The following is a 57,671-nucleotide window of genomic DNA, read 5'->3' as shown; positions in this document are numbered from 1 at the left end:
CAAAATGGCTTCCAGTTTTTCCAGGTATTGAACGATCCTAGTAACCGTACCCAGCAACCACCGCGTCAGGCAATTGTCTATCCGGCGCCTAGCATCTATCCATACGGCTATTATCGTCCTTATGGTTATTCCCGACGCTATCCGGGATTCTGGCCCGATCCATTCTATGACCAGCCCTATACTGTTACTTTGGATCCTGCTCAAGTGGCTTATACCATTGAGTGCTTTAAAGCCGGTCAGGAGCCGAAAGATGCTTTTGATGCCCGCTTGATTTTAAAATCACTTGGCGCTAAATATGGAGTAAGTCCATCCGGCCAAGTACTACAACCACAGCCGGCCACGTCCCAATAACAGGATGATTTATGCAGAAAGAGCAGCCATCACCGAGCTTACAACGCAGTAAACGTTTTGCGACCATTGCACTGGTCGTTGCAGTACTAGGTTGGCTGGCGCTGATGATTACTGCCAAACTACTGCCTGAATATGTCTGGCTGATTCATATTTTAATGCTCTCTGCTGAGGCGGGTGTAGTCGGTGGTTTGGCAGACTGGTATGCAATTACCGTGCTGTTCCGCAATCCTTTTGGCCGGCTGCCGATTCCAAAATTTTTACGTGACCATACTGAAATTATTCCACGCAATAAAGCCCGGATTGCCGAATCTATGGGTCGTTTTGTGCAGGAAAATTTTCTTTCTCCACAAATTGTGCAGCGCAGCCTGGCCAGTACGGACTTAAGTCTGGCTGCCGGCCGCTGGCTGGCTAATCCGCAGAATAATGCTCAAGTCACACAAGTGATTCAGCAGACCGTACCCAAAGTATTTGAATTTGTCGGGCAGGAACAGATCGCCGGATTTATTCAGAGCAACAGTATGCAATGGGTCAAAAATACCCAGATCAATACCTTGGCCAGCGAAATGTTACGCGCTGTTTTAGAAAATGATTTCCATCAGGATGTGCTGCAACGCGGCCTGGATGTGGTGCATGCTTGGATGACCTCACATCCCGAACAGACTCGTGAGCTGACCCGCACTTTATTCAAGGAAATGGGGGTCTGGAGACTGGCCAAAGGCGCCAGCTGGATCGGCATTGATGTGCAGCAGCGCAGTATCGATTCCGTGATTCAGCGGGTGGAAGCCATGTTGGCAGATCCCGACCATCCTTGGCGGCTTAAAATTGAAGAAACTGCTCAAGAACTGATGCAGCAATTGGCAGATTCTGAAAGTATGGCTAGCCAGCGACTGAATGAAACCAAAGATGCCCTGCTCGACAGCCCGCAAGTACTGAATTTTATCAGTGGTGCAGTGGTCATTTTATGCGATGCCATCAAAGCAGATTTGCAAAAATCGGATTCGGGGATTGCGGAGAATCTGCGAGTCGCCATTCAGCAAGTCGGTGAGAATATTATTTCAAATACCTCAGTACGTGAGTTACTGAATAAACGTCTCAGTGGTATCGCTGTAGACTCAAGTGACCAGTACAGTGAGAAAGTGATTCGTTTTATCAGTGAACGTATTCATGAATGGGATTCGACCGAGATGATCGACAAGATTGAAAATGAAGTCGGTGGTGACCTGCATATGATCCGGGTCAATGGTGTCGTGGTCGGAGCCTGTATTGGTCTGATCCTTGGGATCATCCGCGCTGCAGTCGAGCATCTGATTTAATTGGTTTTTTAGCTAGAGACCCCATCTGTTAGCGAATGCTTTTTACCTTCTAAAACTTCTTTCTTAATTCTCATTGATAGAAAACAATTATTTGGGTGGCTGATTTCCTGACATATCGACCAGCAATCCGGCAAATTTGCGTACAAAAGGCAAAAGCGTTACCACAATTGGAAAAGCAATTGCTCAGGAAATCATCCAGTTATGAAACCAGAGCGCCATAAAGCCTTCAATCCAGCCCAGATTGCGCAGCATGTTGATCATGGAAATAATCCCACTCATCAGGCAGGACAAGATAAAAGGCACAATGACCAAGGCCCATTTGGCTGGAAGTTTGGGAATATTGCCGATGATGGTCGGGCGCTGTTTTGAATCCATGCTGACTCTTTTTATTGTTTCAATCAGGCTAATATAGGCCATTTTGATTGCTGGATGATTCATTTTTTATAGCAAAGTTTGCAACTTATTTATTCTCCTCTTTCTCATGTGATCCTTCATTGATGACCGACCGATGGATAGAAACTATAGGCTGTTAATCGTATATTTTTTATTCCCCATAAATGGTTTTACCTAAAGAGCTGGAAATTTGCTATATTTGCTGTTTTTCTGCGATATCTATTTTCGACTGATTATGAATACGGCAATCCAAGCAGCTCTCGATCATGCAGTGCAAACTTTACAGGCACAAAACGTACTCCCATCTGACTGGAACAATACAAGTAATTTGACGCGTACCAAAGACCGCAGCCACGGTGACTTTGCATCAAATATTGCCATGATCGCGTCTAAAGCTGCGGGTATGAAACCGCGTGATTTAGCAGAAAAAATCCTTGCTGCCCTGCCTGAAGTGGCGGATATCAGCAAGGCAGAAATTGCAGGCCCAGGCTTTATTAACTTCTTTTTAAATGCAGACCAGCGTTTTGCTGTGCTGGATCAGATTCAGGCTCAACAGGCAACGTATGGTCGTACCCAGGCCAATGCGGAAAAACGCGTTCAGGTTGAATTTGTTTCTGCGAACCCGACTTCCAGCCTGCACGTAGGTCATGGTCGTGGCGCTGCTTATGGTATGACTGTCGCAAATCTGCTTGAAGCGACAGGTGCCAAAGTTGACCGTGAATATTATGTCAATGACGCTGGCCGTCAGATGGATATTCTGGCGACTTCAACTTATTTACGTTATTTAGAATTGACGGGTCAGGAACTGGTGTTCCCGAAAAATGCCTATCAAGGTGACTACGTCAAAGAAATCGCACAAAGCATTATTGATAAAGACGGCGATATCTATGTTCGCCCTGTTGCAGACGTTTATAAAGACGTCCCTGAAGATGTACAGTACGCTGCCGAACCAGATGCTGAAGGCAATAAAGTGGTTATTTCAGGCGATAAAGAAAAACACATTGATGGCCTGATCTTTAACTCACAAACCTTATTAAATGAAGGTTACCGCGTCTTCCATCAAGCTGCGTTAAAAGCCATTCTTGATGATATTAAAGATGACCTCGGTGAATTCGGGGTGACTTTCAATCAATGGTTCAGTGAAGCGACTTTAACTGAAAAAATTGATGAAGCGCTACAAACTCTAGATCAGCGTGGCTTCCTGTATGAAAAAGATGGCAACATCTGGTTCAAGTCAACTGAATTTGGTGATGAAAAAGACCGCGTGGTTAAACGCCGTAATGGTCAAACCACTTATTTCGCCTCTGATATTGCGTATCACCTGAACAAATTACAACGTGGCTATACCGATATCATTGATATCTGGGGTTCAGACCACCACGGTTATATCGCACGTGTAAAAGCCGCGATTGATGCTCTGGGCTATGACTCGAAAAAACTGACTGTACTTCTGGTTCAGTTTGTCAGCCTGTGGCGTGGTGGCGAGATGGTACAGATGTCCTCTCGTTCAGGTCAGTTCGTGACTTTACGTGACCTGCGTAAAGAAGTCGGTAATGATGCAGCGCGTTTCTACTATGTCATGCGTAAATCTGAACAGCACATTGACTTCGACCTTGACCTTGCCGTATCTCAAAGCAAGGACAATGCCGTGTATTACATCCAGTATGCGCATGCGCGGATCTGCCGTATGTTAGAAAAGGCAGCCTCTACAGGTGTGAACTTTGATGCAGCCACTGCACGTGGTCTGGCAGCCAAACTTGAGCTGGAAGCGGAGACTGAAATTCTGGCAAAACTGGCAGCTTATCCAGAGATTGTTGTTCGTGCTGCAAACAGCTATGAACCGCATCAGATTGGTAACTACCTGAAAGAGCTGGCTGCGCTGTTCCATGGCTGGTACAACGACAACAAGGTTCTGGGCGATGATGCAGAATTAACTCAGGCACGTTTATTGTTATCTGTAAATGTTCGCCAAGTGCTGCGTAACGGTCTGGAACTGCTTGGTGTATCTGCGCCTGAGTCAATGTAAAGCACTGCTTTTACATTGACTCAAGACGAAGAGCTCTGCTCGAAGTGAGCATGTAAGCAAAACACTGTTTTACATGCTCGCAAGGCGAGAGCTGTGCTTGAAGTAAGCATGCTAGTCATTGCCGTTTATCTGCTGAATAAACATTTTGTAACGTTAGCTATGTGCTTGAAGATGTAGATAAATTAAAATTCTGTGTGATTTGTGATCTAGATAATGACTTTTCTATCATGATCACATAGGATGAAGTTATAGTAGGGGCATAACTGCTGTTATGCCTTTTCTATTTGCCCCGATAAATAAGAGGAAATCCCAAGTGTTTGGAAAAACGCAGCGCGGTGTATCTGAAAGACCGAATAAGCCCAAAAAGCCACTTATTCCTACCTGGCTCGGCACACTCGTGATCATTTTAATCGTGTTAAGTTTTTTAATGGCACTCATGCTGTGGAAGCCATGGGAACCTGTTAAACCTAAAAACCAGGCTACGGCTGAGCATTCTCAAGAAGAAGATACCAATAAAGACTACCGTTTTTATGATCTGTTGCCACAGCAGCAAGTGACACCGATTCCTGAAAAGGCGGTTCCTGAAGCAAAAAATCAGGAAGCAGTGGTGATTGTAGAGGCACCAAGACCTGAAGTTGATGAATCAGAAACAGCAACTGAGCCAGGTCTGGATGCGCCCGAAGCCCCAACTCCTGCTTCTGCAAGCTATATTTTACAAGTTCGTAGTTTTGATGACCCGGATCAGGCAGATGCCCGCCGTGCAGAAATTATTCTCAACGGTTTATCTGCAGATGTAGTCCGCAGCGTGGAAAATGGTAAGGTTTGGTATCGTGTCGTGTCTGGACCTTATGATTCAGCAGAATCTGCGATTATTGCACAGCAAACCTTACAGCATAGTGGTATCGATTCGATCGTGGTCAAACGATAAGGTTCAAATATAAAAAGCGCCAGATGGCGCTTTTTTTCCCTCTCCTAAAAGGAGAGAAAATCTCCCCCTTTAATAAAAGGGGAATGAGGGGGATTTACTTATTCTGAGTCAGCAAATATTTAATCCCTCCAACCTCCCTTTAAAAAAGGGAGGCTTTGGGAACTTAAATAGTGTGACCTAGCGCCTCACCCATCAATACGGTTGAATTGGCTTTAAACTTCTCATCCCATTGCATCTTGTTTTCTTCAAACAGAATAACAGCGGTTGAACCTAGGTAAAAACGGCCCAGCTCGGCACCTTTTTCTAAGAAAAGATTATGCTGGTTTAGCTCAATACGGCCAGAGGGTTTTACTTTGCCAGTCGCTACAGTTTCAATGCTAGCCACAATCATCGCGCCAACTAGAACCACTGCCATACGACCAAGTTCGGTATCAAACAGACATACCATACGTTCATTACGGGCAAACAGGCCCGGAATATTTTCGGCTGTGGTCTGGTTGACCGAGAACAGTTCACCCGGCACATATAAGGTTTCTGTTAGAGTTCCGGCGAATGGCATATGAACACGGTGATAGTCACGTGGTGACAGATACACTGTCGCAAACTCACCATTCTTGAATGGTTCTGCCAGTTGCGGATCAGCAATCAGGTTTTCAACCGTAAACTTCTGACCTTTGGCTTGGAACACATCGCCATTTTCAATTTTACCCAGTTGGGAAATCGCACCATCTGCCGGAGACACAATCGCGGTTGAATCAGCATCAACTGCACGCACCCCGGTTCTTAATCCACGGGTAAAGAAATCATTAAATGATTTGAATTTTAAGGCATTGGTCTGCTCGGCAATCGACATATCAATCCCGTATTTGGTCTTGAACGCTGCGATCACGGCTGTTTTTACAATCGGATTTTCGCTGGCTGCAATTTTTCCCACCACACGGGACAGGCGATGCTGTGGCACCACTTTTTGGGCCTGGATAAACAGTTGTTGTTTTAGACGCGATGTGATGCTCAAGATGGCACCTCTCCTGTAGCGATTGGACTATCGAGGCGGTTGCCCCATTCACTCCACGCACCATCATAGGCTCGAATATTCCAGCCGAATAAGCGACCCAGAATATAAGCCAGACCTGAACGGTGATGGGACTGACAATACACCACAACCGGCTGATCCAGATCAAATCCCAGTTGTTCCAGACGCTGCTGAGTACGTGGTAAAGGATGTAATTTTAAATGATTTTGCCGGTTAAGGGCAGTACTCCACTCAAAATGACGTGCGCCCGGGATGTGACCACCGCGTCGCGCGGCCAAACGAAGGCCGGTATATTCATCTTCTGTACGGCAATCCCATACCTGAATATTTTCATTTTCAATGAGTTGTTTTAGTTCATTATAATCGATCTGAAATTCAGCCTTTCTTTCAAGATTAACCGGAACCAGATGATCGACAGGTGTAAACGTTTCCTGATCTGATGAAGTCGGTAGTCCTGCACCCAGCCAGGCATGGATACCGCCATTGAGTAAACTGGTATTTTCAAAGCTCAAACAATGCAGGTTCCAGAGCAGACGCCCTGCCCACGCACCGCCTTCATCATCATAAGCCACGACATGATGGTCAGGAGAAATGTTCAGGTAACGAATTAAAGCTTCCAGCCCTTCCGCATCCGGTAACAGGCCCATGGCTGTTTCCTCCTGACGAACCAGCAGCTTGGGTTGCAGATGTAAGGCATGTGGAATATGCAATTGTTCATAAACCGACGCCCGGCTTAAATCAACAATTCGAAGTTTTTCGTGTCCCAAATGTGGAACCAAATCTTCTGCTTCAATCAGCAGACCAAAGTCAAAGGCGGAAGCTGTCATCTTAGTAGTTGTCATTGCGGTCAAATCCTTTTGATCTTAGCACAGCTCATTTTTTCAATTATGTTGTTTTTATCTAGATCCTTAGCATAATTTTAGCTAAAGCTAATTCAAGAAAGACCATCCTCTAAGAAAAAACCGCCTCATGATTGAAGCGGTTTTTTGAATAAAGCAGATATTCTTAGGCAGGTTCTGAGATATTGAATACCTGACGCAAATATGCCAGGAAGGTATCATTATCCGTCATGGTTTTACCTGGGCTATCGGAGATTTTCGCCACGGATTGACGGTTACATTCCACCAGTTTCAATACGATATTTAGCGGTGTCTGCCCCATATCATTGGTCAGATTGGTGCCGATCCCGAAACTGACCTGAAAGCGATCTTTAAAGTATTGATGTAATTTCCAGGCTTTTTCCAGATTCAGACCATCACTAAAAGTCAGCATCTTGGTCTTACTGTCAATTTTCAGCTTTTTATAATGTGCATAAGCTTTGTCACCCCATTCATACGGGTCGCCACTGTCATGACGCAAGCCATCAAACAGTTTCGCAAAGTACAGGTCGAAGTCACGTAAGAAGGCATCCATCCCGACGACATCAGTCAGGGCAATTCCCAAATCACCACGGTATTCTTGTACCCAGGTTTCCAGGGCTGCTTTCTGGAAATTACGCAGACGCACATCCAAGGCCTGAAAAGCTTGCAGAAATTCATGCGCCATGGTGCCAATCGGGGTAATGCCCAACTCTTTGGCTAAATACACATTACTGGTCCCACGGAACACGTGCGGTGCAGCTTTATTAAATTCTTCGACGACATGCTTTTGCCAGTCAAAACTATAACGACGACGGGTACCAAAGTCTGACACCAGGAATGGTGGATCATTCGGGTTCTGCTCGGCATCATACTGTTTTAAAAGCTCAATTTTAGCTTTTAAACGACGCTCACCTTCAGCCCGGACTTCGGGTGTACGAATGCGGCTAAAATACAGTTCATTGACAATGGCCAGTACAAAGATTTCAAACATCATTGCCTGAACCATAGGGCCTTCAATAGTAATATCCAGACGGCCTTCATTGTCGATGGTGGCCTTAATAAAACGGCGTTTAAGCTGGAATAGTTCCAGATAATCCACAAAATCGCTTTTGATAAAACGCAGGCTGCGTAAATATTGTAATTCGTCTTCTTTAAATTTGAGCTGACACAGCAAATCCAGTTGGTGATTCAAATCATCCAGAATATCCGTCAGCGGATATTCCGTATCTTCCAGGTTGCGACAACGGAAATGATAAACACTATGCGTTTGTGGAAACTTGTGTAATACCACTTGTAGCATGGTGAATTTATACAAGTCAGTATCTAACAAAGAGTGGATAATTGGAGCCATAACTAAGGGAAATATCGCTGTGCTTATCCCGCATTAAAGCATAAAAGTTTAGGCAATATTGCAGGATTTACGTACAGCTAGCTGAATTATCGACAAAAGTTCAAGAAAATAAACTGCTTCCTGCTCGGTTATTTGACTGCTTTCAGCCCGTTTTCCTGTTCCTTGATAATTTTCTGTAGCTGCTTTTCCTGACCGATCACCTTGGCAAATTCAGCTGTGGTTTTTTGCCCGGTTTTCTTGGCTTGGGCATCACAGTCGACCTGACGCAGCTGTTTGGCAATGGAGAATTCCATTTTAAACAAGGCGCCCATCAAGGCGGTATTGCCACGGTTGTCCCGGGCGCAGCGGTCTGCCCCTTTGGCCAGTAAGGTGGTCACAATATCCTGATGGCCATAATACGTCGCCATCATCAACGGGGTATAACCATCTTGATTACGTACATCGACTGGAAAGCCGTGTTTTAAAAATTCATTGATCACTTCGCTATTGCCGATTTTAGCGGCAGCAAAAAACAGATCGATCAATTCCTGTTGTGAGGTCATCTGAACGTTAGCCGCAGCTTTTGCAGGGGAGACATTCTTCACTTCAGCAGCAGTTGCGAATGCGGAGCTAAAAGCAAGAATACTGGCTAAAAATGCGTGTGGCAGAACTTTCATGATGAACTCCAACAGAAATCGAAAGGAAAATTTAAGTCTTGAAAGACTCAATTGACCTGAGATGAAATAAAAAACGGAGTGCCTGTAAAACTCCCCCTAGGGTGCAGGAAAGGTTTGGAGTATTACAGGACTTTTTGGAGGTGATGCGCTATGCCCTAGTCACCAGTTCCTCAAGACCAATCGGAATTAGTCTTTTAATTTTGCAGCTTTGGCCTTAACGATGGCGATGTCGCCATTTACAGCTTTGGTCATACGCATACCGTAGTCCGCATCTGCCTTATAGAAGTAAGACAACATAATGTGCTTGGTTTCTGAATCTTTGACATTGCCCAGGTCAGCCGCCAGGTTCATGATCAGGTCATCTTTCTCTTTGGCAGTATAAGAGCGGTAAAGTTCACCGGCTTGCTTGAAGTTTTGCTCTTTGGTACCGATCTGCTGAACATGACCAGTCAATGGAGTTTCAACTGCACGCGCTTTTTCAGTCGCCGGTTTAGGCTCTTTACGGCTTGGCTCGTAGTTCACATCAGAGTCACGTTCAGACACATTCATGTGACCTTCCTGGTTGTTGTTGTTCACATTCACCACAGGACGGTTGACCGGAATTTGCTGATGGTTCACACCTAGACGGTACATTTGTGTATCTGAATAAGAGAAGATACGGCCTTGAAGCAAACGGTCTTCAGATGGTTCGATACCTGGTACCAGATTACCTGGTGCAAATGCAGCCTGTTCAGTTTCATTGAAGAAGTTCTTCGGCATACGGTTCAGCGTCAATGTACCGACTTTTACTTCTGGAACCAGATTGGTTGGCCAGATTTTGGTTGGATCTAGCGGATCGAAATCAAAGCTGTTCAGATCTTTAGGATCAAGCACCTGAATATATAGATCCCATTTCGGGAAATTACCTGCATAGATGTTGTTATAAAGATCATTGGTCAAGTGATTGAAATCTTTACCTTGTTGAACAGCCGCTTCTTTGACGTTCAGGCCCTTAACACCCTGTTTAGAGCGGAAGTTGAATTTTACGTACTTGTATTCGCCTTTGTCGTTATACAGTTTGTAGGCATGTACACCGAAACCATCCTGTTCGCGGTAGCTGGTTGGGACACCTTGCTTGCCATAAACATAAGTCAGCATGTTGGTTGCCCAAGGCTGGCTAGACAAGAAGTCAAACACACGGTTGGCATCTTGTACATTTGTGACCGGGCTTGGTTTCATCGCGTGGATGAAATCCGGGAATTTAATCGCATCACGGATAAAGAAGACTGGCGTCTGGTTACCGACCAAGTCCCAGTTACCTTCCTGAGTATAGAATTTGATGGCGAAACCGTGCGGGTCACGTAGAGTTTCTGGTGAACCTTTACCATGAATGACGGTAGACATGCGCACAAAAACTGGAGTTTTGGTACCTGCCTTGAATAAAGAAGCAATTGTTAAATCAGACAGATCTTTCGTAGTAACGAATTCACCATAAGCACCTGTACCACGTGCGTGAACCACACGTTCAGGAATGCGCTCACGGCCAAAACGTTGCAGTTTTTGAACCAGTTGTACATCTTGCAACAAAGTTGGACCTTGTGGACCCGCAGTGATCGAGTTCTGGTTATCACCGACAGGTGCCCCGTTATCTTTGGTTAATGGCGCAGCTTGTGCAGCTGTCACCGTTGCAAGCATTGCAACAAGTAATGAGCGCTTAAACATTTCTAAATCTCTCAATTTAATACCTTTCCTGCATGCAGCTAAGATACTTGAGAGCAAAAAATAGATAAAACAGATAATTTTTATTATTATGATCGTGTTTTTAGATAACTTAAAATATTATCAATGATAATCAATAAATTAAGCCCATTTTTTAGACATTAACTTAATAATAGATGAGTCTGATCTTGCTACAATGGCGGCAATTTTGAATCTGACTGAAATTGATTATGCGTGCATTATTACAACGGGTACTCGAAGCCAAAGTCGTGGTCGATGGTGAAACCACCGGAGAAATTGGCAAAGGTATTCTGGTTTTTCTGGGCTTAGGTAAAGAAGATAATCTGGAAAAAGGCAAAAAACTGATTGATAAAATATTGAAATATCGCTTCTTTGATGATGAGCAAGGCAAGATGGGCTGGAATATCAGTCAAGCCAATGGCGGTTTACTGCTGGTGTCCCAATTTACCTTGATGGCGCAAACCCAAAAAGGCTTACGTCCAGATTTTGGTCCAGCCATGCCGCCAAGCGATGCCAAGGCCTTATATGAACAGTTGGTTGAATATGCGCAAAGCCAGTTCGAAAATGTACAAACCGGTATTTTTGCGGCCGATATGAAAGTGCATCTGGTCAATGATGGACCGGTAACGTTTAATCTGGAAGTTGAATAAACCGTCATTGTTTCAGAATGAAAAAAAGCCCTCTAAATGAGGGCTTTTATATGATAATCCTCCCCTAACCCCTCCTTTAATTAAAGGAGGAGGATTAGGAGTTATTTGCCAGTTTTCTCTTTAATAAACTGACGTGCCATTTTCACTTTATCTTTGACCGGTTTTGGCAGTTTAGGCGGAATCATTTTCGCAACCTGGTTAAACCAGACTAGCAGACCAAAATCACCTTCCATTTTAATCGTGCCACTTTGCATACCGGTCATGAATGCAGTCGGATCACCTTTAAGCAACGTTTTTACACCCTGTTCACTATCAGCAAATTGCAGCACAAAATCAGCTTTCTCTGCATCACCTGAAACGGTATCGATATGACCATTATTCACAACGATTTGACGTGCCATTCCCTCATCTGTTCCGATCTGGATACGGAACTGGCGTTCATGTACCAATTCAATAAATTTCGGGCTGGTGCGTGCTAACTGCTTCATACGTAATGCAAGACCTGCGACCAGCAAATCAAGTGGATCGGTACTGAGGTCAACCAGAGGAAGTTTGAGCACAGGAATGGAGGACAGTTTCATGGAATTATGCCTATTCTAATTGTACGAAAATTGACAAATATCCTAGCATAGATCAAAGCTAGGCAGATGCAGGACTTTGTATCATATTTCTAAACGAAAAATGCACCCGCAGGTGCATTATTTCGCTGATATTAGAGAACTTAACGGCTCGATAGCTGCTGCTGGTCATCTTCATACACTGGTGTATGTTCGATATAACGGCGTTTAGCCAAAGCACGCTCTGCACGTCGATCTTCACGCAATAACAGTAAGGTCACTACGACCATCACGGCCGTTAAAGCTGTCAGATAGCTATATGTCATCGGGAGCTCAAACAAGGCTTGAGTACCTACTCGAATCACTTCGATCAGGCCCCAGGCCAGCATTCCCGCAGCCATAAAACTTAACCAGCGACGATAAGGCGAGAAGAAAACAGCAAGCACAGCCGCGGCGACTAAACTAAAGCCTACGAGAGTTGCTAGATTCGCTGTTACCATATAAACCCCTCCATCCAAAAGAATAGTGTGTATGCTTGATATTGCAACCGTACTACCTATTGAATTTCGTTAAATCAATAAAATGGAATGTGTTGATTTGTATCTCTATGCATGCATTATGCTGAGTTTTTTGCATAAAAAAAGTCCTGCTTCCTCCCCTTACGACATACTCTGTCGCGATATTATTTTGTCATTACATTTTTTATTTTCACAGTATTTGTGGATCAATTGCTGCGTCGATGTTGGCGTGTCATTACAAAATCATATGCCCTTTCATCGACTTAAAAAAAATATTTTCCTTTTAAGATGATCGGGGTATTTATAGACAAGCTGCGCCGTCCCTCGATAAAAGTTAAGCTAAAAATATAAAAAAATGCGACCCTAAGGCCGCGTTGGATTTTACCGCAAAGCTATGTATTACGCGCGGCTCAGATCCTTATCATGTACACCGAGCAGGTAGAGCACGCCATCCAGCCCTACACTGGAAATGGCCTGATTGGCATTCTGACGAACCAAAGGTTTGGCACGGAAAGCCACCCCTAGACCCGCAATTGAAAGCATTGGCAGGTCATTGGCACCATCACCCACAGCGATGGTCTGCTCCAGAGAAATTCCCATATTGTCGGCAATTTCACGGAGCAATAAAGCCTTGCGTGCGCCATCCACAATATGACCTTTGACTTCGCCTGTCACCACGCCATTCTGCACATCCAGAATGTTGGCATGAACTTCATCAATTCCTAGTTTGACTTGCAGATATTCTGCAAAATACTGGAATCCGCCAGACAGAATCGCAGTACGGTAGCCTAGTGCTTTCAGGGTTGAAATCAGACGTTCTGCACCTTCAGTCACGGTCAGGCGTTCTGCAATTTTTGGCAATACCGATGCATCCATGCCTTTTAATAAAGCAACACGAGCACGGAAACTTTGCTGGAAGTCCAGCTCGCCCTGCATCGCGCGTTCAGTAATTTCAGAGACTTGAATACCGACACCTGCTTCGATCGCCAGCTCATCAATCACTTCCTGCTCGATCAGGGTCGAGTCCATGTCAAAGCAGACCAGACGGCGATTACGGCGGTAAGCATTATCTTCTTGTACTGCCACATCGACATTCAGGTTATTCGACAGGCTTAAGCAGGCTGCACGCATGGCTGCTGCATCCAGCATCTGACCTTTAAGACCAAACTGTACACAGGCACGTTTAGGGCCAGTATTGGAACCATCCAGCTCAGGACGGCCAGAAAGACGGGTCACGGTTTCAATATTGAAGCCCTGACTCGACACAATCTGGGTCACGGCTTGCAGATGAGAGGCATTTAATTCCGGGGCCAATGCCGTTACGATATAACGCGTGCGGCCGCCCTCTTTTACCCACTGTTCATATTCAGCAGCAGAGATTGGTTTAAAGCGCACTGTTAACCCGATATCATGTGCTAGAATCAGGATTTCCTTCATGGCTAATGCTGTTGCAGTTTGGTCATCAGACGATACAACAATACCTAAGGTCAGTTGATTATGAATGACCGCTTGCCCCACATCTAGAATCTGTAAGGAATGAGCGGACAAAACCTGCATTAATCGTGTAAATTGATTAGGCTGGTCGGGTCCTAAGAATGATATAAGAATGATTTCTCGCATGAATTGACTCGGGTCTGAGCTACAACTATTGTTAGAATCATAATCGAAATTGAACAGAATTGCCTTGGAAGTTTACGTTGAATGCGCCTAGACAAGGGCTATTTGCTAGCCTACTGATTGTAAGTTTTGCTCTGCATACCTTTTTACTGGTATTGGCAACGACTCACCAACTGAATGATAACCGTGCCAACCAGGGACAGCTCATGACGAGTCAACTGGTCACAGACAGCCTGGCGGAGCTTGAACCGGCGAACCGCGTTTCTCTGGCACTTCTGGCCAACCGTTATGCGACTAACCCAAGCGTTGCTTCAATTCGCATCCTGGATGCGAATGGTCAGGTTTTAGCCACTGGTGGGCTGACCAAGACCCGTGATGGGGAAGTTTTTGTCCGTGATGCCCTGCAAAACGAGAAAAAAGTCGGTGTGATTGAAATCACCCTGATTGAGCCAAGTATTGGTGAAATTCTCCGGACTCAATGGCTTGCCATTCTGTTCTCTTTCATTATTCATGGTCTGCTTTGGGTCGGTTATCGTGCCGTGGCGCGTCCAAGCCGTACCGAGTATCTGGCACGTATCAATAATGAATCGCGACTGAAATTCGAGATTCAGACTTTGACTCAGGCACTGGAACAGGAAAAGCATAATGCCGCCCTCGCCATTGCCCAGGCACAGCAAGCTCTGAAAAACAAACCGAAAGAAAAAGACAGCAAACCGGTGGTACTGGATACCGATAGCCTGAGCTTGAACATTCAGTTCTATGATCCAAAACAGTTGCTGGATAGTGTGAATAAAACGGTATCGGTTCCTTATTTCAATTTGTGCCAGATTTTCCTGAACAAAGCCACTGAACTGTGCATCCAGCACTACAAACTGAACAGCACGGATATTTGTACCTTGCACAAGTTTGATGAAAAAGGTGCCAGTATCAGTATTGCGGCAGAGAAGCCAGATGCCCTCGCCTGTCTGACCATGATCAGTTCAGTATTCCAGTTGCTTTCAGAAGTCCTGTATAAGCGTTATCGCGAAGAAAAACGTTTTGTCCTGCAGACACGTAGTGCGATTTCTTCAGCTGTTGAAGAAATGCAGCTCAATTCAGTTCAAGCCGCAGAACGTCTGGTTCAGCAACTGGTCGCTAAGGAAAGTGCACTGCATGTTCCTAATGCCCTGTTGAAACAAATCGCGGACCACTTTGAGCTGGTCAGCATGCCAAATCCAACCAATGTCCTGACCCGTCACGCTTTTGTGGTGAATGGGATGGATGCTGAAAGCGCCGAGCTGGCACAGACTTTTAGAACCGAAATTCTAAAATCCAAACAATCCAAAGCCTCATAAATATCCCTGAATGTTGCAATTAAAAAAAGCCGGATCCAATATCCGGCTTTTTGATGGATACAAAACAAATACGCCAGCGTGTCTTGGACTACCCTTTAAATTTTTAACTGTTTTTGTTCCAGCAGATATTGCTGGGCATTATAAGGCTGGGCCGGATCCTGACAGGGGACTTTATGCCATTGACCATCGGCATCTAATTCCCATGCATTTTGACAATCTTTTAAATAGCTGATCAGGCCATCTTTATAAATCCGTTTTTTCAGCTCTGGATCCAGCACCGGGAAACAGGTTTCGACCCTGGAAAACAGGTTGCGCCCCATCCAGTCGGCACTGGCACAATACAGTTTCTTGGCGCCGCCATGTTCAAAATAATAAACCCGGGTATGTTCCAGGAAACGTCCAACGATTGAACGGACCTGGATATTTTCTGACATGCCGGTGACTTGTGGAATCAGGCAGCAGATTGAACGCACAATGAGGTCAATTTTCACCCCGGCCTGTGACGCCTGATAGAGGGCAGCAATCAATTGCGGTTCAGTCAACGCATTCACTTTGATGATGATATGCGCGGCTTTTCCAGCTAGGGCAAATGCCTTTTCCTGCTCAATCAGTTTCAGCAGTTCGCTATGCAGGGTAAACGGTGCATGCAGCAAGGCTTTCAGTTTGGCCATTTTGCCCATGCCGGTCAGTTCCTGGAACATGCGGTGCACATCTTCACAGATATCCGGCTGTGTGGTCATCAGGCCGTAATCGGTATACATACGGGCATTCCCGGCATGATAGTTTCCGGTACCTAGATGCGCATAACGCAGTAGTTCCTGATTTTCACGCCGGACGATCAGAATCATTTTGGCATGGGTCTTATAACCGACGATGCCATAGACCACAACTGCCCCGGCTTCTTGCAGGATATTGGCCACCATAATATTGGATTCTTCATCGAAACGCGCCCGCAATTCAATCACGGCCGTGACTTCCTTGCCATTCCGTGCGGCTTCTGCCAGCACCTGAACAATTTCCGAATCCGGACCACTGCGATATAGCGTCTGCTTGATCGCCAGCACCGCCGGGTCCTTGGCCGCTTCGCGCAGTAAAGTAATCACCGGCTGGAATGAATCAAAAGGATGATGCAGCAGCACATCCTGTGCCTTTAAAATTTCAAAAATACTTTTCTGTTTACGGAAAATTTTCGGAATGACCGGACTAAAATGCGGATACTTTAATTCCGGACGCTCAAAGCTGGTACTCAGGCGGGACAAATTGATCGGTCCATCAATCCGGTACAGCTCCTGTTCCGTCAGATCAAATTCATCCAGCAAATAGTCGATGATGTTCTGTGGAGAGTCATTTTCAATTTCCAGACGTACTGCACGACCAAAGCGGCGCGAACACAGTTCATCTTTTAAAGCCACTGCCAGATCGTCAACATCTTCCGACAATACCAGATCGGCATTGCGGGTAACCCGAAAGGCATAACATCCGGTCGCTTTCATGCCGGGAAACAAATCACTGATATGCTGCTGGATGATCGCAGTCAGAAAGATCTGGGTGGTATTGTTTCCGGTGACATCTTCCGGAATTTTAATCAGGCAGGGTAAGGAACGTGGTGCCGGCACAATTGCCATCTCGATTTCACGGCCAAAGGCATCTTTACCTTCCAAGCTGATAATAAAGTTCAGACTTTTATTTACCAAACGTGGAAAAGGATGTGAAGGATCTAGACTGATCGGGGTCAGTACCGGTTGCACTTCTTTGGCAAAAAAGGCTGCAATCCAGGCCTTATGTTTTTCCAGAAGATCCTGGTATTGAAGAAACTGAATCCCCTGCGCCTGGAGTTCAGGCAAAATTGCATGATTCAGAACCTCATACTGTTTGTTCACTGTGGCATGAATGGACTGGGACAGTTCTTGTAGAATCAGCTCGGTGGGTACAGCATCAGGCGTCCGGGTAGTCGCATTCAGATCTTGCTGTTTCATCAGCCCGGCAATCCTGATTTCAAAAAACTCATCCAGGTTACGGGAAAAAATAATCAGGAAGTTTAAGCGCTCTAAAATCGGTAAATTCGGATCGAGTGCTTGTGCCAAGACACGACGCTGAAATTCAAATAAGGAAAGTTCCCGATTAAAATAGGTCGCTGACGAATGCTGAAATTGTTCCATGCCCTCTCAATGCTGCTGATTACAGTCTGTTGTTTCACATCATTGAGGGGCGATCTTAGGCAGACTTCATGACACTTATGTTACAAAGCTCGATAAATCCATATAAATTAATATTTTAATTTTTCACCGTATAAAAAATCATGCTATGGCTCGTTAGGCGCCGTCATCAAACTGCAATTAAGTGTCCGTTTTTTCAGTTTGTCTGCCAGCCCAATAAGTGGCTAAAGCAGGTCCTGAAATATTATGCCACAGGCTGAAAATGGCGCTTGGCAAAGCCGTCATTGGAGATGCAGCAAAATGGGTCGCCGCCAAGGCCACACCCAGACCAGAATTCTGCATCCCCACTTCAATGGATACTGCACGACAGTCAATTTCTGCCAAGTGAAATATGCGACTGGCCCAATAACCCAATAAATAGCCCATTCCATTGTGTAAAGCCACAAGACCCAAAATCATTAAACCAGATTCCAGAATATGGGTTTTACTGCCGGCAATAATTGCCGCCACAATTGCAACAATGGCGATCACTGAAATTACTGGCATTACTTGGATATAGCCTTCTACCTTGGTTTTTAGAAGGGCGCGGATAATCAAACCTAAAATGATTGGAAACAGCACCACTTGCAGAATCGAAATCAGCATGGACAAGGCATTAATTTCAATCCATTGGCTGGCCAACACATAGAAAATGGCCGGAGTTAAAATGGGCGCCAGTAAAGTCGAAACCGAGGTACAGGCAACAGACAAGGCGGTATTGCCCTTGGCCATATAGGTAATCACATTGGATGCGGTTCCACCCGGACAGCAACCCACCAGAATTACACCAATCGCAATTTCAGCCGGAAGCTGGAATAGCTGACAGAGCAAAAAGGCTAACCCTGGCATCACCATAAACTGAGCCACGACCCCAATCGCGACGGCCTTAGGACTTTGCAAGATACTTTTAAAATCGCCTGGCGTCATGGTCATACCCATGCCAAACATGATCAGACCCAACATCCAGGGAATGTATGCACGTAACCAGACGAAAAGATCCGGCAGCATCAGAGCAATGGCTGAAAATAGAATGACCCACAGAGCAAAGGTCTTTTGGACAAACTGGCTAAATTGAAGAAGTGCTGACATGGGGAAATCCAAGTGTCATGAAAAAGAAATCAAGGCATCTGTGGATGCCTCAAAGTAAACCAACCATTGCATAATGGCAAATGGCCCTAATCACCTTAAGTCAGCGCTTAGGCTGCATTAATAATATCTTTCAGATAAATCCGTTTTACGCCCTGTGCCAGCATGTCCTGCCAGGCATGTTGTAGCGAACCATTCAGGTCTATGCCTTTGGTAGCATCCGCAATGACATAGGCCTTAAAGCCGAGTTTACAGGCATCCATCGCGGTCCAGGCCACACAAAAATCGGTCGCGATACCCACGATAAACACGGTATCAATGCCACGCTCCCGTAAATAGCCGGCCAGACCGGTACTGGTTTTTTGATCAGCTTCCATAAAGGCGGAGTAACTGTCGATATTTTGATGAAAGCCTTTGCGGATAATCAGTTGGGCTTGCGGAAGGTTCAACTCCGGATGAAATTCAGCATCCTCAGTCCCTTGTACACAATGACTCGGCCAGAGGACTTGAAAACCATAATCCAGCTGAATCGTGTCGTAGGCTGCTTGGGCAGGATGATTGTCTGCAAAGGAAATATGCTCTGCCGGATGCCAATCCTGAGTCAGCACAATATTATGAAAGTACTGCCCCAATCGGTTGATATTCGGAATAATCTGATCGGCATTGGTAACGGCCAGATTTCCACCTGGGGTAAATCCTTTTTGTACATCCACCACAATCAGCGCCGCATTCTGCATCATTTTCATCCCTTGAAATCTGAGTTTGCATCCAAGCATAGCTTAAAACTAAAGAAAATTTTTAGTCCTTTAGGTAAAAATAGAATGACTCTGCATTCTGATAAAACTCATGATGAGTTAACTGTAAAAACTATTGCTCTGCAAAATATAGAAAGAATTTGTCTTAAGCGGAACTGATACTAGAAAATAAAAAGCCTGCATCAGTGCAGGCTTTTTGGATATTCATCTTTTTATTTTTAAACTTTGGTACGGCTGACCAGGAACAGCATACATACTGCAGAGATTACGATACATGGAATCGCTGCCGAGATCACCCTTGCTGCACCGAAGCCTGCTGTCAGTAGCTGACCCGCAATTGCAGGGCCAAGCATGGCACCGATATGACCAACTGCAGCAGCAACACCTACCCCTGTACCACGTACTTCAGTCGGGTAAACGATACTACCAAAGGCATAGAGTACGCCCTGACAACCAATCACGAAGGCACCTGCCAATGCTGCGGCCATGTACATCTGTTCAAGTGAGCTTGCACCGTTCAACGCTAATAAACCCGCCAGGATACCGCCATACATCAACAAAATGACATACGCTTTTTTCAGGCGATCCGTCAGCATACCCAGAATCACGGTACCAATCGTTGCAGTCGCCATGAAATAGAACTGTGCAGTTGAACCATCTTTACGGGTGAAGCCCAGCTCCATAAAGAGTGAAGGCAACCAGCTCAACATGATGTACACCACCATCAGGGTGAAGAAGTAGCTCACCCAGATACACAGCGTACGAAGTAGGTTGTCAGAGTTAAACAAATCCTTGAATGAACCCTGAGGAGATGCTGCACGTTCTGCGGCTGTCTTGTTTTGTGCCTTTATGTATTCTTTAGATTCATGCAGACACACCATCATCAGAGGAATCACAATGATGGGCAATAAACCACCCAAGTAAAAAACATTTTTCCAGTTTGCACCGAATTCAGTTGCTGCGATTAAAGACAAGATTGCAGCACCCACTGGCATACCACAGTACATCAGGCCCACGGCACGTCCACGGTTTTGTGGAGCCACGGCTTCAGAAGCCAGCGTGATTAAGATTGGCATTGCACCGCCAAGACCCGCACCCGCCAGAAAACGAACTGCCAGCAAACTGTGGAAACTGTTCACCCACACGGTACATAAGGTAAATAGTGCAAAAATTGCGGTTGACCAATACGGCCCGCAAATCGACCACCGACCAGTGCACCAGGCAATAAGCCCAGAATCCCTGTACTAAAAAACACACCCAATTGTGAGCTATCAAGACCAAAGTGCTCACGAATACCAGCAGCGGCAATCCCGGCAGCCTGAATCTAGTCCTTCAATCATAGCGATCAGAAAGCAGATCCCTACCGTGATGATCGCGTGCTTATTGTCTGATTTTTCCCTTGGAATATCCTTGTTCAATCAGCGTTCAAAAGAGAGGCCATCATCTATGAGCCGCTAAAGAGAATTAACTACCAATAAGTTGAAAAATTTGCTCGGATATACTGAAAAATCCAGAAAATTAATGACTTTAAGATGCTGTTCGATAAAGTCAAAAAAGCAATTAATGAGAAGTATTAAAATCCCAGTATTTTTGGATTTAGACTTATACATCAAACCCGGAAATTCAACAGTGAGAAAAATTCAGGGCCGATCACTAATACGAAAAAAAGATTAGTTCAGGCATTTTTGCTTTTTATTCATCATAAATGAGGTTTATTATTCGATATATTTTAGCTCTTAATTCATCGAATATAAATATTAATACTCCCCTAAAACGCCATAAAAGAATGTTTTCTAAATCTATTTAATTCACTTAAGTGACTTATTCTGTGTATTTTTTACTGAAAAAATGAATTCATTAGCTTTCATACTGCTGGAGGATAAAGGATGATTTGGACAGCAAAAAATCATAACGATTAAAACTTGATTGTTGCCTAGAGGCTTTGTATAAAGAATTCAGTGGCTTTTACTAAAGCATATTGTTCTTATGCGTTTGATCAGTCATAATTTGCATAAGCAATATTCAATTCAGTGCAAATCTATTGAATTTGCTACAAATCAAAATACAAACCCATCCCAAATATGTTTTCTCATTCTCTTCGGATGGACAAATAGGATAGTTTTTTAAAATGACTCAGCAAGCACAGACCATTCAGGGTTCCATTGTCGCAATCGTCACCCCCATGTTTGAAGATGGCAGCGTAGATTGGAAGGGTCTCGAGAAGCTGGTTGAGTGGCATATTGCAGAAGGCACTAACAGTATCGTCGCGGTTGGTACTACTGGTGAAGCATCAACGCTCAGCATGAGCGAGCACACTCAAGTGATCAAAGAAATCATTCGTGTTGCCAACAAACGTATTCCTATCATTGCCGGTACAGGCGCAAACTCGACTCGTGAAGCAATCGAGCTGACTCAGGAAGCCAAAGAACTTGGCGCTGATGCTGCCCTGCTGGTTACTCCTTACTACAACAAACCGACTCAGGAAGGTCTATACCAGCATTATAAAGCGATTGCTGAAGCGGTTGACCTACCTCAAATTCTTTATAACGTTCCAGGTCGTACTGGCGTAGATATGGCCAACGAAACCGTGATCCGTCTGGCAGATATCCCACAGATTGTGGGCATTAAAGATGCAACAGGTGATGTAGCCCGTGGTGCTGCCCTGATTGAAGGTCTGACAGGCAAAAACATGACTGTTTACTCAGGTGATGATGCAACTGCCTATGAGTTAATGGGTCATGGTGCCAAAGGCAATATTTCCGTGACTGCTAACGTTGCACCTAAAGTCATGAGTGAAGTATGTGCTGCTGCCATTGCAGGAGATGCGGCAGGTGCTGAAGAGATGAATGCTCAGGTTGCAAATTTACACAATATTCTATTTTGCGAATCAAACCCAATTCCTGTGAAATGGGCTCTCCATGATATGGGCTTAATTGGTACAGGTATTCGCCTTCCATTAACACCACTTGCAGAACAATATCGCGCTCCGCTTCATGAGGCACTTGTAGAAGCGAGCGTCATTAAATAAAGAGCAACGATTATGCAATTACGTTTAGGACTTACCCTGGCACTTTCAGTATTCAGTTTAGCAGGTTGTAGTTCAATGGCCTTTAAAAACGGTACCTTGGACTATAAAGAAACAACCACGCTGCAACCATTGCAATATCCTGAAGGGTCAATGGTTCGTCCTGCAACGCCTTTGTACCCTGCTCCGACAGTGGATCCGCTTGCCCTGGAAAATGCACCAAAACTTGAAAATCATCGTGGTAACCGCTTTACGATGCCACGCCCTACTGCACAGCCAGTAAATTCAACTCAAGCAGATGAAACTCAAGAAAATTTTTCAGGAAAGCCGCAATTAGTCACTGACGGAAATCAAAATCCACTGCTCAAAATTGATGGAAATGCTGCTACAATATGGCAATACACTCTTGCCACGCTTAGCAGCCTTAACCATTCTATCGTTGGTCAAAATAAAGATCGTTATGAAGTAGCGATTCATATCGATCAGCAAACCTATGTTTTAAGACTCTCTCCCGCAGGTTCGAGTAACACCCTGGCTGTGTTTAATCCCGATAACAGTTTTGCCGACCGCGAAAAAGCAGCAGAACTGTTAAACCAGATTTACCAAAATTGGCCAGCCTAGACATTTTCTAGGCATTTTTTTTTGTAGAAGGTTCCCTCATGTTAAAACAAACCTTGCTCTATACTGGTAAAGCGAAATCTGTCTATACCACGGACAGTGAAGACCACCTGATTTTAGTTTTTCGTGACGATGCGTCCGCATTCAATGGCGAAAAAATCGAACAACTGGATCGTAAAGGTAAGGTGAATAACCGTTTTAACGCCTTCATTATGGAAAAGCTGGCTGCTGCTGGTATTGAAACTCATTTTGAGAAACTGCTGACACCGACTGAAGTGCTGGTGAAAAAACTTAAAATGATTCCAGTAGAATGTGTAGTACGTAACTATGCTGCGGGTTCTTTATGCCGTCGTCTGGGTGTAGAAGAAGGTAAAGAGTTAACGCCTCCAACATTCGAATTGTTCTTCAAGGATGACGCGCTAGGTGATCCAATGGTGAATGAATCTCAAGCGATTGCTTTAGGTTGGGCGACTGCTGAACAACTGGCAAAAATGAAAGAACTGACTTACCAAGTGAACGATGTGCTTAAAGCATTATTCGAAGCGGGTAATATGCTTCTGGTTGACTTTAAACTTGAATTTGGTGTGTTCCACGACCGTATCGTACTGGGTGACGAATTCTCTCCAGACGGCTGCCGTCTATGGGATAAAGACACCAAGAAAAAACTGGATAAAGACCGTTTTCGTCAAGGCCTAGGCGGCGTGGTTGAAGCGTACGAAGAAGTTGCTGCACGTTTAGGTATCAATCTTGAAGATATCTAAGCACTAATAATGCTTCAAAGAACCGGGCAAATAGCCCGGTTTTTTTATTGTCTAATCTTATGATCGAAAAAATGAATTTTATTAATAAAAATGATCGTTTTTACATTATTCAATGTATATCTTAATATTACTGCATTCCGGCAACATCCTCAGCAGATGCAATCCATCTGATGTTGCCGACCAGATTTATACCCTTACCCTCTAGGATATCTCCCCCAAGACATCCTATTTCAGCCCAATTCTCCTTGAATTGGGCTTTTTTTTGTTTACTGCTGCTGTTGTTCCTGCTGCCAGCGACGTTGTTGCAGACGTTCGCCTTCCACTTCACGCTTATTACGTGCCGATTCGTACAGTTTGGTGCCTTTCAGCTCAGGCGGCAGGTAATCTTGCAAAACAAAATGTTCCGGATAGTTATGCGGATACAGATAATTCACTCCATAACCCTGCTCTTTCATCAACTTGGTCGGTGCATTACGCAGATGTAAAGGCACTGGCAAATTGGCCGTTTTTTCAGCCAGATCCATCGCTTTATTAATGGCGAGATAGGTACTATTACTTTTGGCACTGGTCGCAAGGTAAACCGCACATTGTCCCAAAATAATCCGGCATTCCGGCATGCCAATCGCTTGAACTGAGCGGAAACATTCGCCCGCCAGCAACAAGGCATTCGGATTGGAATTGCCAATATCTTCTGATGCCGCAATCAGCATACGGCGGGCAATAAAGACCGGATCTTCACCACCTTTCAGCATACGTGCCATCCAGTACAGGGCAGCATCCGGATCACTACCACGAATCGACTTGATGAAGGCCGAAACCAGATCATAGTGCTGCTCGCCAGACTTGTCATAACGGGCAATATTCTGCTGTGCGACTTTGACCACAATCGCATTAGTAATGATATTTTCCTGATCAGCCTCAAAAGTACTGGCAATCAGATCTAGTAGATTGAGTGCCTTACGCGCATCCCCTGCGGCAAACTGCAATAAGGCGTCAAATTCTTCAATCTGGATATAGCGTTCCTGCAGGAATTTGTCAGTCTGAATCGCCTGAGTTAGTAAGGTCTGAATCGCTTCGTCACTCAGCGCATTCAAGGTATAGACCTGACAACGTGACAGCAAGGCACTGTTGACTTCAAAAGATGGATTTTCCGTCGTCGCGCCAATCAGGGTAATTTTGCCTTTTTCGACGGCATTCAGCAGTGCATCCTGCTGGGATTTATTAAAACGGTGAATCTCGTCAATAAACACTACAGGTGTCAGCAGATCACCACTTTCCGCAATGACTTCACGCAATTCTTTCACACCGGTATTGAGTGCAGACAGGCTGATAAATGGCCGGTCTACCGCTTGGGCAAGTAGCAAGGCAATCGTGGTTTTACCCACTCCAGGTGGCCCCCAGAAGATAATCGATGGTAAATGTCCCTGGTCAATCATTTGACGTAGAGGTGCATTCTCTCCAAGCAAGTGATCCTGCCCGATAATTTCTGCAAGGTCGCGAGGCCGCAAGCGTTCTGGAAGCGGGATATGACTGTCTGACATCTTATTATTGGCTCAAATTAAATTCTGCTTTCATTCTAACACTGGTAGTTTTGATTCCAATATTTCAAACATTTATGAGAAAAATTTAATTTATGTAAGAAATCTCTATTTTTTTTACAATGAATGGATTAATCTTATGAAAAGTAGATAAATAGAACATGATTAATTACAGGTTAATAACCTTGTAAATTTCACATTATCTCATATTAATTAGAATGGACTTGAGCAACTGATTGGATGCTCTTTGGGTGGTATCGGTGGGGATGCATGAAGCATAATAAATCTAGACGAACAACTGCGGAATGCGCTGATTCGCTTATTTCAACCTCGATACAATCTTCTAATGAACAACAGGCAAAATCCAGATTATTACAAGATCTGATCAATGATGTGCCGCATCCGCTTTGGGTGCTGGGCAAGGATAATATTGAATATTTTAATCAAGCACTTTCGGATTATTTAGGTACCAATTTAAGTGAATATGGTCCTAAAGAATGGCAAAGCCTGATTCATCCAGATGATCAGCCAACGTTTTCTGAGCAATGGCATGCTGCCCTGAATCAGCAACAAGGCTTTAATACCCAGTGCCGGATTAAATCGGCTGATTCCAGCTACCGCATGTGTGCCTTGGCCATCAAGTTTCAGCATACAGCAGAACATCTGCTGCAATGGTCGGTATCACTGACCGATATCCATGAATATTTTGAGATTCAGCAGCAACTGTCTCAGGTGATTTCTACTCAGAAAAACATGCTGGATGCCAGTGTCGATTGTATTAAAGTGATGTCTCCACAAGGCGAAATCCGTCATATCAATCAGTCAGCCTGTCATAAGTTAGGGATTGATCCTGAACAGCAGCCTGCCCCGCATTCATGGTTAAGCCTGTTACCCGCTGAAGTTAAAAAAACCGGACAACGCGCTTTAAAACAGGCTGCTCAAGGTTTAAATAGCCGTTTTGTAGAAAAAGCCCAGACGGAGAGTGAGGACCCACAATACTGGGATCATTTACTGACTCCAGTATTGGACGAAAATAATATTCCCCAAAATATCCTGTGTGTTTCACGCAATGTCAGTCAGCAAAAAATAGCTGAAAGCCGTTTAAAAGCCGTAATTCAGCGTGATGAGCTGACCGGACTGTATAACCGCAATGCCTTTTATAAGACCTTTAAACAGGTACTGCTAAAAGCCAAGCAACAGCAAATAATGGTTGGCCTGCTCCTGATCGACTTAGACTATTTCCGGCATATCAATGACACTTTGAGTCATATTGCCGGGGACCATTTGCTGCATGTCTTGGGCAAGCGTTTTCAGGCCTGTTTTGGCTCCAACAATATAGTCGTTGCCCGTCTGGGTGGCGATGAGTTTGCTATTTTAGTCAAAAACTTGGAAAACGAAGCCCAGCTGATTAATACTGCACAACTGGCCTATGCCCAACTGGAACAACCAGTGAGTTATGTCGGCCATCGTATGAGTATCGGTATGAGTATCGGTTGTACCGTTTATCCGCGTGATGCCCAGAATAGCTCTAACCTGCTGAAATGTGCCGATATTGCCCTGAATGATCTGAAAAATAGTGGTCGTGGCGGGATTCGCATGTTTAATCAGGAGATGTTCAGGTCACTGGAAAACATAACCAAACAACTGACGCTGGCACGCAAGATTATTCATGCGGATCAGATTATTCCTTATTATCAGCCTAAGGTCCGCCTTTCTGATGGTGAGGTGATTGGTTTCGAAGCCTTACTGCGTTGGCAAGATCAACAGCATCAGATCCAGTTACCCTCTCATATTTTTTCTGCTTTCCAGGACTATGATTTAGCTTCGCGCATCAGTGAAACCATGCAGCTAAAAGTCTTTGAGGATATGAGCCGCTGGCAAGCCGAGGGTCTGGATATACTGCCAATTTCAATCAATGCAGCTCCAGTTGAATTCCTGCGCGATGACTATGCTGAGAAATTCCTGGCTCGTCTATCCCGATTCGATATTCCTGCACATAAGGTTGAACTGGAAATTACCGAGCAGAGCTTATCCGAAGGCGGAGCCAATTATGTGATCCGGGCACTAAACCTGCTGAAAAAACATGGAATTCATATTTCTCTGGATGACTTCGGTACCGGTCATTCTTCCCTGACCCGTTTGCAGGAATATCCAGTCGACTGCATCAAGATTGATCGTAATTTTGTAGAACGCATGAATAATGATCCGTCTGCGCTGGCCATTGTCAAAGCCATTACCCAGATTGGTTCCAGTATTTCTCTGGATGTATTGGTCGAGGGTATTGAGAATACCGAACAGCTGGACACGCTGATTAATTGTGATTGCCAGATCGGACAAGGTTTTTATTTTTACCGACCTATGTCGGGGTCTTCAGCACAGCAACTGCTACAACAGGCAGCTTAATTTTTTTATTTAATCATTTGACGGGGTTGGATTGCGCTAACAGCTAGCGCACCCAGCGTACGATATATTCATCAATTTCATCTTCATCAATATCGACTTCACTTAAGCAGCGACCAGCAGCAGATTTTTTGGCCTGAATCACGCTTTGTCGTGAACCCGTCTTCAGATAATGCCAGGATGGCAGGCTTTTCCCTTCAGCAACTCGGCGATAGGCACAGCTTGATGGCAACCAGTGAATGGTGTCCAGTTTCTCAGGTGTTAGCTGGATACAATCGGGCACATATTGCAGCCGGTTCGGATAATCCGAACAGCGGGCAGTTTTGCGGTTCAGTAATTTGCAAGCCACTTTGGTATAGGCGACTTCGTGGGTGTCTTCATCTTCCAGCTTGATCAGGCAGCAAAGTCCACAACCGTCACAAAGTGCTTCCCATTCTTCTGGCGTCAGCTCAGTGAGGCTATATTTTTTCCAGAAGTATGGACGTAAGACATCAGACATAATCAAAACGGCTATGGTAAAAATCAGCTTATTATACCAAGTCTCAACAAAGGAAATGTAGGGACGTGAATCTTATTAATATCACGTAAACTATTGTTAAATCAGAGACAGTACATCAACAAAACACTAACAGTGCCCAAAATTGAATATTCCTATACTGGATTTGAGAATAAAAACACATGGAGAATTGATATGTTTCGCTGGGCTATTATTTTTGCTGTGATTGCCTTAATCGCCAGTCTACTCGGTTTCGGTGGAGTAGCAGGCTTATCTAAGGATTTCGCGATTATCTTATTGGTGATTGCCGTTATTCTTGCCATTGTTGGTTTCCTTTCTCGCGGCAAGGTCTAGCGACTGATTTTTGCTTAAGGAAAAGTTTCCTACAGAAAAAACAAGAGCCATTTGGCTCTTGTTTTTTATGCGCCCAAAATGGATTACGGTTTGATATGGCGTGGTCTGAAACCAGCAGCGACCAATGCGGCCAAATACGCCACTACCCCGACCACACATAAAATCAGTACTTCCAGTACACGCATCCACTGTGATACATCACCATTGTACCAGCTCAGTGCATAGGCCAAAGCTGCAATCATCACCACATTGGCAAACATGAATTGCAGGAAGATTTTTTTCCAGTGTGCACCAAAGCGGAAAATATTGCGTTGATGCAGATAAAAATACAGCAGACCCGCATTGACCATGGCTGAACCGGTCGAAGCCAGTGCCAGCGCCATATGTTCCGCTTCCCAATGAATCAGCTTAAAGAAACCAATAAAGATCACGTTCAGAATTGCATTGGCTGCTACTGCCATTAAACCGACGCGTACCGGTGTACGGGTATCCTGCTGGGCATAAAAGCCGGGAGCAAAGACTTTAATCAGCATAAAGGCAATCACACCGCCACTCATACATTGCAGTGCCAAGGCAGTCATCTGGGTATCTTCAAAAGTGAATTGTCCGCGTTCAAATAATGCCTGAATAATCGGTGTTGACAGCATGAACAGGGCAATACTGGCTGGCAAACCCACCAGTACGATGACTTTCGCCGCCCAGTCCATCATGCCACGGAATTTTTCCGGATTCTTTTCTGTATGCTGAGTGGATAAAGACGGCAGAATCACGGTACCAATTGCCACGCCAATCAGACCCAATGGTAACTCGGTCATCCGTTCAGCACTATACAGCCAGGACACTGAACCGTCCTGCATGAAAGAAGCCCAAACCGTATTCAGTAACAGGTTGATCTGGGTGACGGATACGCCAAACAAAGCGGGTAGCATCAGTTTCATGATGCGATCCACCCCTTCATGCTTGAAGTCTACTTTCGGTGGAATCAACAGGTTTTTACGCCATAACTCTGGAATTTGGATTGCCAGCTGCAAAATCCCGGCAATCACGACTGCCCAGCCTAGCGCCATAATCGGCTCTGCCATAAAAGGCGTGAGCCAGAGCGCACCGGCAATCATGGCAATATTCAATAAAACTGGAGCAAAGGCTGGCGTACTAAAAGAGCCATAACTGTTCAGAATACTGCTGGCAAAAGCCGTCAATGACATAAACAGTAGGTATGGAATGGTCAGACGGAACATGTCTGTGGCCAGCGCAAACTTTGCTTCATCGCCATGGAAGCCTGGCGCATAGATATACATGATCACAGGTGCGGCAATGATGGCAATCATGGTCAGGGTGGTCATGAAGGTAGCTAGGCAGCCAAAGACCCGGCTGATCAGGATCTGCACTTCAGCATGGGTACGGCTGGTTTTATATTCTGTCAGTACTGGAATAAAGGCTTGGGAGAATGCCCCTTCTGCAAACAGCCGTCTGAAAAAGTTTGGAATACGAAATGCCACCACGAAGGTATCGAAATCTTTACCGGCACCGAATACATTCAGTAAAACCACATCCCGGACCAATCCCAGAACCCGCGATAACATGGTCATCGCACTGACAATTACAGTCGAACGCCAAAGCGCCATCCTATTCACCTAATAATTAATTTGGGCCTATTGTAATGAAACTTGCAAAAGAAGTTCATTGCTTAATCACATGACTTCCTGAAGGGTCATGGGTTCTTATAATGTTGTAACTGGGCACGAAAAGCACACCAGTCAAAATACGGTCCCGGATCGGTTTTACGTCCCGGTGCAATGTCCGAATGTCCGGCAATATGCTGCTGCATTTTTGGATAATAGTTTTGTAAACAGGCGGTGACTTTGACCAAGGCATCATATTGTGCCTGTTCAAACGGCAGGTCATCACTGCCTTCCAGTTCAATCCCGATGGAATAATCATTACATTCTTTTTTGGCCAGATAGCTGGAACGACCTGCATGCCAGGCCCGGTCATTGAAATTCACAAACTGCAGTACTTCACCAGAACGCAAAATCAGCAGATGTGCAGATACCTGCATGCCTTCAACAGTCTGAAAATACGGATGCACTGACCAGTCCAGCTGGTTCTGAAAAAACTGTTCAATATAGCCACCACCAAACTGTGACGGTGGCAGACTGATGTTATGGATCACCAGTAACTGGATGTCGGTATGTTCAGGCCGCTGATTAAAATTTGGAGAAGGGATCTGGCGCGCCCCGAGCAATTGCCCGTCCCGGATTTGAAACTCAGCTGCCTGTTGCATAAAACTGTCCTGTACAAAAATAAAATCTGCAATATCAGGATTGCAGCCGGCTTAATGCTAAAACTTTCATAGGCAAATCTCAATTCATCCCGGCAGACTGTATGAAAAATCGCTCATTTTAATGTAACGGTGTTAAGATAACGCACAATTTTTCACGGCTAAAAAAGATACGGAAATACTCATGAGCATATCTCAGGCTTTGCTAGAACAGTCGATTCAGATCAATATTCAACAGGCACTCTCCGAAGATATTGGCGATGGTGACATTACTGCCCTGCTGACTCCTGAAGATGAACAGGCGACTGCCACGATTATTAGCCGTGAAACAATGGTTCTTGCTGGTCAGCCTTGGGTCGATGCCTTGATTCAGGCCTATGATCCGAGTGTAGAAGTGATCTGGCTAAAAAATGACGGCGATCATGTCGCTGCCAATGAAGCTTTTCTAAAACTGGCCGGTTCTGCACGTAGCTTGCTGACTGTAGAACGCCCTGCTCTGAACTTTGTACAGACGCTGTCTGCAGTTGCGACCAAGACGGCAAACTATGTCAAAGAGCTGGAAGGTTTGAATACCAAGCTCTTAGATACCCGTAAAACGCTGCCAGGCTTACGTATTGCCCAAAAATATGCAGTCGCTATCGGTGGTGGTCAGAATCACCGTCTGGGCCTATTTGATGCTTTCTTGATTAAGGAAAATCATATTATGGCGGCTGGTGGCATTCGCCAGGCGATTGCCAAGGCACACCAGATTGCACCGGGTAAACCGGTGGAAGTGGAAGTTGAAACCTGGGATGAACTGAATCAGGCCCTAGAAGCCGAGGCTGATATCGTGATGCTGGATAATTTCAGTCAGCAGCAAATGATTGATGCGGTCAAACATGTGGCTGGCCGTTGCAAACTGGAAGCTTCAGGCAATATCACCATTGATAACTTACGTGAAGTGGCGAGTACAGGCGTAGATTATATTTCGATGGGCGTATTGACCAAAGATGTGAAGGCTATTGACCTATCGATGCGTTTTAATGGTTAAAGTCTTATTATTTAAAAAGGGTGCCATAGCACCCTTTTTCTTATTCTCAAGGATATAAATCATAGAGGTTGAATGGCCTCTACTCTGTTAATTGGTATCACTTCCTCGTTCCATATTTGCACCATCGCGGTTTTCATCACGAGAATTCGAGTCACAGGCAGTTAAACCCAGTACAGCAAATACTGAAAATGCCATCAACCATATTTTCATGTTATAACCTTCTGAATGAGATTTGGTTGAAAGATCATCGCTTAAAACAGGGGTTACACAGTAGACAGATCCTGTTCATTTTTTGTCAGGCAATGTGTAGCTATAATAAAAAACGCATCCGAAGATGCGTTTTTTACAGCTTGAAAGACTTACCAGCCCAAAGCTTCTTGCTGTTTCTTGATCAGTTCCTGAATCCCTTTTTCAGCCATGGCTAGCATGTCATTGCATTGCTCACGGGTAAATGGCTTATCTTCAGCAGTCCCCTGAATTTCAATAAATTCACCTGCCTGAGTCATCACGACATTTAAGTCAGTCTGACAGTTTGAATCTTCTTCATAGCAAAGATCTAGTAGTACTTCATCTTTAAAGATACCTACAGAAATTGCAGCCACTAGACCCTTAAGTGGGTCCTGTTTGATTTTCTTTTTCTCAAGCAATACATTCATGGCATCAATCAATGCTACTGCAGCACCCGTAATTGATGCAGTACGGGTACCACCATCTGCCTGGATCACGTCACAGTCAATAGTAATGGTATTTTCACCGAGTTTTTTCAGATCGACCATTGAACGTAGGCTACGACCGATTAAACGCTGAATTTCCTGAGTACGGCCACTTTGTTTGCCACGAGCAGCTTCACGATCACTACGGGTATGTGTTGAACGTGGCAGCATGCCGTATTCTGCTGTTACCCAGCCTTGGCCCTGACCTTTCAGGAAACGTGGTACAGAGCTGTCCACACTGGCAGTACACAGCACTTTGGTATGACCAAATTCAACCAATACGGAACCTTCCGCATAACGTGTATAGTTACGGGTAATTTTCACTTCACGTAATTGATCTAATGCTCGTTGGTCGATACGCATAATAGGTCCTGCTGTTGACTAAAAATAATTGCGGCTCAGTATAACAGAAGCCTCCGCCAAGATTGGAACAGAGGACAGATCATTTACAAAATCACTGGACACGCTTTGCTTGTATAGATTTTTCAGTCCATCTGCGCTACTGCGATGGACAGATGTTTTTTGCTAAACTGCAAATCTGCCGAAGGAAGATCCCTATGTCTTTACGTGAAGAACGCAAGCACCAAAGCCGCCAGGCCCTCCTCGATGCTACCTTGGCATTGAGCAGCCGTGGCTATGCATTTAGCAGCATCAGCCTGCGCGAAATCACTCATGAAGTCGGGCTGGTGCCTGCTGCGTTTTATCGACACTTTCAGAATATGGATCAGTTGGGGCTGGAACTTCTGGATCAGGTGTCAATTCATCTCAAAGGTGTGCTGAGTCAGTTGGGACCTGCAGATTTTTCTCTGGATGAGCTTTCAGCCAAAATCGAACTGTTTTTTCAGGCAGTTGATGCACATCCCGAAGCCTGGACATTTGTGAGTGCCGAACGTTGGGGCGGTTCTATCATTCTCAGACAAGGGATTGAGCGGGAAATTCATTATCTGACCCAAGATTTAAGGCATACCCTGGAACAGATTCCAGCCGTCCAGCAATCTCCTTCTCCAGCCGAATTAACCGCACTGGCACAGATCTTAGTTCCTCTCGCATTAAACTGGGCTATGGGCTGGATTCAGCTTCAGGCACAGCCTGATCCTGCACTGCGGCAAACTCGGATAAATGCCTTCAAAGCGCAAAGCCTAAAGCAGTTAGAACTGTTATTTCGTGGAATTTTATCTCAAGCCTGAGATCTCATCTGAGTGAAATCTATTTCGCAGTTCAATTTTATCCTGACATAAAAAACCCGCATATAGCTGCGGGTTTTTAGATTCATGCAGATCTGGTGTTATTTAGCTTTACGCTCTTTTTCAACCAGATAATTTACCACTTGAACCACTTTGGCATCATCACCCTGAACCACATACTTACCATTTACGGTTACCGCTGGTACGCCGCTCAACTGATAAGTCGCGGCCAGATTTTTAGCCTGTGCAATTTTTGAAGAAATCGGGAATGATTTATAGGTGGTATTAAATTTCGCTTCAGAAATACCATAGCGGGTATAGAACTTGGCTAATTGAGCCTGTTCCAGAATTGGCTGTTTCTTCGCATGAATATCATGAAATAGCTGCAAATGTGCTTTTTGACGAACACCTAGAGCTTCAGACACATAATACGCACGAGCTGCCTGTTCCCATAGCGGATTCATTGCCGCTGGAGTACGTACGAAACGTACATCTTTAGGCAATTTTTTTAACCAGCTTTGCATGTGTGGTTCAAGAGAATAGCAGTGACCACAGCCATACCAGAAGAATTCACGGACTTCAATTTTCCCCGGCTTTTCAACTTTTACTGGATTCGCCAGGACTTGATAGTCTTGACCTGCTACAAAGTTGGCGGCCATTGCACTGCCAGAAAATGCCAAAACAGATGCGGCTACAGTGCCTAAAATAAATTTTTTCATTGGGATTATCGTCCTCTAAATCATTATGTCTAATTTATGGCTTCACTATAAAGTAATTATGCCGGTTTCGTTTTTATTCTGTGAACTTTTTTACAGCTTTTATCGCTTTTTTTTCCAGAATCGCTACACTAAACAAGTGTACTGATTTACAAGAAGTTAAATCTGTTTATACCGCCTCTGGGCGAACTTAAATTTTAAATAATCACGACTGATTGAGGTGACACCGATGTCGCAATTGAATGTTGATCCACAAGAAATTGCCAAGTTTGAAGCATTTGCAGCTATATGGTGGGATCAGCATTCCGAGTTCCGCCCATTGCATATGATTAATCCCCTGCGTCTCAACTGGATTGATGAACATGCTGGTGGCTTGAGCGGCAAGAAAGTGCTGGATGTAGGCTGTGGCGGTGGAATCCTGTCAGAAAGCATGGCGCGCCGTGGTGCTCAGGTGCTGGGCATTGATATGGGCGAAGCGCCACTGAATGTGGCACGCATCCATGCTGAGCAGGAAGATGTTAGCAATATTGAATACCGTCAGATTCCGGTAGAACAGCTGGCAGAAGAGCAAGCCGGTCAATACGATGTGGTTACCTGTATGGAAATGCTGGAACATGTACCTGATCCAGCCTCTATTATTCAGGCCTGTTATAAACTGGCCAAACCAGGTGGTCATGTCTTCTTCTCGACCATTAACCGTAATCCAAAATCTTATCTGTTCGCGATCATTGGTGCAGAATATATCCTGCGTATGCTGGCCAAAGGTACACATGATTACAGCAAATTCATCAAGCCTTCTGAGTTGGCGCACGACATCCGTAATGCCGGTTTAAAACTGAAAGATATGACTGGCCTGCATTATAACCCGCTGACCAAGCGTTACTGGCTGGCACCGAATGTTGACGTGAACTATATGGTGTATACCGTTAAAGAAAGTGCGCAAGAGGCTGCCCAATGAAGGCGGTTCTATTCGACCTAGATGGTACTTTAATTGATACTGCGGCTGACTTTATCCGGATTATCCAGCATATGTGCCGCGAAGCCGGCCGTGAAGTGGTTGAAGCTGATCTGATCCGTACCCAGGTTTCAGAAGGTGCCCGCGCTATGGTCAAATTGGTCTATCCGGAACTACAACTGGAAGATCCGGTTTTCTTGGATCATCGCCAGCGTTTTCTGGATATGTATGGCGCAGATATTGCTGTAGATACAGACCTGTTCAGCGGAATGTATCCTCTACTTGAAGAATTAGAAGAAAATGATATCCCTTGGGGAATTGTGACCAATAAACCGCGCTGGTTGAGCGAAACTTTACTCAAAGCTTTAAACCTGACCGAGCGCTGTGCCGTACTGGTCTGTCCGGAAGATGTGACCCGAACCAAGCCAGATCCGGAGCCGATGTATCTGGCTGCCGAGCAGCTACAGCTGGCTGCAGAAGATTGTATTTATGTCGGTGACCATCCACGAGATATTGATGCAGGCCGCAATGCCAAGATGTATACCATACTGGCAGCATACGGTTATTTACCACTGCAATACAAAGATGACTTAACAGCCTGGCAAGCCGACTATATAGTGAATACAGTGAACGAGTTACATCAGCACATTCAGAAACTGGTCTTGAGCGAGCCAAGTGTCCTGTCTTGATTCCTGAAACTACTGAAGACACTTAACAATAATAATGAGGAGGTAGATAATGAAGTATTCAGAATATCAACCTCGCCCCGATCTGTTAAAAGATCGTATCATCCTGATCACGGGTGCGGGCGATGGCATTGGTCGTGCAGCAGCAATCAGCTATGCCCTGCATGGAGCAACTGTAGTTCTGCACGGGCGTACCTTAAACAAGCTTGAAGTCATCTATGACGAGATTGAAAGCTTGGGTGCACCGCAACCTGCCATTCTCCCATTGCAGTTATCTAGCGCCTCTGAACGTGATTATGAGTTATTGCTCGACACGCTCGATCGTCAGTTTGGCCGTCTGGATGGGATTTTGCATAATGCCGGTATTTTAGGTGAGCGAGTGCCACTGGCAGATTATCCGGTTAATGTCTGGGATGATGTCATGGCGGTTAACCTTCGTGCGCCTTTTGTGATTACCCAAGCCCTGTTACCCCTGCTGGAAAAATCCAAACATGCTTCTGTGGTCTTTGCCAGTTCCGGCGTAGGTCGTGAAGCCCGGGAATGCTGGGGCGCTTATTCAGTTTCAAAAATTGCCATTGAAGCAGTGGGCCAGTTATTTGCCAAAGAACGGGTCAATTCGAATATCCGTTTTAACTGTATCAATCCAGGCGCTACACGTACGGCAATGCGTGCCAAGGCTTATCCGAATGAAGATCCGAAAACCTTACCGACACCGGATTCCATCATGCCAGCCTATCTGTACCTGATGGGTGAAGATAGCTTGCATATGAATGGTCAAAGTATTGATGCGCAGAACTAAGCTTTAATTGACGCCTATTTAAAAGCCAATATCCGCATTGGCTTTTTGTTTTTAAACTCTATAAAGATAAGGTCCATTTGACAGCTGGCTATTCTTCTGCCCAATTCATCCAGATTTCAGACTGAATCAGCCAGACCTTTCTTATCTCTGCAATACTGTCTTTATTCAGTTCGCTACAAATTCCCCTATACTAGCGCCAACAGATTTTTATTTGAGTGCAACATGACTGACTTAAACAACATCACCGTGACGACTTTGGAAGATGGCATGGTTTCTCTGCTGGTCGATCAGCAGCCGATCTCTGAAAAATACGGCATGAAGTTTGATGCCAGCATTGTCGATGACATTCAGGCACTCGAAAATGGTCAAAAACTGAAACTGTTTGACCAGTTTGTCTTTTCCCATACCGATCTGAATTTTGAACATTCCTATCATTATGTGACGGGTATCGAAAAACTGGACGATCGCTATCAGGTGGCGAAACACTTTGTCTATCGCATCAAGATCGAAGGTCAGCCTGAAATTGAACATGTGATTAGAAATCAGGGCAAAGCAATGACAGCAGAAGATGTGCGTACTTTTATTCAGGCACATGTACAGAAATCCCTAAGTGACTATACTGATCTGAACTATGCCTATTAAGATCGTTCATTAGATCCCGAAAGAGCACATTTACGGATGATGCTCTTTTTTATCCTTAAATTCTTTAAAAAACAGACATAAATCGTTTTAACAAATCAATAATATAAAATTATTCGGTTTCTCAGATTAATATAAAATTTTTATAATGCTTTTCAAGTTAAATCAAAGCGAAGGAAAATTAAATGGCAGACCAAAAACGTAAAACTGAAACTATTCGTCGTATTGAAAACTTGCAGTTATCAACTGCCCTGATTTTGGCTTTAGAAGATGCAGTCGAGGCAGAGTCTGTGGCTGAAGCCATTCAGTCCTTACAGGGTTTAACGGAACAGTGGAATTGAAAAATTGCAATGACCAAATCAAGATCCGGTGTTCAAAAAGAATATTTTTCCACTAATTTGAGACGGTTTTGATACACAATTCAAGACATTGCGCTTGCATCTTGATCCCGGTTTTGCTGAAATGCCAATGGGGCTGGGCATAACTGGTCAACTGACTGAAGTGCATCCTAAGCTTATGTAAAATCATGGCATAATCATAATTTCTCTGTAATTGATATAAAACTTCAGCCAGTTCTTCACAGTTTCTCTGCAATTTTTCCGTACATTAGTTACTGTAGAAAATGAACAATTGAATGAGGGTTCAACATGAAAAAGGTTCTGGTAGCATTGGCGATGTCCTGCAGTGCATTCATGCTGGCAAATGTTGCAAACGCTGCCCCTCATTTCAATGATGAACAGCGTATGGAACGGGGTCCGGGTCATCATCAGGCCAAGAAATCGCGTGAGTTCCATGACGATCACCAAGACCAGTATGATAAACGTCGTATGCGTGAAGAACGTGGTGTTAAACGTCTGCAACAGTTACGCTGGCAGCCTGGCTATGTCATGCCGCAGCATTATCGCAGTAATGGCTACAAGGTCGAATATAAGGACCATAAACTGCCTAAACCAGACCGTAAGCAGCAATGGTACAAAGTCAACAATGACTACATTCTGGTGAACTCTGAAAATAACAGTATTGTCCGGATTATCGGAGACTGATTTAGAACCTGATGCAAAGCCCAACCTCGTTTGGGCTTTTTGATTTTTCGGATGAGCCTTTTTAGGCTTTTTCTTATTTTAGAGCTTTCCTTTTAATCGTGGCTAATCTCCTAAATTCCTTCATGAATTTAACAATTCCACTAAACTGGCCTCACGCTTTCTATCTACTTATTCGCTAATTTAATCTCATCGAAAACATGTACAGATTTTTAGGTGAGAGCCATGAAAAAAGTTTTAACTACAATTGCCTTATCTCTTAGTGCGCTGGTTGCTACTTCTGCAATGGCAGCACCGCAGCATCATGATCCACGTTATGCACCGCATAAACCAGCACCGCACTGGAATCATAAAGATGCGAAAAAATGGGATGACCGTCGTTACAACAACCGTGGGGTTAACCCAAGCCGTGACTGGCGTGTAGGTCAAAAACTGCCAAACCAGTATGACAACCGTCGCTTTGAAGTCAGTGGCTATGAAGCACGCCGTTTGCCGAAAGCAGGTAAAAACCAGCAATGGTATAAAATCAATGGTGACTATGTACTAGTCAACGATCGTAACGACAAGATTGTTCGAATCATCAACTAATCATTCTCTTTTCTGCCCTTCTAGCAGACACCTGAAGCTCGCTTCAGGTGTTTTTTTATATCTGTACTTCCACTTCAGTATTTTTTCATTAGAATCAAAGCTAGATCTTTAAATGTTGAAATAGGCACAGCTATGACTGCAGCAGAAACCTCACCGAGCAACACCTTGCAATATGTGCACTGGTTTCGCCATTCTGCGCCTTATATCAATGCTCATCGCAATAAAACCTTTGTGATCATGTTTGATGGTGAAGCGGTATTGCATGACAACTTTCAGCACATCATTCATGATATTGCCCTGCTCAATTCTTTAGGAATCCGGCTGATTCTGGTGCACGGCGCGCGTCCGCAGATTAACCAGAATCTGGCTGCGAGTGGCTTCGAGACCCCTTTCCACCAGCAGCGTCGGGTAACGACACGTGAATCCTTAAGCTGTGTACTGAATGCAGTAGGATCGATCCGTTTACAGATTGAGGCGCTATTGTCGATGGGGCTGGCCAATTCACCCATGTATGGTGCGCGCATTGATGCCGTTTCAGGAAATTTTGTGACAGCTAAACCTTATGGCATCCGTGACGGGGTCGATTTTCAGTTAACTGGTGAAGTTCGGGCCATTGATACCGATGCGATTCAACGTCATCTGAACAATCATAATATTGTGATTCTCGGTCCGACCGGCTATTCAACCACAGGCGAAGTTTTTAACCTTCTAGCTGAGGAAGTCGCCACCAAAACTGCGACTCGCCTCAAAGCCGATAAACTGATTATCTTGGGTCGACAGCATGGTCTGCTCGACAGTAAGGGTCAGTTAAAACGGGAAGTAACCCCACAGCAACTGGATGACTATATTCTTTCTGATGAACAGGATATTGAAATTCGGCTCCAGCTCAAGGCCGCTCAGGAAGCTTCCCGAAATGGCGTCAATCGCGTTCACCTGATTTCGTATACCTATGACGGCGCCTTGCTGGAAGAACTGTTCACCCGGGATGGTTCCGGCACCATGATCACCGATGCGCATTATGAAGAAGTGCGTATGGCCGACATTCAAGATGTCGGTGGCTTGATCCGTTTGCTCCGCCCCATGGAAGAAGAAGGCATTCTGGTTTACCGTTCGCGGGAGCGTCTGGAAAATGAAATTGACCAGTTCGCCGTAATTGAGCGTGACGGCATGATTCTGGCCTGTGCAGCCCTGTATCCGATTCCGACTACGGGCAATGAACTGCGTTCTGCAGAAATCGCCTGCGTTGCAGTAGATCCAAGTTACCGTCAATCCAACCGCGGTAGCCAGATCCTGCATTATCTGGAAGATAAGGCCAAAAGTCTGGGTATTCAGCAACTGTTTATTTTAACGACCCGTACTGCACACTGGTTTCTGGAACAGGGTTTTGAACCGGCATCAGTAGATGATTTGCCCGATGCCCGACAGGCTCTTTATAATTATCAGCGCAATTCAATTGTCTGTAAAAAGTCACTTTAAAGTGACTTTTTATTAGCTCTCATATTTTTATTTTAGATAACGATATTCATAAAACCTGCATTCAGTATAAAAATCTTATTGCTGATTTTCTAATAAGCATATCTGGCCACTTTATTTAGAATAAATAGTTTTATATTTCATTGTCTTATATAAATAATTCTTTCTTCCTAAATTAATATGTAAATCACTTTCCTGCATAAGTTTTGCACTTTTTTATTTATCTTTTTTATTCATTAGAAATTCCTGAATAGTTATTTTTTTAGAAAAGTAAAAAGCTTTAGCGTATGCCTAAGTTCTTCATTTCACATTTCTAAATTTTCAGGAGTTCTGATTCATGCGCCAATCACACATTCAACTATTCACAAAAACTGCGGTTCTCAGTGCTGCGGTGGCTGGCGTGATGATACTTTCTGGCTGTGACAAGAAACAGGAAGCCGTGACCCTGAATATTGGTTTCCAGAAATATGGTGTACTGCCGATTTTAAAAGAACGTGGCACCTTAGAAACGTCATTAAAAGAACAAGGCGTGAATGTGAAATGGGTTGAATTCCCGGCTGGTCCTCAGTTGCTTGAAGGCTTGAATGTCGGCAGCGTATCTTTTGGTGAAGCCGGTGAAGCGCCACCGATTTTTGCTCAAGCAGCGAACTCAAATCTGGTCTATGTGGCCAATCAGCCTGAAGCACCGAAAGCTGAAGCGCTAATCGTACAAAAAGATTCGAAAATTCAATCTGTACAGGATCTGAAAGGTAAGCGTGTTGTCCTGAATAAAGGTTCTAACGTGCATTACTTACTACTCAAAGTCCTTGAAGCTAATAATCTGAAACTCAGCGATATTGAAGTGGTTTACCTGCCACCTTCTGATGCCCGTGCCGCTTTTGAACGCGGTGCTGTCGATGCCTGGGTGATCTGGGACCCGTTCTTCGCTGCAGCAGAACATCAGATTGGTGCCCGTGTCATCGCAACGGGTGAGAACATCATCAGTAACCATCAGTTCTATCTGGCAGATCGCAAGTTTGCTGAAGCCAACCCACAGATTATTGAAGCTGTAGTGAATGAACTCAACCTGACCACTGAGTGGGTCTCTGCTCATCAGGATGAAGCAGCCAAACTTCTGGAAAAACCAACAGGTCTGGCATTTGATGTATTGAAAACGTCTATTTCACGTATGGGTTTTGGAGTAAAACCACTCACTCCCGAAGTGGCACAAAAACAACAACAGGTGGCTGATGCATTCTATGGCCAGCAACTGATTCCAGCCAAACTGAATATTCAATCTGCAATTATCGCGAAGTAAACCAAAGAACAATTTAGGGGATTTAATCATGACTCAACATCAGCTACACAACAAAGCAATCACATGGTTCAAGACTTCCAATCATGGAATGAACGCTGCATTAGTTGCTTGCGCGATGTTGGGTTCAAGTGCCGCTTGGGCAGTGGATCCTTTTGTTAAACAGCTGCGTGTGGGTTATCAAAAAGCCTCTGTAAACCTGGTGATTGCACAGCAGCAAAAGCTGTTTGAAAAGGAATTTCCAAATGCAAAAATCAGCTGGAATGAATTCCCAGGCGGACCGCAAATTTTAGAAGCATTGGCGGTAGGTTCTATTGATGTAGGTGCAACTGGAGATACTCCTCCTGTCTATGCGCAGGCAGGCAATAAGCCATTGCACTATTTTGCTTATGAAACTGCAAAACCTTTATCTTCTGCCATTCTGGTCCAGCATAATTCCAAAATTACCAAGCTGAGCCAGCTCAAAGGTAAACGTGTCGGCGTACACCGCGGTTCAAGCTCACATTATTTACTGGTACAGGCAGTACGCAAAGCGGGTCTGCAATGGACCGATATCCAGCCGGTCTGGTTAAGCCCTGCTGATGCGCGTGCAGCTTTCCAGAAAGGGGCGATTGATGCCTGGGCAATTTGGGATCCGTACTATGCTGCGGCTCAAGTAGAAGATAAAGCCAGAGTTTTATCTTCAGGTAAGGGCTTAAGTCCGAATTATACCTTTTACCTGGCTTCAGAAAATTTAATCAAAAATCATCCGCAAGCCTTAAAAGGCATTATCAAGCAGGTCAATGTTGCAGATAAATGGGTACAAAGCCATAAGGCTGAAACTGCAAGCATCTTTGCACAAAGTACCGGTCTAAAACCGATTGTCAGCCAGACCTTTATCCAGCGTCGTCCGAATCCGTCTGGTGCGGCACCGCTCACCAAGAAAGTGATTGCCGATCAGCAGGAACTCGCAAACCGTTTTAGCGAACTCAAGATCATTCCGAAATCTATCAATATTCAGCAAGCCGTTTGGGCAGACAAATAATCTAAGGATTAAAGACATGAAAATTTTCTGGTTTATCCCGACACATGGCGACAGCCGCTACTTAGGTACCAGTAAAGGTGCACGCCAGGTCGATCATGCCTACATGAAGCAGATTGCGGTTGCGGTCGATAATCTTGGTTATGAAGGCGTGTTAATCCCGACTGGCCGTTCATGTGAAGATCCGTGGTTAACCGCAGCCAGCCTGATTGATGCGACTAAAAAACTGAAATTCCTCGTCGCGCTGCGTCCAGGTGTTACCACGCCTGCCCTGACTGCACGTATGGCTGCAACCTTTGACCGTCTGTCTGGTGGCCGTGTATTGCTGAACCTGGTGACGGGTGGTGATGAGCAAGAATTAAAAGGTGACGGCGTTTATGAAGATCATGCAACACGCTACAAGACTGCAGCTGAATACACGACGATCTGGCGTGAAATCCTGACCCGTTCACATACCGGCGAAAGCTTCACTTTCCATGGTGAACGCTTAAGTGTAGATGATGCCAAACTTCTTTATCCACCAATTCAAAAACCATATCCGCCACTCTGGTTCGGTGGTTCTTCAGATGCAGCCGTTGAACTGGCCACTGATCAGGTCGACACTTACCTGACTTGGGGTGAGCCGCCTGCAGCAGTGAAAGAAAAAATTGAAAATGTCCGTGCCAAAGCTGAAGCGAAAGGTCGCAAGCTAAGCTACGGTATCCGTCTGCATGTGATTGTGCGTGAAACCAATGAAGAAGCATGGAGAGCAGCAGACGAGCTCATCCAGTATGTGGATGATGCCACCATTGCTGCTGCACAAGCGAAATTCAAGCAAATGGACTCTGTCGGCCAACGTCGTATGGCTGAGCTGCACAATGGTGACCGTAGCAAACTCGAAGTGTCTCCAAACCTGTGGGCAGGTGTAGGTCTGGTACGTGGTGGTGCAGGTACAGCATTGGTCGGCGATCCAGAAACTGTCGCAGCACGCATTCAGGAATATGCTGATCTAGGTATCGATACCTTCATTTTCTCAGGCTACCCACATCTGGAAGAATCCATCCGTTTTGCGGAACTGGTATTCCCCTTACTTCCACTTGAAACTCAACAAAAACTGGCTCAGCCAAACCTGACTGGTCCATTCGGTGAGATTGTGGCAAATAACTACACTCCAGATGAGAACAAGAAGGCTGAGAGTGTTCAGGAGCCAGCTTAATGTCGAAAGTCGTTTCAGTTGAAACCCTTGCAGAGAAGAAGGTTTCACGTGGAACACAGCTTGGGCAGCGTTTGCTGCCCTGGTTAGTTCCTGTCGGATTAATTCTACTCTGGCAAATCGCATCGAGTACCGGTTTGCTGGAAAGCCGCATTTTGCCTGCACCGAGTGCAGTAGTCATCGCATTCTGGAATTTGCTGCTCAGTGGTGAGCTGTGGACGCATGTCAAAGTCAGTGCTGGTCGTGCCCTAAGTGGGTTATTGGTGGGTGGTGGTCTAGGGCTAATTTTGGGTCTACTCAATGGTTCATCCAAAACGGCTTCTACCCTGCTGGATACTACCTTGCAGATGATCCGTAACATCCCGGCTTTGGCCTTGATTCCACTGGTGATTCTCTGGTTCGGAATTGATGAATCAGCCAAGCTGTTTCTGGTCGCGATTGGTGTGTTTTTCCCAATCTACATCAATACCTATCATGGGATTCGTTCAGTCGATCCCCAGCTGATTGAAATGGGTAAAAGCTATGGCCTGACTCGCTGGCAGCTTTATAAAGAAATCATCCTGCCAGGGGCAATGCCTTCAATTCTGGTCGGCCTACGTTTTTCACTTGGTCTGGTCTGGGTACTGCTGATTGTGGCTGAAACGATTTCTGCCCAGTCCGGTATCGGTTATATGACCATGAACGCGCGTGAATTCCTGCAAACCGATGTCGTACTGGTGGGTATTTTACTGTATGCCCTGCTCGGTAAACTGGCAGATGTCCTGGCCGTGACCTTAGAACGATTCCTGCTGCGCTGGCATGCTGGTGGCTATCAAAAATAATTGAAAAAATATTGAGGAGCATGTGATGACTGATCTCAGCTTAGGGCGTCTTGCCAATGATCCGACTGCAGTGCAGGAGCCTGCTGCAACCGATATCAATCCCAATGCAGTTGCCGGTGCCGAAATCATTATTGAACAGCTGCACAAGTTCTATGGCTCGGTGAAGGTACTGGAAGATCTGGACCTGCATATTCAGCCGGGTGAATTTCTGGCGATTGTTGGACGTAGTGGCTGTGGTAAAAGTACCCTGCTTCGTCTGATTGCAGATTTAGAAAAACAGAGCTATGGCGAAATTAAATTCAAGTCTGCACGTCATATCCGTGAAGGCATCACCGCTGATGATATCCGCGTGATGTTCCAGGATCCGCGTTTATTGCCATGGCGCAGCATCGAACAGAACGTGCAACTCGGCTTACCCAAAGACCAGCATGGCAATGCTTCACAAATGCTAGAGAAAGTCGGCTTAAAAGAAAAAGCTGGGCTTTGGCCTTCACAACTATCTGGTGGTCAGCGTCAACGTACAGCTCTGGCACGTGCCTTGTCACATAAGCCACGTATTTTACTGCTGGATGAACCACTCGGTGCGCTGGATGCCCTGACCCGTCTGGATATGCAGAACCTGATTGAAAAATTATGGACTGAACAGGGCTTTACTTCGATTCTGGTCACCCACGACGTGAGTGAGGCCGTACAGCTGGCAGACCGGATTATCCTGCTGGATAAAGGCCATATTACCAAAGAGTTCAAAGTTGATCTGCCACGTCCGCGACAAAAGAATGTGAAATTCGCCGAACTTGAACAACAGGTCCTGAATGCGGTTCTGGCAACCTGAAATGTGAGGGAATCTGGAATAACTGTTTATTCTGGATTCCTTATTTCGAATCAAGAAAATATCTGTCTCACTGATTATTTATTCAGCAATTGGCAAAATTTCAACTTCATTCATTAATTTTATTTTAACTTTATGATGCTTTAAGGTAATAATTAGTACTTAAAAAATCATCAACCTTTTCAAAAGCTTGGTTTTTAATTCTTGCGCCTTAAACCGATACTAATTGTATCTTTAATCTAAAGAATAAATCATCATTATTCATAAAATTAGCACCTGACTTGATGCACAAATCTGATGATTTGACGTACAATTAAAAATTCCCTTTTTTAATTGTTTTTAATATTTGCTGATGGAACAAAAAAAGAGTACTCAAAAACGCAACCAGCTGCTGAATGCTGCACTCGATGTTTTTTCCCTATACGGTTTTAATGGGGCGAGTTTAGATGAGATCGCGCAAATTGCAGAAATGCATAAGTCGAATATTTTCTATTATTATGAAAATAAAGAGGCGCTCTATGTAGAGGTTTTAACGACCGTTCTACAAAAATGGCTGGCACCTTTACAAATGCTAGAAGCTGATCTTGAGCCTGAAGAAGCGATTACCAATTATTTGATGCAAAAAATTGAAGTATCGCGTACCCAGCCTAAAGCTTCACGCTTATTCGCTCTGGAAGTGATTCAGGGTGCGCCGCACATTTTAGAAATCTTAAAAGGTCCATTGAAAAAACTGGTCAAGCGTAAAGCCAAAGTGATTTCAAACTGGCAGGAACAAGGCAAGATTTCTAAAGATATCGATCCTGAACTGCTGATTCTGAATATCTGGGCCGTGACCCAGAACTATGCAGATTTCGCAACCCAGATGGAAATGGTAACAGGCAAGACCTTGCGTAACCGCAGCATGCAACAACGGATTATCCAGCATACTGTACATATGATGCTGTACGGCGTACTTCCGCGTACACAAGAAAAATAGGTCAACGCAAAAATTATTTGGCATACGGCCATAAATTTTATGGTCGCCGACCCCTTCTCTCACCCTTTATTATTATTTTAACGTTTGATATAAATTCAATAATTTCTGCGCACCTAGCAGCAGATTCTCTTCCCAGTCCAAATGAGCACTATCATCTGCACCGTCAGTAATATATTTAACTGAAATCAGGCGCACATCCAATTTTCTGCATACCTTGGCCAGCGCATAGCCTTCCATATCCACCAGCTGACAAGCCACTTTTGGTAAGCCTGTTTCAAAGCTATCCCCTGTTCCACAAACCCCTTTCGGTAAATGGGCAAAGAACGGTTCCAGATCAATTGCGCCTGGCAAATGATCATCCATCGGGGTAATACCAACTTCAAATCCTAGTGGTGAAACATCCATATCACGTTGCACAAAACGCTTAACTTCAACCAGTTCATGCGCCTTGAAATGGGAACTGCCTGCGGTGCCCAGATTAATCAGGGTCTTACAGCGAGTTTTCTGAATCACTTCAAAAGCCTTAAAAGCAGCATTCACCTTGCCGATGCCACTATAGTGGACTTCTACACCTTCTGCTTCGAACAAACCTTTGGATTCACTGGCCAATGCCATGATGAGTGCCGAATCTGACATGCAAACTACTCGATACTGAGAAAACCGTGACATTAGAAAGCAAAATCCAGGCAATGAAAAGCGGGTTTTTAGATTTCTGTTTTGCAGATCTTTCACTTAAATAACCGCAGAAGATTCTTGGATGGCACACTTTCTTCTTGATGGGTTTCGTGATTTTTCAATAATTTTTTTGCATAAAAACACAACAACAAGACGAATCGTTGAGATTATGGCAATATATAGCCTTTCCTATTTTTCAATTCCCTGATTTCGCCTATGCAGCTGCTCCGTCTCAATGCTTTAGCGTCACATTCTGAATTGCCAAAAACCGCCGTTACGATTGGTAATTTTGACGGCGTGCATCTGGGTCATCAGGCCATGATCAAACAGTTAAAAGCTGTTGCAGAAGCTGAGCAACTAAAAACTGTTGTGATGATTTTCGAGCCACAACCGCTTGAATTTTTTAAAGGTTATGAAGCACCGCCGCGTATTTCCTCTTTGCGTGAAAAGGTGGAATACTTAAGCGAACTGGGTGTGGACTATATTGCGGTCGCCAAGTTTGATCATCATTTTCGTAGCCTGAGTGCCGAAGCCTTTGCCGACATTCTGAAAGATAAACTGAATGCAGCGCATCTGGTTTTGGGGGATGATTTTCACTTTGGTAAAAACCGTCAAGGTAATAGTGAATTCCTGCGAGACTACGGATTTAAGGTTACCAACCTGCATACCATTGCCTTGGATGGTGAACGGGTCAGTTCTACCCGCATCCGTCAGACTCTGCAAGCGGGTGACCTGGCTCTGGCAGCCAAATTACTGGGACGTCCTTATAGTATTACCGGCCGGGTGCAATACGGCGACCAGATTGGCCGTACCATTGATTTCCCGACCATTAATGTCCGGTTAAACCGGCATAGACCCTGTCTGCAGGGTATTTATGGGGTTGAAGTCGTCTGTGAAACCGGATCACTCAGCGCCAAGGTTCAGCAAGAAAATCCTGAACAGCCGGGTATTGCCGGCTATGATCAGGGCAGCCTGTTTGGTGCCGGTCATGTAGGTACCCGCCCTGCGATCAAACAGACTCATCCGGAATGGCGATTAGAAGTACATTTTCCTGATGTTTCTGCTAATCTGTATGGCCTGTTAATGCGGGTAACCTTCTTGAATTATCTGCATGGCGAAAAAGATTATCCTTCGCTTGAAGCGTTAAAGGCCGGAATTGATGATGATGTTGAGAAACTGCTTGAGTTTCGTCGAAAACACCCCACATTTCCCTTTTAATGTCCCGTATTTTTATTGTAAAACGTGTCAGTCTAATGACTGATTAAATTGGAAGACAACTTGCATGAGCGATAAGCAAACTCCTGAAAATGCAGTGGATTATAAAGCCACGCTGAACCTCCCAGGTACTGACTTTGCAATGAAAGCAAATCTGGCAGTACGTGAAGCGAAATGGTTAGAAGAGTGGTATGCCGATGACATTTATCAGCAGATTCGTGCATCGCGAATTGGCAAGAAAAAATACGTGCTTCATGATGGCCCTCCATATGCCAATGGCCAGATTCACTTAGGTCATGCAGTCAACAAGGTACTTAAAGACATCATCATTAAAAGCCGCATCATGGACGGCTTTGATGCGCCTTATGTGCCAGGCTGGGATTGTCACGGTCTTCCAATTGAACTGAAAGTTGAAGAAAAAGTCGGTAAGGTCGGCGTTAAAGTGGATGCGCCTACTTTCCGTAAAGCTTGCCGCGAATATGCATTGAGTCAGGTGGAGCTACAGAAAAAAGACTTCATCCGTATGGGCGTGTTTGGTGACTGGAGCAATCCTTACCTCACCATGAACTTCAAGCAGGAAGCCAACATCGTGCGTTCACTCGGTGAAATCGCGAAAAATGGCCATATCCAGCCAGGTCTTAAACCGGTGAACTGGTGTCTGGACTGTGGTTCAGCACTGGCTGAAGCTGAAGTTGAATATGAAGATAAAAAGTCAGACGCGATTGACGTGGGTTTCACCGTGGTTGATCTGGCGGATCTGTCTGCACGTTTAGGTGTTGAAGTTAAAGACTCAACCGATATCGTGATCTGGACGACTACGCCTTGGACCCTGCCTGCGAATCAGGCGGTTGCTCTGCACGCTGAAATTGAATACCAATTGGTTGTTGCACGTGGTGAAGATAAAGCGGCGCAAAACTTTATCCTGGCCAAAGATCTGGTTGAATCTGCGACTGAACGTTATGGTTTTAATGCGGTTGAAGTGATTGCCGATTTTGCCGGTGCAAAACTTGAGAATCTGGTACTACAACATCCTTTAATCGCTGAGCGTCAAGTGCCAGTGATTCTGGGTGAACACGTTATTGCAACCAGCGGTACCGGTGCTGTACATACTGCGCCTGGCCATGGTGTGGACGACTATAAAGTTGGTCTGCTGTATAACCTGAAAGTAGATAATCCAGTGGGCGGTAATGGTGTGTATTTACCGACTTCACCACTATTTGCAGGCGAACATATTTACAAGGCCAATCCACAAATTATTGCGGCACTTGGCGAAGCTAACAAGTTATGGGCACATAAGCCTATCAAGCATAGCTACCCGCACTGCTGGCGTCATAAAACTCCGATTATCTTCCGTGCGACCCCACAATGGTTCATCAGCATGGATGAAAAAGGTCTGCGTCAGGGCGCATTGAATGCCATTGAAAATGACATCAGCTTTGTACCGGATTGGGGTAAAAACCGTATTCAGGCGATGATCGAAGGCCGTCCGGACTGGTGTATCTCACGTCAACGTACCTGGGGCGTGCCAATCCCATTCTTCGTGCATAAAGACACCAATGAACTGCACCCGCGTACACCTGAACTGATCGAAGAAGTCGCGAAACTGATCGAACAGGAAGGTATTGATGCCTGGTATAACCGTGAAGCCAAAGACTTCATTGGTGATGATGCTGAGCAGTACAACGCGGTTCGCGATACCTTAGACGTATGGTTTGACTCTGGTACAACCCACTATGCAGTGCTGCGTGACCGTGAAGAATTGACCGATCCGGCTGATCTGTATCTTGAAGGTTCTGACCAACACCGTGGCTGGTTCCAGTCTTCATTATTGACCTCTATGGCAATCAATCAACGTGCGCCATATAAAGGTCTGCTGACTCACGGTTTCGTGGTTGATGAGAAAGGTCGCAAGATGTCGAAATCGCTGGGTAATATTATTACTCCGCAAGACATTATCAAGAACATGGGTGCAGACGGCCTGCGTTTCTGGATCGCTTCAGCAGATTACCGTTATGAAATGACCGCAGGTAAAGAAATTTTTAACCGTGCATCAGATGGTTACCGTCGTATCCGTAATACCCTGCGTTTCTTGCTGGCGAATTTGAATGGCTTCAATCCGGAAACTGATGCACTACCTGTAGATCAACTGATTGCACTGGATCAATACATCCTGCAACGCGCGAATGATGTACAGGAAACCATCAAGAAAGCATATGAAGATATGAACTTCCATATCGTGACCAATGCCTTGACCAATTTCTGTATTAACGACCTCGGTGGTTTCTACTTAGACATCATCAAAGACCGTCAGTACACCACTAAAGCAGATTCACAGGCACGTCATTCTGCGCAAACTGCGCTGTATCATCTGGTACAAGCCTTTGTTCGCTGGATGGCACCAATCCTGAGCTTCACCGCTCAAGAAGCATGGCCACTAATTCCAGGTCAAAGCGAGAAATATGTGTTCACTGCTGAATGGTACGATATTCCAGTTTCAGCACAGGCAAACCTGTTGTCTGAAGCAGACTGGCAAACCCTGATTACAGTGAAATCTGCGGTGAACAAGCACATTGAAAATGCGCGTAACGAGAAACTGGTGGGTTCAAACCTGTCTGCCAAAGTTGAGCTGTGGGCCAATGATGAACTGAAAGCTGTTCTAGACCGTCTGGGTGATGAGCTGCGTTTCGTTCTGATCACTTCTCAGGTGATCGTGAATCCGTTTGATGCTGCTCAAGGCAATGATGCTGAACTTGAAGGTCTACGCGTGAAAGTATCTGCGGCAGATGGCGAGAAATGTGTACGCTGCTGGCATGTACTTCCTGATGTGAATACACATGCCTCACATCCAGGACTATGTGGTCGTTGTATCATTAACCTCCCGAGCGGCCAAGGTGAAGAGAGAAAATATGCCTAACCCACAGCAGAAAAAGGGTCTGTTCCAGTTCTATCCTCACAATTTGTGGTGGATTGGACTGGCTATTCTGGCGATCATTCTAGATCAATGGACCAAATGGATTGCGGTAACACATCTGGAATATGCAGATCCGGTGCCCGTCCTGCCCTTTTTAAATTGGACACTGTTACATAACTATGGCGCTGCCTTTAGTTTCTTGTCCGATGCCGGTGGCTGGCAACGTTATTTCTTTACCTTACTTGCAGGTTTAGTGTCTGTGGTTTTCGTGTTCTGGCTGATGCGTATGCCAAAGAGCATGAAAGTCTTGCCACTAGCAGTTGCCCTGATTCTGGGGGGGGCTATTGGTAATCTGATTGATCGCATTTCTTTGGGTTATGTGGTTGACTTTATTCATGTCTATTATCAGAACAGCCACTTCCCTGCTTTTAATATTGCGGATAGTGCCATTACTTTAGGTACGATTCTGCTGCTGATTGATACGTTTTTCCTGGAAAAACACCGAATTCAACGTGCACAGGCGCAACATGACTGATTTTATTAATCCTAACGAGGAAACTCGTGTTGAAGACGGCTCTAAAGTCGAGCTTCATTTTTCTGTCGCGATCGAAAGTGGCGTAGAAATTGACAATACCCGTAGCCGTGAAGAACCGGTAAGTCTGACTATTGGTGATGGCAACCTATTACCAGGTTTTGAAAAAGCCTTAATGGGCTTGCGTGCCGGTGACCGTCGTACTGTCAGCCTTCCACCCGAAGAAGCTTTTGGTCCGTGGAATCCTGAAAATGTTCAAAAATTTGATACGGTGAAATTTGGCGAACGTCCGATCGAAGGTCACATGATCGAGTTTGAAGACAAGGCCAAATCGACTTTGTATGGCGTAGTAAGATCCGTAAATGATGATATTACCGAAGTGGACTTTAATCATCCTCTTGCAGGTAAAAATATCACCTTTGAAGTCGAAATCTTCAAAGTCACTCCGGCTGGCCAGCAAGGCGTGAAGCTGATGTAATATCAGCTAATCACATGATTTAAAACAGCTCCTTCGGGAGCTTTTTTAGTTTCTAGATACAAATCCTCTCTAGTCTCTATTAATAAATCTGATTAATTTAATTTGATGAGAATACGATAAGAAAGGGAAAGATATGAAAATTTATATTGTGGTTGGCAGTGTGCGTGAAGGACGTACAGCAATTAAGGTCGCACATTGGGTACTACAGGAAATTAAAAAATATGGTTTTAGCACGCTTGAAACCGAACTTGTCGACTTAAAAGAATGGGACCTTCCGCTTTTTGCTGGTTCTCATCCCCCATTGACTGGTATTTATGATCAGCCGAAACAGCAGGAATGGGCCGACTTTATTGCTCTTGCGGATGCATTTATTTTTATCAGTCCTGAATATAACCATGGCTATAGCCCGGCATTAAAGAATGCCCTGGATTATCTGGCCAAGGAATGGCAAGGCAAACCGGCAGCTTATATCGGTTATGGTGTCACCAACGGCTCACGTTCCATTGACCAGATCCGCCAGGTCGGCACTCAGCTCGGTATGGTGGATACCAATGCGATTGTAGAGCTGCGGGACATTTTTAGTCGCAATAAAGACTACAGCTTTGAAGGGAATGAATTCGACAATAAAACACTCAGAGATGTCGTGGATAAGCTGATCCAGTATGTCAGTGCCTGAGGACGACAGCGATGTGCGCTTTAGCCTACAGGCAGCGCAGAATTTGTCGGCTATTCCCATTTTCAGTTCAAGGCTATAGTTTCATTCATAGACAGACAGGAAGTCTGCAAAGCGATACAACAACAATAAAAAGCGCAGAGTAACAGGACGTTGACAGGTCAGACAGGAGTCAGATCTGAGAAGCAAATCCAGAAAAGCCTCAACAGGATGTTGGGGCTTTTTTGTATTTAAAATCTGGTATTTTTCTAAAAAGGTCAGATCTCTACATTAAAGCCTAAATTGACATCACAGGCTGCTTGTCCGCCTCGGATTCCCCAGTTTTCCAATGGACTTTCTCACAGATGAATCAGGATATGATCAGGCGGAATGCCCAGTTTTCCCAAGCTTTCTACACAATCTGCTGATACAGTTTGCGCTTGGTCTCCAGACTCCGGCCAGCGAAGCAGTCAATACTGATCTAGGTAAAATATTCAGGCTGGGTCAGATGAGTCATATACTGAAAACGATGGGCTTCATGTACCACCAGCCGGATATTACGGTCATAGTCAGGCAGCTGAAACGCATTTTTCACACATTGAAATACGCTGTCGAGTAACTGCTCTTCATCAGCCTGGGAATACTGCTGCCGGACTTCAATTTGAACGGTAGGCATGTGCTTCTTCTTTTTATTATTTTATTGAATTCTTTTAGATATTTTTTATTGAATAGAGAGATGAGCTTTAATAAGGTCTTCTATCTCTACCATATCGCAAAATTATCCTGAGAACTCTGGAATTAATTGGATAAATATTTTCAAGTGAGCTTGTCGCCTCTGGCCTACAGCAGATGCAGTCAATGCCTCTACTCGGTCTTTCTGACTCAGGCTATATTGAGTGCATACCAAGACAGGAAGCCTTGCAAAAACAAGAATAAAACATCGGCAGGATGCTGATCGATACCGGAGGATAGGTATCTGAGCTAAATTTGAAAAGGCCCTCACAGGAGTTGGGGCCTTTTTCTTTCATTCTGATATTAACTATTTAGCTTTTTACTGAGATGCGATCATATTAAGCAACTTGGCTTTTGGACCATCTTCAATCACCCAGAGTGAGCCATCTTTGGCCTGAATCGCACCACGAATCCGCTCTTTCATATCCAGTCGCTGTATTTCTTTAACAGGGCTTTGAGTAGTATCAATTACAATCATTGCCTGAGAAGAAAGACCTGTAGCTATAGCTTTATTTTTCCATTGAGGAAAGCTATTGCCAGTATAGAACAGCAAGTCTGAAGGAGAAATTACTGGAGTCCAATCTAGTGCTGGTGCTTCGAACTCTGGTCGGGTGCTGTGATCCGGAATCGGCTTGCCATCATAATGATCTCCATTGGAGACGATCGGATAGCCATAATTTTTGCCTTTCATCACTTTATTCAGCTCATCACCGCCTTTAGGACCCATTTCAATCACCCAAAGTTGCCCTTGTGGATCAAATGCCAAACCGAGAGGATTACGGTGCCCCAGACTCCAGACCTGCTTGGCAATTTCACCCTGATTCATAAATGGATTATCGGAAGGAATTGAACCATCATCATTCAGACGAATAATCTTGCCGGCATTGGAGTTTATGTCTTGAGCTGGATTAAATTGCTGACGTTCACCCGAACTGATCCAGAGTTTGTTATCTGAGCCAAAGATAATCCGGTGCCCATAATGGCCCTGACCGGAAGAAAATTTCGGTACCTGAGTCCAGATTTTTTTGATCTGAGTGAGCTGTGGCGTGCTCTTGGTGAGATCTAACTTGCCACGAACCACGACTGCACCATAACCACCCTGCCCCTGTTCAGCATAACTGAGATATACCCACTGATTCTTGGCAAAGTCAGGATGGAGTACGACATCGCCTAAGCCCCCTTGTCCACCATAGGCCACTTGAGGAATACCCTGAACAGTTTGAGTGCTACGATTGGCTGGATTAAATAATTTTAATTTTCCTGATCTTTCGGTAATCAGTAAACGTTGATCTGGCAGCTCAGTCAGTGCCCATGGCTCATTCAACTGCGTAAATTCTTCAACTTTATAGGCTTGCTGTGTGGTTTTGACAGCGGATTGTCCAGCTGGGGATGCTGAAGTCTTGTCTTGGGCACAGGCAGTCAGGCTATAGGAACCTAAGCCTAATAATAAAATTGCTGCAATTTGAGTTTGTTTCATTGTTATTTTTCATGCTAATTTCATTCAGATAAGTACCAATTTAGCATTCCAGACAGCGGCTAAAATAATAAAAAAGTAAAGGAATCGTAAGCGGATATAACATAATCTCAATAAGATAGCTGATGTATTGATTAGATTTTTTATTATTTAATATAGGCTGAATCACGAAGAATTTTCGCCTGATACAACCGCTGATCTGCTGTTTTCAGTAAACGGTCAACATTTTTATAGATATGCTCTGCATCCATAATCGCTGCCCCAACACTGATACTGATCCAGGTCTTGTCATCCCCACGATTGGCATGTTCCAAATTGAGCTGACGAATGACCTCACAAAGTTGCTCGGCAAAAGCTTCGGCTTCCTGCGAGGAAATATCTGCCAGTAAAACCGCAAATTCCTCTCCACCATAGCGGGCCAGAAAGCCATTTTCAGGCAATATTTGCTGAATAGTTTGAACCAGTGTTTTTAAAATATAGTCACCTTTGAGATGGCCATAATAGTCATTATAGTTTTTAAAATAATCTACGTCGATCATATAAACAGCCAGCGAAGTCTGATTTGCGATTGTATATTCATATTGCTGCTGAAGCTGTTCATTTAAGGTAAAGCGATTATAGGCACCTGTCAGCGAATCCAGCCTCACCTGCTGCGCGAGTTTCTCATTAAGCAGAGTAATATCACGTGTACGGTCCTGAACCTTCTGATCAAGTTCTTTATTCAGGCGCAAAAGCTGCTTGTTTAACAACTCGGTATTAATACTTTGCACCGCATAATCACGGCTGAGCTGAAAGGTAATTAAAATAAAACAGGCACAAGAGGTATAAAATGCAATTTCAACTGAATCTATCACCTTTAAAGCAAGTAAATAGTCATGCAGAAAGGTCAGGCAGACTAGCACCACCGCAATAGATTGATCTTGGAATAACGCACATGCGATTTATGCATGCGGTAAGCGCCATAAAGCAGATTAATAAAGACCAGTACTGCAATACTAAAGCTCTGGAAAAAGAAACTCTGGAAGATATAAGGCAGCGTAAACAGGGTCACAGCTACATTGATACTAATTAGCAAAGCTGTGATTTTTAATAAATAAGGATTTAACAGTCGATACGGCAATAAATAGATATAAATCAGGAAGAACAGAGTCGCCAATTCAGTCAGTAAATACTCAAATCGTGTGCCCCATACCCAGGAAATATTCGTGAATAAAGTATAAATAAATGGAACTGCAAAGAAGCTACGCAGGCTCAAGCACAGAATAAATAACCCTAGAAACAGCAGCAAATTACCTGCTTGCGTTTTAAGGCTGCGAAATACTGCAAAGAACACCATAAAGCAGCCAATCATCAGCAGAACGCCACTGATCACACTTAAAGGAATCACCTGATCATAAAACTTATCCAGAATAGGCTGATTAAAGCCAATAAACATGCTGTTTTCCAGCCCGCCACGGATATGGTGATAACTTGAAGCCTGAATGGTAATCGTCACTTCCCGCTGTGAGGGAAAGAAGCCAGCTTTGGCGCCATCATGGTCTGATGCTGACCGTGTATGCCTACCTGCCCTACTTCTATCAGGAGATGATCATCAACATACAGGCGATAAGCCCCATACTGGTATGGTACGTAAACATAAACCGCATGATTAATGGCTGATTCAGGCAGCCTGAAGGTTTTTTGAAAAGTTCCAATATAGTCTTTATGACCTGTTAAGGTCAGGAAAGAATTAGGTAAATGAACTTTTTCAACAGCCAGAGTCTGATTAGAGGAAGTTAACTGAGATGGTCACTGCCCAGAAGTGGGATCAATCAGCTGATTGGGGTAGAAATCCCATTCTCCATCGAGTTTGACATACTGATGATGATCAAAATTTAATTCTGTTACAGCGTATAGCTGTGGAGAAATCAAACTGAGCCATATCAACACAAATGTGTTTATGAGAATCTGCTGCATATGACTCAGAGAATAAAAAATATTTACACGAGTAGTATAACATTTTACAGCTGATCAGAGATTATACAGCTGTAAAAAATTAGTCGTTAAAGAGAGAAAAGTGATTATATAAATATAAAAAAGCCCCCTGCGTGAGCAGAGGGCTTTTGGAATAATGAGCTGGCGATGACTTACTCTCACATGGGAGACCCCACACTACCATCAGCGCTAAGAGGTTTCACTTCTGAGTTCGGGAAGGGATCAGGTGGTTCACTCTTGCTATGGTCGCCAGCACA

55 protein-coding genes, 1 rRNA gene and 3 pseudogenes (1 of these 59 running past the window's edge) are annotated in these 57,671 nt (G+C 44.6%); 33 read left to right on the top strand and 26 right to left on the bottom strand.

Annotation, left to right across the window (positions count from 1 at the left end; all coding sequences use genetic code 11):
• Positions 1–351, top strand: the 3' portion of a protein-coding gene (locus FTV12_RS09825; RefSeq protein ID WP_180033951.1) for a hypothetical protein. It extends 219 nt beyond the left edge of the window; 351 of the gene's 570 nt are visible here — the last part of the coding sequence; its start codon lies off the left edge, out of view; the stop codon is at positions 349–351.
• An 11-nt stretch (positions 352–362) separates the two neighbouring features.
• Positions 363–1,664, top strand: coding sequence for a DUF445 domain-containing protein (locus FTV12_RS09820; protein WP_180033950.1), 1,302 nt, complete (start codon positions 363–365; stop codon positions 1,662–1,664).
• Positions 1,665–1,751: 87 nt separating this feature from the next.
• On the opposite strand, the pseudogene FTV12_RS09815 reads toward FTV12_RS09820, so the two are convergent.
• A pseudogene (locus tag FTV12_RS09815) lies at positions 1,752–2,039 on the bottom strand (DUF2798 domain-containing protein).
• A gap of 253 nt (positions 2,040–2,292) precedes the next feature.
• Here FTV12_RS09815 and argS point away from each other — a divergent pair.
• On the top strand, positions 2,293–4,083 hold the full coding sequence (gene argS, locus FTV12_RS09810; protein ID WP_180033949.1) for an arginine--tRNA ligase: 1,791 nt from the start codon (positions 2,293–2,295) through the stop codon (positions 4,081–4,083).
• 313 nt (positions 4,084–4,396) lie between these two features.
• Complete coding sequence (locus tag FTV12_RS09805) at positions 4,397–5,011, top strand: SPOR domain-containing protein (protein ID WP_180033948.1); 615 nt, start codon at positions 4,397–4,399, stop codon at positions 5,009–5,011.
• 163 nt (positions 5,012–5,174) lie between these two features.
• Here FTV12_RS09805 and asd read toward each other — a convergent pair whose 3' ends face one another.
• From asd to FTV12_RS09780, 5 genes are all read right to left on the bottom strand, one after another.
• Complete coding sequence (gene asd / locus FTV12_RS09800) at positions 5,175–6,026, bottom strand: archaetidylserine decarboxylase (RefSeq protein ID WP_180033947.1); 852 nt, start codon at positions 6,024–6,026, stop codon at positions 5,175–5,177.
• Positions 6,023–6,871 carry a sulfurtransferase gene (locus FTV12_RS09795; RefSeq protein ID WP_180033957.1) on the bottom strand — a complete coding sequence of 283 codons (849 nt, stop codon included), beginning with the start codon at positions 6,869–6,871 and terminating at the stop codon, positions 6,023–6,025. Before FTV12_RS09795 ends, asd begins: the two co-directional genes overlap by 4 nt.
• A gap of 178 nt (positions 6,872–7,049) precedes the next feature.
• The gene (pncB, locus tag FTV12_RS09790; RefSeq protein WP_180033946.1) at positions 7,050–8,255 is read right to left on the bottom strand and encodes a nicotinate phosphoribosyltransferase; all 1,206 of its coding nucleotides are present in this window, start codon (positions 8,253–8,255) and stop codon (positions 7,050–7,052) included.
• Positions 8,256–8,383: 128 nt separating this feature from the next.
• Entirely contained in the window at positions 8,384–8,911 is a 528-nt protein-coding gene (locus FTV12_RS09785) for an ankyrin repeat domain-containing protein (protein ID WP_180033945.1), read from the bottom strand.
• A 186-nt stretch (positions 8,912–9,097) separates the two neighbouring features.
• Entirely contained in the window at positions 9,098–10,612 is a 1,515-nt protein-coding gene (locus FTV12_RS09780; protein WP_180033944.1) for a catalase, read from the bottom strand.
• A gap of 227 nt (positions 10,613–10,839) precedes the next feature.
• Here FTV12_RS09780 and dtd point away from each other — a divergent pair, with 227 nt between their 5' ends.
• A complete protein-coding gene (gene dtd / locus FTV12_RS09775; RefSeq protein WP_180033943.1) occupies positions 10,840–11,280 on the top strand; it encodes a D-aminoacyl-tRNA deacylase in 441 nt (146 codons plus the stop codon).
• Between the two features lie 101 nt (positions 11,281–11,381).
• On the opposite strand, the gene FTV12_RS09770 is transcribed toward dtd, so the two are convergent.
• The 3 genes from FTV12_RS09770 to serB all read right to left on the bottom strand — a co-directional run bounded on the left by FTV12_RS09770 (position 11,382) and on the right by serB (position 13,975).
• The gene (locus FTV12_RS09770) at positions 11,382–11,861 is read right to left on the bottom strand and encodes an SCP2 sterol-binding domain-containing protein (protein WP_004781417.1); all 480 of its coding nucleotides are present in this window, start codon (positions 11,859–11,861) and stop codon (positions 11,382–11,384) included.
• Between the two features lie 140 nt (positions 11,862–12,001).
• Entirely contained in the window at positions 12,002–12,337 is a 336-nt protein-coding gene (aciT, locus tag FTV12_RS09765; RefSeq protein ID WP_034703185.1) for a ciprofloxacin tolerance protein AciT, read from the bottom strand.
• Between the two features lie 417 nt (positions 12,338–12,754).
• Entirely contained in the window at positions 12,755–13,975 is a 1,221-nt protein-coding gene (serB, locus tag FTV12_RS09760) for a phosphoserine phosphatase SerB (protein WP_180033942.1), read from the bottom strand.
• A gap of 77 nt (positions 13,976–14,052) precedes the next feature.
• Here serB and FTV12_RS09755 point away from each other — a divergent pair, with 77 nt between their 5' ends.
• A complete protein-coding gene (locus FTV12_RS09755; RefSeq protein WP_180033941.1) occupies positions 14,053–15,306 on the top strand; it encodes a hypothetical protein in 1,254 nt (417 codons plus the stop codon).
• 95 nt (positions 15,307–15,401) lie between these two features.
• Here FTV12_RS09755 and ppk1 read toward each other — a convergent pair whose 3' ends face one another.
• The 4 genes and pseudogenes from ppk1 to mhpT all read right to left on the bottom strand — a co-directional run bounded on the left by ppk1 (position 15,402) and on the right by mhpT (position 20,682).
• A complete protein-coding gene (gene ppk1 / locus FTV12_RS09750; RefSeq protein WP_180033940.1) occupies positions 15,402–17,465 on the bottom strand; it encodes a polyphosphate kinase 1 in 2,064 nt (687 codons plus the stop codon).
• 177 nt (positions 17,466–17,642) lie between these two features.
• On the bottom strand, positions 17,643–18,590 hold the full coding sequence (locus FTV12_RS09745) for a bile acid:sodium symporter family protein (RefSeq protein ID WP_180033939.1): 948 nt from the start codon (positions 18,588–18,590) through the stop codon (positions 17,643–17,645).
• A gap of 107 nt (positions 18,591–18,697) precedes the next feature.
• Positions 18,698–19,327, bottom strand: a complete 630-nt coding sequence (pncA, locus tag FTV12_RS09740; protein WP_180033938.1) for a bifunctional nicotinamidase/pyrazinamidase — start codon at positions 19,325–19,327, stop codon at positions 18,698–18,700.
• Positions 19,328–19,560: 233 nt separating this feature from the next.
• A pseudogene (mhpT, locus tag FTV12_RS09735) lies at positions 19,561–20,682 on the bottom strand (3-(3-hydroxy-phenyl)propionate transporter MhpT).
• Positions 20,683–21,470: 788 nt separating this feature from the next.
• On the opposite strand from mhpT, the gene dapA reads away from it, so the two are divergent.
• The 3 genes from dapA to purC are packed head-to-tail and all read left to right on the top strand — an operon-like array spanning position 21,471 to position 23,746.
• On the top strand, positions 21,471–22,370 hold the full coding sequence (gene dapA / locus FTV12_RS09730; RefSeq protein ID WP_005232794.1) for a 4-hydroxy-tetrahydrodipicolinate synthase: 900 nt from the start codon (positions 21,471–21,473) through the stop codon (positions 22,368–22,370).
• A 12-nt stretch (positions 22,371–22,382) separates the two neighbouring features.
• Positions 22,383–22,988, top strand: coding sequence for a lipoprotein-34 precursor (NlpB) (locus tag FTV12_RS09725; RefSeq protein WP_180033937.1), 606 nt, complete (start codon positions 22,383–22,385; stop codon positions 22,986–22,988).
• A gap of 38 nt (positions 22,989–23,026) precedes the next feature.
• On the top strand, positions 23,027–23,746 hold the full coding sequence (gene purC, locus FTV12_RS09720) for a phosphoribosylaminoimidazolesuccinocarboxamide synthase (RefSeq protein ID WP_004781395.1): 720 nt from the start codon (positions 23,027–23,029) through the stop codon (positions 23,744–23,746).
• A 266-nt stretch (positions 23,747–24,012) separates the two neighbouring features.
• On the opposite strand, the gene FTV12_RS09715 is transcribed toward purC, so the two are convergent.
• The gene (locus FTV12_RS09715) at positions 24,013–25,287 is read right to left on the bottom strand and encodes a replication-associated recombination protein A (protein WP_180014883.1); all 1,275 of its coding nucleotides are present in this window, start codon (positions 25,285–25,287) and stop codon (positions 24,013–24,015) included.
• Between the two features lie 237 nt (positions 25,288–25,524).
• Here FTV12_RS09715 and FTV12_RS09710 point away from each other — a divergent pair, with 237 nt between their 5' ends.
• Positions 25,525–27,687: a putative bifunctional diguanylate cyclase/phosphodiesterase gene (locus FTV12_RS09710; protein ID WP_373687228.1), complete on the top strand. Its 2,163-nt coding sequence runs from the start codon at positions 25,525–25,527 to the stop codon at positions 27,685–27,687.
• A 43-nt stretch (positions 27,688–27,730) separates the two neighbouring features.
• Here FTV12_RS09710 and FTV12_RS09705 read toward each other — a convergent pair whose 3' ends face one another.
• The gene (locus FTV12_RS09705; protein WP_180033935.1) at positions 27,731–28,183 is read right to left on the bottom strand and encodes a YcgN family cysteine cluster protein; all 453 of its coding nucleotides are present in this window, start codon (positions 28,181–28,183) and stop codon (positions 27,731–27,733) included.
• A gap of 192 nt (positions 28,184–28,375) precedes the next feature.
• Here FTV12_RS09705 and FTV12_RS09700 point away from each other — a divergent pair, with 192 nt between their 5' ends.
• On the top strand, positions 28,376–28,534 hold the full coding sequence (locus FTV12_RS09700) for a DUF1328 domain-containing protein (RefSeq protein ID WP_004647174.1): 159 nt from the start codon (positions 28,376–28,378) through the stop codon (positions 28,532–28,534).
• Between the two features lie 83 nt (positions 28,535–28,617).
• On the opposite strand, the gene murJ is transcribed toward FTV12_RS09700, so the two are convergent.
• Together murJ and ampD are read right to left on the bottom strand one after the other, a co-directional pair.
• Positions 28,618–30,168, bottom strand: coding sequence for a murein biosynthesis integral membrane protein MurJ (gene murJ, locus FTV12_RS09695; RefSeq protein ID WP_171248451.1), 1,551 nt, complete (start codon positions 30,166–30,168; stop codon positions 28,618–28,620).
• A gap of 77 nt (positions 30,169–30,245) precedes the next feature.
• Complete coding sequence (gene ampD / locus FTV12_RS09690) at positions 30,246–30,818, bottom strand: 1,6-anhydro-N-acetylmuramyl-L-alanine amidase AmpD (protein WP_004781387.1); 573 nt, start codon at positions 30,816–30,818, stop codon at positions 30,246–30,248.
• 181 nt (positions 30,819–30,999) lie between these two features.
• On the opposite strand from ampD, the gene nadC reads away from it, so the two are divergent.
• Positions 31,000–31,845, top strand: coding sequence for a carboxylating nicotinate-nucleotide diphosphorylase (gene nadC, locus FTV12_RS09685; protein WP_005232800.1), 846 nt, complete (start codon positions 31,000–31,002; stop codon positions 31,843–31,845).
• An 87-nt stretch (positions 31,846–31,932) separates the two neighbouring features.
• On the opposite strand, the gene FTV12_RS16550 is transcribed toward nadC, so the two are convergent.
• Entirely contained in the window at positions 31,933–32,055 is a 123-nt protein-coding gene (locus tag FTV12_RS16550; protein ID WP_005232802.1) for a hypothetical protein, read from the bottom strand.
• Between the two features lie 149 nt (positions 32,056–32,204).
• Positions 32,205–32,921: a ribonuclease PH gene (gene rph / locus FTV12_RS09680; protein ID WP_004781384.1), complete on the bottom strand. Its 717-nt coding sequence runs from the start codon at positions 32,919–32,921 to the stop codon at positions 32,205–32,207.
• A gap of 194 nt (positions 32,922–33,115) precedes the next feature.
• Between rph and FTV12_RS09675 the strand changes: the two genes are divergently transcribed.
• Positions 33,116–33,745: a TetR family transcriptional regulator gene (locus FTV12_RS09675; RefSeq protein ID WP_180033934.1), complete on the top strand. Its 630-nt coding sequence runs from the start codon at positions 33,116–33,118 to the stop codon at positions 33,743–33,745.
• 98 nt (positions 33,746–33,843) lie between these two features.
• Here FTV12_RS09675 and FTV12_RS09670 read toward each other — a convergent pair whose 3' ends face one another.
• Complete coding sequence (locus FTV12_RS09670; RefSeq protein WP_004781380.1) at positions 33,844–34,461, bottom strand: thiol:disulfide interchange protein DsbA/DsbL; 618 nt, start codon at positions 34,459–34,461, stop codon at positions 33,844–33,846.
• A 226-nt stretch (positions 34,462–34,687) separates the two neighbouring features.
• Between FTV12_RS09670 and ubiG the strand changes: the two genes are divergently transcribed.
• The 14 genes from ubiG to FTV12_RS09600 all read left to right on the top strand — a co-directional run bounded on the left by ubiG (position 34,688) and on the right by FTV12_RS09600 (position 46,771).
• On the top strand, positions 34,688–35,416 hold the full coding sequence (gene ubiG, locus FTV12_RS09665; RefSeq protein ID WP_034704015.1) for a bifunctional 2-polyprenyl-6-hydroxyphenol methylase/3-demethylubiquinol 3-O-methyltransferase UbiG: 729 nt from the start codon (positions 34,688–34,690) through the stop codon (positions 35,414–35,416).
• Positions 35,413–36,102: an HAD family hydrolase gene (locus tag FTV12_RS09660; RefSeq protein WP_180033933.1), complete on the top strand. Its 690-nt coding sequence runs from the start codon at positions 35,413–35,415 to the stop codon at positions 36,100–36,102. The genes ubiG and FTV12_RS09660 overlap by 4 nt, the downstream gene beginning before the upstream one ends.
• A gap of 49 nt (positions 36,103–36,151) precedes the next feature.
• On the top strand, positions 36,152–36,898 hold the full coding sequence (locus FTV12_RS09655; protein WP_180033932.1) for a YciK family oxidoreductase: 747 nt from the start codon (positions 36,152–36,154) through the stop codon (positions 36,896–36,898).
• A 222-nt stretch (positions 36,899–37,120) separates the two neighbouring features.
• Positions 37,121–37,540, top strand: coding sequence for a hypothetical protein (locus FTV12_RS09650; protein WP_180033931.1), 420 nt, complete (start codon positions 37,121–37,123; stop codon positions 37,538–37,540).
• 182 nt (positions 37,541–37,722) lie between these two features.
• Positions 37,723–37,878: a hypothetical protein gene (locus tag FTV12_RS09645; protein WP_004781372.1), complete on the top strand. Its 156-nt coding sequence runs from the start codon at positions 37,723–37,725 to the stop codon at positions 37,876–37,878.
• A 306-nt stretch (positions 37,879–38,184) separates the two neighbouring features.
• Positions 38,185–38,580 carry an RcnB family protein gene (locus FTV12_RS09640; RefSeq protein WP_034704024.1) on the top strand — a complete coding sequence of 132 codons (396 nt, stop codon included), beginning with the start codon at positions 38,185–38,187 and terminating at the stop codon, positions 38,578–38,580.
• 222 nt (positions 38,581–38,802) lie between these two features.
• A complete protein-coding gene (locus tag FTV12_RS09635) occupies positions 38,803–39,165 on the top strand; it encodes an RcnB family protein (RefSeq protein ID WP_159124174.1) in 363 nt (120 codons plus the stop codon).
• 132 nt (positions 39,166–39,297) lie between these two features.
• Positions 39,298–40,641, top strand: coding sequence for an amino-acid N-acetyltransferase (argA, locus tag FTV12_RS09630; RefSeq protein ID WP_180033930.1), 1,344 nt, complete (start codon positions 39,298–39,300; stop codon positions 40,639–40,641).
• A 334-nt stretch (positions 40,642–40,975) separates the two neighbouring features.
• The gene (locus tag FTV12_RS09625) at positions 40,976–41,935 is read left to right on the top strand and encodes a sulfonate ABC transporter substrate-binding protein (protein WP_180033929.1); all 960 of its coding nucleotides are present in this window, start codon (positions 40,976–40,978) and stop codon (positions 41,933–41,935) included.
• An 88-nt stretch (positions 41,936–42,023) separates the two neighbouring features.
• Entirely contained in the window at positions 42,024–42,956 is a 933-nt protein-coding gene (locus FTV12_RS09620) for a sulfonate ABC transporter substrate-binding protein (protein ID WP_257220884.1), read from the top strand.
• A gap of 16 nt (positions 42,957–42,972) precedes the next feature.
• Positions 42,973–44,148, top strand: coding sequence for an FMNH2-dependent alkanesulfonate monooxygenase (gene ssuD, locus FTV12_RS09615; RefSeq protein WP_034705202.1), 1,176 nt, complete (start codon positions 42,973–42,975; stop codon positions 44,146–44,148).
• Positions 44,148–44,966, top strand: a complete 819-nt coding sequence (gene ssuC / locus FTV12_RS09610; RefSeq protein WP_180033927.1) for an aliphatic sulfonate ABC transporter permease SsuC — start codon at positions 44,148–44,150, stop codon at positions 44,964–44,966. The genes ssuD and ssuC overlap by 1 nt, the downstream gene beginning before the upstream one ends.
• Before the next feature lie 25 nt (positions 44,967–44,991).
• Positions 44,992–45,798 (top strand): ABC transporter ATP-binding protein, encoded by an 807-nt coding sequence (locus tag FTV12_RS09605; RefSeq protein ID WP_180033926.1) that lies wholly within the window; start codon positions 44,992–44,994, stop codon positions 45,796–45,798.
• Positions 45,799–46,147: 349 nt separating this feature from the next.
• Positions 46,148–46,771, top strand: a complete 624-nt coding sequence (locus FTV12_RS09600) for a TetR/AcrR family transcriptional regulator (protein ID WP_005232857.1) — start codon at positions 46,148–46,150, stop codon at positions 46,769–46,771.
• Positions 46,772–46,843: 72 nt separating this feature from the next.
• On the opposite strand, the gene FTV12_RS09595 is transcribed toward FTV12_RS09600, so the two are convergent.
• The gene (locus FTV12_RS09595) at positions 46,844–47,407 is read right to left on the bottom strand and encodes a 5'-nucleosidase (RefSeq protein ID WP_125278875.1); all 564 of its coding nucleotides are present in this window, start codon (positions 47,405–47,407) and stop codon (positions 46,844–46,846) included.
• Between the two features lie 255 nt (positions 47,408–47,662).
• On the opposite strand from FTV12_RS09595, the gene ribF reads away from it, so the two are divergent.
• From ribF to FTV12_RS09570, 5 genes are all read left to right on the top strand, one after another.
• Positions 47,663–48,664, top strand: a complete 1,002-nt coding sequence (gene ribF, locus FTV12_RS09590; RefSeq protein WP_034705207.1) for a bifunctional riboflavin kinase/FAD synthetase — start codon at positions 47,663–47,665, stop codon at positions 48,662–48,664.
• A gap of 64 nt (positions 48,665–48,728) precedes the next feature.
• On the top strand, positions 48,729–51,575 hold the full coding sequence (gene ileS, locus FTV12_RS09585) for an isoleucine--tRNA ligase (protein ID WP_180025302.1): 2,847 nt from the start codon (positions 48,729–48,731) through the stop codon (positions 51,573–51,575).
• Positions 51,568–52,107, top strand: coding sequence for a signal peptidase II (gene lspA, locus FTV12_RS09580; RefSeq protein WP_180033925.1), 540 nt, complete (start codon positions 51,568–51,570; stop codon positions 52,105–52,107). The genes ileS and lspA overlap by 8 nt, the downstream gene beginning before the upstream one ends.
• Positions 52,100–52,582 carry a peptidylprolyl isomerase gene (locus tag FTV12_RS09575; protein ID WP_125278879.1) on the top strand — a complete coding sequence of 161 codons (483 nt, stop codon included), beginning with the start codon at positions 52,100–52,102 and terminating at the stop codon, positions 52,580–52,582. Before lspA ends, FTV12_RS09575 begins: the two co-directional genes overlap by 8 nt.
• 133 nt (positions 52,583–52,715) lie before the next feature.
• Entirely contained in the window at positions 52,716–53,258 is a 543-nt protein-coding gene (locus FTV12_RS09570; RefSeq protein WP_005232867.1) for an NADPH-dependent FMN reductase, read from the top strand.
• Positions 53,259–53,512: 254 nt separating this feature from the next.
• Here FTV12_RS09570 and FTV12_RS16545 read toward each other — a convergent pair.
• From FTV12_RS16545 to FTV12_RS09550, 4 genes and pseudogenes are all read right to left on the bottom strand, one after another.
• A pseudogene (locus FTV12_RS16545) lies at positions 53,513–53,910 on the bottom strand (tautomerase family protein).
• 375 nt (positions 53,911–54,285) lie between these two features.
• The gene (locus tag FTV12_RS09560) at positions 54,286–55,443 is read right to left on the bottom strand and encodes a PQQ-dependent sugar dehydrogenase (protein ID WP_180033923.1); all 1,158 of its coding nucleotides are present in this window, start codon (positions 55,441–55,443) and stop codon (positions 54,286–54,288) included.
• A gap of 143 nt (positions 55,444–55,586) precedes the next feature.
• Entirely contained in the window at positions 55,587–56,345 is a 759-nt protein-coding gene (locus FTV12_RS09555) for a GGDEF domain-containing protein (protein ID WP_180033922.1), read from the bottom strand.
• Entirely contained in the window at positions 56,336–56,935 is a 600-nt protein-coding gene (locus FTV12_RS09550; RefSeq protein ID WP_180033921.1) for a hypothetical protein, read from the bottom strand. The genes FTV12_RS09555 and FTV12_RS09550 overlap by 10 nt, the downstream gene beginning before the upstream one ends.
• Between FTV12_RS09550 and FTV12_RS09545 the strand changes: the two genes are divergently transcribed.
• Positions 56,922–57,092, top strand: a complete 171-nt coding sequence (locus FTV12_RS09545) for a hypothetical protein (protein WP_180033920.1) — start codon at positions 56,922–56,924, stop codon at positions 57,090–57,092. The two genes, FTV12_RS09550 and FTV12_RS09545, sit on opposite strands and share 14 nt — an antisense overlap.
• Positions 57,093–57,553: 461 nt before the next feature.
• On the opposite strand, the gene rrf is transcribed toward FTV12_RS09545, so the two are convergent.
• Positions 57,554–57,668, bottom strand: a 5S ribosomal RNA gene (gene rrf / locus FTV12_RS09540).
• Positions 57,669–57,671 lie beyond the last annotated feature (3 nt).

The organism is Acinetobacter sp. YH12233 (genome assembly GCF_013417725.1).
In the GTDB taxonomy this organism is placed as follows: Bacteria; Pseudomonadota; Gammaproteobacteria; order Pseudomonadales; family Moraxellaceae; genus Acinetobacter.
This window is presented reverse-complemented; position numbering and strand designations above follow the sequence as displayed.

What these genes read in the sequence shown, in the direction of transcription:
- FTV12_RS09715 (WP_180014883.1), bottom strand. Translation starts at nt 25,287, where the DNA reads ATGTCAGACAGTCATATCCCGCTTCCAGAACGCTTGCGGCCTCGCGAC.
- FTV12_RS09655 (WP_180033932.1), top strand. Translation starts at nt 36,152, where the DNA reads ATGAAGTATTCAGAATATCAACCTCGCCCCGATCTGTTAAAAGATCGT.
- argA (WP_180033930.1), top strand. Translation starts at nt 39,298, where the DNA reads ATGACTGCAGCAGAAACCTCACCGAGCAACACCTTGCAATATGTGCAC.
- ampD (WP_004781387.1), bottom strand. Translation starts at nt 30,818, where the DNA reads ATGCAACAGGCAGCTGAGTTTCAAATCCGGGACGGGCAATTGCTCGGG.
- FTV12_RS09645 (WP_004781372.1), top strand. Translation starts at nt 37,723, where the DNA reads ATGGCAGACCAAAAACGTAAAACTGAAACTATTCGTCGTATTGAAAAC.
- FTV12_RS09820 (WP_180033950.1), top strand. Translation starts at nt 363, where the DNA reads ATGCAGAAAGAGCAGCCATCACCGAGCTTACAACGCAGTAAACGTTTT.
- FTV12_RS09770 (WP_004781417.1), bottom strand. Translation starts at nt 11,861, where the DNA reads ATGAAACTGTCCTCCATTCCTGTGCTCAAACTTCCTCTGGTTGACCTC.
- FTV12_RS09785 (WP_180033945.1), bottom strand. Translation starts at nt 8,911, where the DNA reads ATGAAAGTTCTGCCACACGCATTTTTAGCCAGTATTCTTGCTTTTAGC.
- FTV12_RS09745 (WP_180033939.1), bottom strand. Translation starts at nt 18,590, where the DNA reads ATGTCAGCACTTCTTCAATTTAGCCAGTTTGTCCAAAAGACCTTTGCT.
- FTV12_RS09545 (WP_180033920.1), top strand. Translation starts at nt 56,922, where the DNA reads ATGGTAATCGTCACTTCCCGCTGTGAGGGAAAGAAGCCAGCTTTGGCG.
- FTV12_RS09780 (WP_180033944.1), bottom strand. Translation starts at nt 10,612, where the DNA reads ATGTTTAAGCGCTCATTACTTGTTGCAATGCTTGCAACGGTGACAGCT.
- ppk1 (WP_180033940.1), bottom strand. Translation starts at nt 17,465, where the DNA reads ATGGAACAATTTCAGCATTCGTCAGCGACCTATTTTAATCGGGAACTT.
- FTV12_RS09575 (WP_125278879.1), top strand. Translation starts at nt 52,100, where the DNA reads ATGACTGATTTTATTAATCCTAACGAGGAAACTCGTGTTGAAGACGGC.
- FTV12_RS09620 (WP_257220884.1), top strand. Translation starts at nt 42,024, where the DNA reads ATGAACGCTGCATTAGTTGCTTGCGCGATGTTGGGTTCAAGTGCCGCT.
- lspA (WP_180033925.1), top strand. Translation starts at nt 51,568, where the DNA reads ATGCCTAACCCACAGCAGAAAAAGGGTCTGTTCCAGTTCTATCCTCAC.
- serB (WP_180033942.1), bottom strand. Translation starts at nt 13,975, where the DNA reads ATGCGAGAAATCATTCTTATATCATTCTTAGGACCCGACCAGCCTAAT.
- FTV12_RS09635 (WP_159124174.1), top strand. Translation starts at nt 38,803, where the DNA reads ATGAAAAAAGTTTTAACTACAATTGCCTTATCTCTTAGTGCGCTGGTT.
- aciT (WP_034703185.1), bottom strand. Translation starts at nt 12,337, where the DNA reads ATGGTAACAGCGAATCTAGCAACTCTCGTAGGCTTTAGTTTAGTCGCC.
- purC (WP_004781395.1), top strand. Translation starts at nt 23,027, where the DNA reads ATGTTAAAACAAACCTTGCTCTATACTGGTAAAGCGAAATCTGTCTAT.
- dtd (WP_180033943.1), top strand. Translation starts at nt 10,840, where the DNA reads ATGCGTGCATTATTACAACGGGTACTCGAAGCCAAAGTCGTGGTCGAT.
- pncB (WP_180033946.1), bottom strand. Translation starts at nt 8,255, where the DNA reads ATGGCTCCAATTATCCACTCTTTGTTAGATACTGACTTGTATAAATTC.
- FTV12_RS09795 (WP_180033957.1), bottom strand. Translation starts at nt 6,871, where the DNA reads ATGACAGCTTCCGCCTTTGACTTTGGTCTGCTGATTGAAGCAGAAGAT.
- nadC (WP_005232800.1), top strand. Translation starts at nt 31,000, where the DNA reads ATGAGCATATCTCAGGCTTTGCTAGAACAGTCGATTCAGATCAATATT.
- FTV12_RS09605 (WP_180033926.1), top strand. Translation starts at nt 44,992, where the DNA reads ATGACTGATCTCAGCTTAGGGCGTCTTGCCAATGATCCGACTGCAGTG.
- FTV12_RS09560 (WP_180033923.1), bottom strand. Translation starts at nt 55,443, where the DNA reads ATGAAACAAACTCAAATTGCAGCAATTTTATTATTAGGCTTAGGTTCC.
- FTV12_RS09625 (WP_180033929.1), top strand. Translation starts at nt 40,976, where the DNA reads ATGCGCCAATCACACATTCAACTATTCACAAAAACTGCGGTTCTCAGT.
- ubiG (WP_034704015.1), top strand. Translation starts at nt 34,688, where the DNA reads ATGTCGCAATTGAATGTTGATCCACAAGAAATTGCCAAGTTTGAAGCA.
- FTV12_RS09570 (WP_005232867.1), top strand. Translation starts at nt 52,716, where the DNA reads ATGAAAATTTATATTGTGGTTGGCAGTGTGCGTGAAGGACGTACAGCA.
- ileS (WP_180025302.1), top strand. Translation starts at nt 48,729, where the DNA reads ATGAGCGATAAGCAAACTCCTGAAAATGCAGTGGATTATAAAGCCACG.
- FTV12_RS09710 (WP_373687228.1), top strand. Translation starts at nt 25,525, where the DNA reads ATGCTCTTTGGGTGGTATCGGTGGGGATGCATGAAGCATAATAAATCT.
- FTV12_RS09705 (WP_180033935.1), bottom strand. Translation starts at nt 28,183, where the DNA reads ATGTCTGATGTCTTACGTCCATACTTCTGGAAAAAATATAGCCTCACT.
- FTV12_RS16550 (WP_005232802.1), bottom strand. Translation starts at nt 32,055, where the DNA reads ATGAAAATATGGTTGATGGCATTTTCAGTATTTGCTGTACTGGGTTTA.
- FTV12_RS09700 (WP_004647174.1), top strand. Translation starts at nt 28,376, where the DNA reads ATGTTTCGCTGGGCTATTATTTTTGCTGTGATTGCCTTAATCGCCAGT.
- pncA (WP_180033938.1), bottom strand. Translation starts at nt 19,327, where the DNA reads ATGATGCAGAATGCGGCGCTGATTGTGGTGGATGTACAAAAAGGATTT.
- ssuC (WP_180033927.1), top strand. Translation starts at nt 44,148, where the DNA reads ATGTCGAAAGTCGTTTCAGTTGAAACCCTTGCAGAGAAGAAGGTTTCA.
- FTV12_RS09600 (WP_005232857.1), top strand. Translation starts at nt 46,148, where the DNA reads ATGGAACAAAAAAAGAGTACTCAAAAACGCAACCAGCTGCTGAATGCT.
- FTV12_RS09640 (WP_034704024.1), top strand. Translation starts at nt 38,185, where the DNA reads ATGAAAAAGGTTCTGGTAGCATTGGCGATGTCCTGCAGTGCATTCATG.
- ssuD (WP_034705202.1), top strand. Translation starts at nt 42,973, where the DNA reads ATGAAAATTTTCTGGTTTATCCCGACACATGGCGACAGCCGCTACTTA.
- FTV12_RS09670 (WP_004781380.1), bottom strand. Translation starts at nt 34,461, where the DNA reads ATGAAAAAATTTATTTTAGGCACTGTAGCCGCATCTGTTTTGGCATTT.
- dapA (WP_005232794.1), top strand. Translation starts at nt 21,471, where the DNA reads ATGACTCAGCAAGCACAGACCATTCAGGGTTCCATTGTCGCAATCGTC.
- FTV12_RS09595 (WP_125278875.1), bottom strand. Translation starts at nt 47,407, where the DNA reads ATGTCAGATTCGGCACTCATCATGGCATTGGCCAGTGAATCCAAAGGT.
- FTV12_RS09660 (WP_180033933.1), top strand. Translation starts at nt 35,413, where the DNA reads ATGAAGGCGGTTCTATTCGACCTAGATGGTACTTTAATTGATACTGCG.
- argS (WP_180033949.1), top strand. Translation starts at nt 2,293, where the DNA reads ATGAATACGGCAATCCAAGCAGCTCTCGATCATGCAGTGCAAACTTTA.
- ribF (WP_034705207.1), top strand. Translation starts at nt 47,663, where the DNA reads ATGCAGCTGCTCCGTCTCAATGCTTTAGCGTCACATTCTGAATTGCCA.
- FTV12_RS09725 (WP_180033937.1), top strand. Translation starts at nt 22,383, where the DNA reads ATGCAATTACGTTTAGGACTTACCCTGGCACTTTCAGTATTCAGTTTA.
- rph (WP_004781384.1), bottom strand. Translation starts at nt 32,921, where the DNA reads ATGCGTATCGACCAACGAGCATTAGATCAATTACGTGAAGTGAAAATT.
- FTV12_RS09675 (WP_180033934.1), top strand. Translation starts at nt 33,116, where the DNA reads ATGTCTTTACGTGAAGAACGCAAGCACCAAAGCCGCCAGGCCCTCCTC.
- FTV12_RS09650 (WP_180033931.1), top strand. Translation starts at nt 37,121, where the DNA reads ATGACTGACTTAAACAACATCACCGTGACGACTTTGGAAGATGGCATG.